Raw genomic sequence first — 57,671 nt, 5'->3', positions numbered from 1 at the left:
TCAGCGGCGGCTGGATCCCGTAACCCATTAACGCGGCGCCTGAGAATGTCGTTCCGCCTTCAAGCAGTTTGGCCGCCTCAATGATAGAGGGCGTGCTGAGCGATGGGTTCGCCAGCGGCCAGACCATTTGCACCCGGTAATGGCGCGCTGGATCAAGCCCGCCGAACATGATCCGGTCGGGCAGCGTGTTGAGCTCGCTTTCGAGCTTTGCATAGGAAAACAGACCCTCGCTCTGATCGCGCGCCACGCAGCCAATCATATTGGTGGTCGCGGTTGATTTGAGGCGCAGGAAATGCCCGCCATGGATCAGCTCGCGGTGCTTTTTGTGCAAAGCGATCCCGGCTTTCAGCGTTTCGAGGTCCGCCTCGCTCTCATCGCGCAGGTCCAGCTCCATGCCCATATGGCCGAAGATCGCGCTGGCGACGCGGAAATGCATGGCAAACTGGCGACCCGTAATATGGCATTTTTTCGGCCCGACATGATTGCCCAGCACCCGCAGAGGCAGGAAATGGCTGCCGCCGCGCATGATGTGTTGGCGCGTGCGTGCGTCATTGTTGTCGGAGGTCCAGATCCGGTCGGAATAGCGCAAGATGCCAAAGTCGGCGCGCCCGCCGCCTGACGAGCAGCTTTCAATCTCCAAATCAGGATGGGCCGCGCGCAGGCTCTCCATCAATTTGTAGACCGCCTGTGTTTGCGCATGCATCGCGCCCCGGCCGCCGCTGCCCGGATAGTTCGTGTCGCGATTCATGTCCCATTTGATGTAAGCGATGCCATATTCGGTCACCAGCTTGGTGATCTTGTCGAACAGGTAGTCCAACACCTCGCGGCGGGTCAGGTCGAGTGTGAATTGACCGCGGAACGGGACCGCATCGACGCCGTCTGCGCCCAGCACCCAGTCGGGGTGCGCGCGGAACAGATCGCTGTCTGGATTGACCATCTCTGGCTCAAACCACAGGCCGAATTCCATACCGAGCTCTTTGACTCGGTTGACGATGGCGTGGAGCCCATCGGGATAGACCGCGTCTGAGACCCACCAATCGCCAAGGCCGAGCATCCTCATGGCGGCGTCCGCCGAACCAACCATCATCGAGCACATAGCGCTCTGCGCCGACGGCGGCGGCATGCTCAGCGAGCGTGATCAGCGTCGCCTCGTCATGGTCGAAATAGACCGCTTCCCAAGTGTTGTAATGCACCGGGCGCGGCTTTGCGAAGCTGCGCTTGTCGAGCACTTCATTGCAAAGGTGGTCGTGCAGACGCTGCGACACGTCATTGAAGCCTTGCCTTGACCAAGCGGCGATCAGATCAGGCGTGCGGTAGCTATCATCGCGGCCCAGGCTGATTTCACCGGGGAAGGACATTTCGCCGATTTGTATGAGGGCGCGGCCATCGCTGTGGCGGTCGACCCGCAGGCGGCTGTTCCCGCTCCATGCCAGGTGAAATCCTGCTGCAAGGCCGCTATCTTCGGAGGTCGCAGGCGTTCCAGCGAAGGCTCCGGGATAGACATCGTGGCTGGTCCGTCCAGCCTTGTTCTCGCGCACGATGCTGCCCTGGAAAGGGGCGATTTCCTCGATTGCAAACTCGCCCGACCAGCGGCCCGTGAAGCTGAAAATACGCTCCAGCCTTTGGTCCAGCGGCAGGCACAAAGCAGCGGCCCAATCCAATTGGAGCTCGCTGTCCGCGCGATTCTCAATCTCAGTGCTGCTGGTAAGCACGCCAGTATTGGGATCGAGCGAGAGCGTATGGCACACGGCAACGGCGGTGTTGGTGTCTTCGCAGCACAGGGTGACTTCATGCTCGCCGCGCTGCTCGATCATGACGAGGCGCAAATCAATCGCCCAATCTTGCCCGCCGCGATGCGCGATCAGGCCGGATGGGCCAGAAATGCCAGTACCCACTTCATTGATCATGGAACCGCGCAGCGGAACCGCCGCAGTGCCCGGCGCGTGCTGACGTACGGCTAGAGTGGCAAGCTCTGATGGTGCAGCGCCCGGCATATCGGGACCGGCATAGAGGATGATCGGACGCGCGCCTTTGGTCGCTTCAATCGCGACAAACGTGCCGCCACCGCGCAGCGCGATAAACTGATGCTCGCCCTCGGCCTCATCCACCGGATCTGCAGCGGGCGCAGGGCCGTGGTGATGCACAGCAAGCTCGCTGCTCACAGCATCGTCTCCGCCATGCTCAAAATCGAACCTTTGGTCCGGCAATGCGTCGTCTGATGTGGCATTATTTGCCATCCAAGCTATCCATCCTCTCTCGCAATACGTTTACGCAACGTAATGCCCCAGCGAACTTTCACGCTAGATACACGCATTTGTGAAGTGGGTTTTTGGACAAGCATGAATTTTTTGGTATCCGGACGGGGAGGCGAACTTTAAGGAAAAGTGATGTGGGAAGAAAAGGTATATAAACAGAACCTGCATCTGTCGCCTATCGGCGGGATAAAGCTGGCCTGTTTTCTCAACAAGGGCGTGGGCGTTTTGACCGCGCGGCGCACCTTGCCGCATTTCACTCTGGTCTATGTGACGCGGGGCGAAGGCACTTACCGCGATGAGAACGGGCTGAACCTGCCGGTGCGCGCAGGTGATGCGATCCTGATCTTTCCCGGCGTTGAGCATTGGTATGGCCCCAAACGCGGCGAGACCTGGGACGAATTTTACCTCGTGTTTGAAGGGCCGGTGTTCGACATGTGGCGCGAGGGCGGGTGTTTTGACCGTGACCGTCCGGTGATCCCCCTGCGCCCGATGGATTTTTGGCGCGACCGGATCTTGTCGATCATCAATCAGCCTGATGCGCATACGGAGCATGAGTTGCTGCGCGAATCCATCCGCTTGCAGGAATTGCTGGCGGACATCACTCAGGCGGGTGAAGAGGATTTGGGCGGCGATATTGCCTGGCTGGAGCGGGCCAAGGCGGCGATTGCAGCGACCATGGATGTGCGCCAAGCGGCGCGGCAAATGGACCAATCCTATGAGGCGTTCCGCAAGCGCTTTCGCAAGCTTTCCGGGCGCTCTCCCGGGCGCTATCGCACAGGCCTGTTAATGGAGCGGGCCTGCCAAATGCTCAGCGAGCCAGGCGTCTTGCTGCGCGATATCTCCGATGAGCTGGGCTTTTGCGATGAATATCATTTCAGCCGCCAATTCAGCAAAACGGTGGGCTGGTCGCCGTCCGAATATCGCTCCAGAATTGGCCGTGATCCGGTGCAATTTGACGATTTGGGATCGCAATCCGGCTAACCCGTTAGCTGATCAGGCTTGACCAAGCGACCGGCGTTGCAAAATTATGACACTTGCGAAAGCTCGGGCAAATTGGCTGGGAGAAACTCCCAAAAAGTTCATGCCAGTCCAATCCGCCTATGGCTTTCGCTGGTCTGAGCGCCATTTTCGTTCCCACGCCAGCTCAACGCAATAGCGCGTTAGTTGCCGCAATCGAAACACCTCGGGTCGCAAATGCGATCACGTCAATTGGGTGTTCGGTGGGAAGAGGAGGATGCCACTCGCGTGACGAGATGGGTTTGCATGTGCGGCCAGAGGGGCCTGAATGCTCAGCGCATGACCTGCGAACCTTTTGCATTTTCAAACAGTTTTTTGACGAATTGTGCCGTTCGATTGTTCGCATTCCCTGTGCGGGCGCGGATGGGGCAGGGCTAAGGGAGATAAGCCATGAGAATTTCGAAGCGGGCCGTGTTGGCTCAATCAGCTGCATTCGCAGCAATTGCCGTTTCAGCGCCAGTCTATGCGCAGGATGAAGCCGCGCCAGCGACCACCGAAGCGGAAGGTGAAGGCAATGCCATCATCGTTACCGGTTTCCGTAAGAGCCTTGCAGATTCGATCGACCTGAAGCGCGACAGCGCAGTTGTTGTCGACGCGATCTCTGCTGAAGACATCGGCAAGTTCCCCGATCAAAACGTCGCTGAGGCGCTTCAGCGTATCACCGGTGTTGCAATTGATCGTTCTGGCGGTGAAGGCCAATCCATCACTGTTCGCGGCCTCGGCCCGCAGTTCAACGCGGTTCTCTTGAACGGCCGGACGCTGGCAACAGACAATCCAGGGCGCGAATTCTCATTCGACGTTCTGTCCGCTGACATCATTCAGTCGGCTGAAGTTTACAAATCATCGCAGCCTGGCCTGCAATCAGGCGGCATCGGCGCGGTTGTGAACATCACCACCGCCCGCCCACTTGATCGCCCGCTGGGCCTTAATGTCTCGCTTTCTGCTGCAGGCATCTATGAGAATTTGAGCGAAGAATTTGGCGCAGACCTCGGCGGCGTGATCTCTTGGTCAAACGGCGATGTTGGCGTGCTCTTTGGCGCATCTTACAACAAGCGTGACGCGCAAATCGACCGCAACCTGACCGGCGGCTATGCGCTGCGTGCAGGCGATGCAGCGATCTTCGCACCTGAATCGTCCACCGGGCTTCAAGCGGCCGATATCGGTGCTCTGCCAGAAGGTGCCCGCGTACAGCAGCAGGTGATCTTCAGCCGCGACGTTCAAGATCGTGAGCGTCTGACCCTGAACGGTGCGCTCCAGTTCGCGCCTTCCGATCGCTTCACCGCGACATTTGATGGTCTTTACTCGAAGTTCGAAATTGACTCGTTCGACCAGCAATTCTCTGGCTTCTTCAGCCCGCCATTCCTCGATCCGCAAATCGATGCCAATGGCACGGTGACATCGTTCAGCCGCCCAAGCATCGACTTTGGCGTGCGCAACCCAGACATCGCTGACACAGTCGGCCTGTCGCAAAACGACAACGTGCTCACCTCGAACAACCGCGAAGCAGAGACATTTGCGTTTGGCGGAAACTTCGAGTTCGAGGCGACCGACAGCCTGACATTCGTTGCTGACGTTGCATGGTCGCGCGCGACCCGTGATGGCACCAACCCGTTTGTGGTGCTGGGCGCACTCGCACCAACTTCGCCGTTGATCGAATCCGTCAATACCGGCGGTATCTCGACCATCACCAACATCAATGACGCTGACTTTATCGACGAGAGCATTCAGCGCCTGCACTTCGTAAACGTCAACCGCACCCGCGTTGAAGACGAAGTGTTCGAAGTTCGCTTCGACGGAAATTGGGAAGTCGATGCAGGCCCGCTGCTCAATGTTTCGTTCGGCGGTATCTACACCGACCGAGAGAAGACGCAGGACCTGTTTGATAACTTCGCAGCGCCAGGTTTCGGCAACATCTCTGCGGCTGAAATCTTCTGCGCATATTGCGGCTATACCGTACCGTTTGACACCTCGATCCTCAGCACGTTCTCCTTCGATGGCTTCTTGAGCGGTGTAGAAGGTGCCGATACGGTTCCCGCGCAGATCCTGACCGCAAGTTTCGCTGATGCCTTTGCTCAGCTGAACAATGTGGCCAACCTTCAGAATGCAGATCGCACCGGCGGCAACACCGCTGAACTGCTGTCCTATCTGAACAGCGGCGGACTTGATCCAGTGCTCGGCATCTACACGCCTAGCTTCAACCCAGGCGGCAGCTTCGCGGTTGAAGAGCAGATCTACGCTGCGCACTTCGGCACCGAATGGGGCGGCGATTTTGGCGGCGAGCTGCCATGGTCTGCCAACATTGGTTTCCGCATCGCTTTCACTGACGTTCTGTCGAGCGGCATCGATCAGCCGGTTATCGAATTCCGCGAGACGCCGGGCGATACCCAGCTTGTCACGGTCTTTGGTCCTGCGACGAACGTCTCGGTTCCAAACGATTATGTGAACTTCCTGCCATCGGCGAGCTTCAAGCTTGAGCCAACCGAGGACACCGTTCTGCGACTTAGCTACGCTCGCACGGTGACGCGTCCAACGCTTACCTCTTTGGGCGTTGCCAACACCTTTGGCGGTCGTTCGGATGCTCCGCTCAGCGGCGGCGGCAACCCGCTGCTCGAAGCCTTTGAATCGGACAACTTCGACGTCTCATTCGAATGGTATTTCGAATCGCTCAGCTATTTCAGCATCGCTGGCTTCCACAAGGAACTGGGCGGCTTCATCGAGCAATCCACTCTGCCAGTACCGGGCGTGGTGATCTTCCCAGCTGGCAATGGCGGCCTGACCGTCGACACGCCAGTGGATGTGACCTTCCAGGATACCCGTGAGCGCAACGGCCTTTCGGGCAGCATCACTGGTGCGGAAATCGCCTTCCAAAAGACGTTCGACAACGGCTTTGGCGGGATCATCAACTACACCTATGTGAACTCCAGCCAAGACAATGCGCCAGCTGGCGATCTCGGCTTCAATGGCTTCACACCGCACACCGTGAACGTTACGGGTTTCTATGAAAGCGGGCCGTTCTCAGCGCGCGTTTCGTACAACTACCGTGATGGTTTCCTGGTTCTGGCAAACGATGCTCAAAGCGAACCGCGTCAGCGTGAGAGCTTCGGCCAAGTCGACTTCTCGGCCAGCTATGAAATCACTGACCAGTTCCAGGTGTTTGTAGAAGGTCTCAACGTTCTCAACGAAGACACACGGGACTTCTCACGCTTCCCCAACCGGGTGCTCACCTATGAGCGCACTGGCGCACGCTACACCGCGGGTGTTCGGGCGAAGTTCTAAGCGCATGAGGGTCGCACGTCATCGTGTCACGCGATGAGCGAGGAGGGCGGGTGTTCCGGATGACGGAATGCCCGCCTTCGTCATTTTACCACGGAGTTTATTCCATGCTTGCTGCCTGCCTTCGTTTTCTTGCCTTCCTGGCCATTGCCATCGGTTTGGCATCACCAGCCGCCGCTCAGAAGTTTGAGGGGCTGGCGCAAACCCCGCCGATGGGCTGGAACAGCTGGAACAAGTTCGATTGCGATATTGACGAGCGGCTCGTCCGCGAAACCGCAGATGCACTTGTCAGTACGGGCCTTCGCGATGCGGGATTTGTATACGTCAATCTGGACGATTGTTGGCACGGTGAACGCGACGCGGATGGTTTTATTCAGCCGGATCCCGAACGCTTTCCTTCCGGCATGAAAGCGCTTGGCGATTATATCCATTCGCGCGGGCTCAAATTCGGTATCTACTCTGACGCCGGTGAATATACCTGTCAGAAGCGTCCCGGTAGCCAAGGCTATGAGTATCAGGACGCCTTGCAATATGCGCGTTGGGGGGTCGATTACCTCAAGTACGATTGGTGTTACACGGGAGAGGGCGATGCTCAGCGCAACCCGATCGAAGCATACACCACCATGCGCGATGCCATTCACGCAGCGGGCCGTCCGATGGTCTTTTCGATCTGCGAATGGGGAGAAAACGATCCGTGGACTTGGGGCAAGGATGTTGGGCATCTGTGGCGCACAACGGGCGACATTATCAATTGCTGGGACTGTACGGTCGATCACGGGACCTGGAAATCCTATGGCATCATGCAGATCCTCGACTTGCAAGACGGCAAACGGCAGGCTGCTGGCCCCGGGCATTGGAATGACCCGGATATGCTAGAGTTCGGTAATCTTGCGACCCTGGCAGAAAACCGCGCGCACTTTGCGATGTGGGCAATGCTCGCATCGCCGCTGATCTTGGGAACAGATATCAGGGAGCTTGATGAGGCGGAACTCGCGGCGCTGAAGAACCGGGCATTACTTGACGTCGCGCTGGACCCAAAAGGTATCCAGGGTTACCCCATACGCAAGGGAGACGGGCTGGAGGTTTGGGTTCGTCCGCTGGAGGGCGGCGATTTTGCGCTCGCGTTTCTTAATCGCGGCAACCAGCCTCTAAGTGAAAACTATGCGTGGCCTGAAGATGGTTTGAAAGACGATTTCAGCGGGTTTGAAGTCGATTTTGGAAGCGATACGTTCAATATCCGCGATGTCTGGAGCGGGGCAGATGCGGGCGATACGAGCGCGCCGCTTTCAGTAAGCGTTGGCGCACGTGATGTCGCAATTTACCGGTTGTCTCGGTAGATTGAGAATTTGGGAGAGTTCGTAAATGAGTACCATCCAGATTGCGGTTTTTGTGGGCATCACCGCATTGATCGCCTTTGCCACTTACATGCATTGCCGCGGCAAGCTGGACGAACGGCATTCGGGCGAGAAGGACTACTTCCTCGCCAGCGGCGGCCTCAAATGGTATTTCATCGCTGGCTCAATCACGCTGACGAACCTCTCCACCGATCAGTTGATCGGGATGAATGGCAATCAGATGGCGCTGCTCGCGTGGTGGGAATTTGCCGCGGTGGCGGGCCTGCTGATCCTGACGTTTGTGTTCCTGCCGGTCTATTACAAAAACAACTGCACCACGACGACGGAGCTGCTGCAGAAGAAGTACAACGACAAGCATATTCGTGCGCTGATCAGCGTGCTGTTCCTGTTCGGCAATCTGTTCATTTTCCTGCCCGCGATCCTCTATGGCGGCTCGCTGTTCCTGCTTTCGATGGTGGGGCTGGATACGGGGCTGGAGAACCTGCTGATCGTGGCCGTGATCCTAGCGGTAGTGGGCGCGTGCTATGCGATTTTCGGCGGTCTGAGGGCGGTTGCGGTGTCGGACACTTATTCCGGCGTGCTGATCCTGGGCCTTGCCTTGCTGGTCGTCTATCTCGCTCTGCAGGCTATCGACTTTGACCTGACAGGCATTCCGGCGGATCGCCTGACCCTGATTGGCAGCAATGACAGCCCGATCCCGTGGCACACTCTGCTGACGGGCATGATCTTTATTCAGACCTTCTATTGGTCGACCAATCAGACGATCACTCAGCGCGCGATGGCTGCGCCCAATATCAAGGAAGCGCAAAAGGGCGTGCTGACCGCGGCGGGCATTCGCCTGCTGATCGTGCCTGCGATTGTCGTGATCCCGGGCATCGTATCCTACAAGCTCTACGGCGATGTGGGCGATGCCGCTTATGGCCGTATCGTAGGTGATGTTCTGCCGGTGTGGCTGTCCGGCGCGTTTGCGGCGGCTCTGGCGGCGGCGGTGCTCACCACCTTTAACTCCATCCTCAACGCCTCGGCGGCGCTCTATGTGTGCGACATTCACGAGGCCTATGTCGACCGGCCAACCTCGGTCGCGAAGCTGAGCGCGATTGTGTCGATTGCGATGTCAGTGCTGGCACTGCTCTTGGTGCCATTCTTCGCCAGTCAGGAAAGCCTGATCAACACGGTGCAGGAGCTGTACGGATTGCTCTCTATGCCAATCCTAAGCGCCTTCGTGGTGTGCTTGCTGTTTAAGAATGTGAAGGCCGGTGCGGCGATGATCGGCGTGGTCACGGGCGTGGTGTTCTACGGCTTCTGGAGCATGGTGTGGGAGCCTGCGCACTACATCCACGGTATGGCGGTGACATTGCTGCTGTCGATCCTGACAGCGCTGGTGATGAACAAGCTTGTTTACGGCCAGACACCTGTGTTCGCACTGGGCGGTGCGGAGACTCAGGGCGAGGCTGCACCCGAAGCGGCTTGAGGGATTGGACACAAGTCCCTAGCGGGGCGGAATGAGCAATCGTCCCGCCCCGATCCATCCCGCACCGCACGGCTGGATAATCCTCGATAAGCCGCGCGGGCTTGGCTCGACGCAGGCTGTCGGCGCAGTGAAACGCGTGCTGCGCGAAGGCGGCTATGCCAAGACCAAGGTCGGGCATGGCGGCACGCTTGATCCGCTGGCCGAGGGGGTGTTGCCGATTGCGCTTGGTGAAGCGACCAAGCTGGCGGGCCGGATGTTGGATGCCAGCAAGATCTACGACTTCACGATCCTCTTCGGCGAGGAGACCGACACGCTCGACACTGAGGGCGAGGTGATTGAGCGCAGCGACGTCATGCCGACCTTGGACGAGATCACGGCTGTGCTGCCGGATTTTACTGGGCCAATAGAGCAAGTGCCGCCGACCTATTCCGCACTGAAGGTGGACGGCAAGCGCGCCTATGATTTGGCGCGGGCTGGCGAGCAGGTGGAGCTGAAGAAACGGGCGGTTACGATCCACTCTCTCACGCCGCGTCATGCTGAACTTGTTTCAGCATCCATCGCCAGCTCAAACTTCGAAAAGAGTTCTGAGGGATGGACCCTGAACCAAGTTCAGGGTGACGAAGAACTGAAAAGTATCACCCTCTCAGCCCATGTTTCCAAAGGCACTTACATCCGCTCGCTCGCCCGCGATATCGCCCAAACGCTGGGGACTTGCGGCCATGTCACATATCTGAGGCGCACAAAGGCAGGGCCATTTACCGAAACACGGGCGATTTCGCTGGACAAGTTGAACGAAATCGCTAATGGCGCGCAACTATCTGACCTACTCCTGCCGCTCGAGGCGGGGCTGGACGACATCCCGGCCTTAATCCTTGATCAGACTAGCGCGCAGGCGGTCCGCCAGGGCCGGGTCCTGTCTGAACTGCCCCAAACCGATGGGCTCTATTGCGCGATGCTGGACAATGTTCCGGTAGCGCTCGTTGAGTTGATCGAAGGTACGACCAAAATCGTGCGGGGCTTTAACCTTCCCGATGTCGCTGAGTAAGAGAGAATATTATGTCGGTAACTGCCGAAGAAAAAGCCAAGATCATCAAGGACAACGCCCAAGGTAAGGGTGACACCGGAAGTCCAGAGGTACAGGTCGCGATCCTGACCCAGCGTATCCGCAACCTGACCGATCACTTTAAAGGCAACCACAAAGACAACCATTCGCGCCGCGGCCTTCTGATGATGGTCAACAAGCGCCGTAACCTGCTCGCCTATCTCAAGAAGAAAGATGTTGAGCGGTACAACGCCCTGATCCAGAAACTGGGTCTGCGTAAGTGACGAAATGCTTCGGCCCGCTTCGGCGGGCCGTTTAGTATTCGTCATCCCGGACTTGATCCGGGATCTAGGGCTTAAAGTATTGTGCTATATGGCTCTAGATCCCAGCTTTCGCTGGGATGACGCAAACGAATAGGGGCACGGGTCACAATTCGGTGATCCAGCCTTGGGGCTTTGAAAAGCACGCCCCACACCGGCGCGGGTCCGGTTTAACCTCGCAAAGTAGGCCCCGTGCACGCAATATGGCGGCGCGGGTCATAAAGGAAAATCAATGTTCGACACGAAAACCGTATCGCTGGAGTGGGGCGGGAAAACCCTCACTCTGGAAACCGGCCGTATTGCCCGTCAAGCCGACGGCGCTGTTCTGGCCACCTATGGCGAAACCGTGGTGCTGTGCGCAGTCACCGCCGCCAAATCTGTGAAGGAAGGCCAGGATTTCTTCCCGCTGACCGTTCACTATCAAGAAAAATTCTCAAGCGCCTAGCCGGATCCCGGGTGGCTTCTTTAAGCGCGAAGGCCGCGCGACTGAAAAGGAAACGCTGACCAGCCGTCTGATCGACCGCCCATGTCGTCCGCTGTTCCCAGAAGGTTTCTACAACGAAATCAACGTTATCTGTCAGGTCCTCTCCTATGATGGCGAGACCGAGCCAGATATCCTTGCGATGATTGCTGCCTCTGCCGCTCTGACGATTTCTGGCCTGCCATTCATGGGCCCAATCGGCGCAGCGCGCGTCGGCTTCAACAATGAAGGCGAATACGTTCTCAACCCAACCATCAACGATGCGCTGGGCGAAGACGGCAATCTCGACCTCGTGGTCGCTGCGACGCAAGACGCGGTGATGATGGTCGAATCCGAAGCGAAAGAACTGACCGAAGAGCAAATGCTCGGCGCGGTGATGTTTGCTCACGAGGAAAGCCGCAAGGTTATCGGCGCGATCATCGATCTGGCTGAACAAGCTGCGAAGGATCCTTGGGAACTTGCTCCGGTTGAAGACAAATCAGCCGCACTTGAGCAGCTGCGCGGCGCCATCGGCGACGACATGGCAGCGGCTTACAAGCTGACCGAGAAGAGCGCCCGTCAGGACGCCGTCAACGCAGCCCGCGCCAAAGCGCGCGAGCACTTTGCCGATCTCGAAGAGAGCGATCCAGCACAATACATGGGCATTCTTAAGCTCGTGAAGAAGCTGGAAAGCGACATCGTTCGCAAGGCGATCCTCAAGGATGGTCAGCGCATCGATGGCCGTAAGACCGACGAAGTTCGCCCGATTGAGGCGATGGTCGGCTTGCTGCCACGCACCCACGGTTCGGCGCTGTTCACTCGCGGTGAAACGCAGGCGATCTGCACCACCACGCTTGGCACCAAAGACGCTGAGCAAATGATCGACGGGCTGGAAGGCCTCTCTTACAGCAACTTCATGCTGCACTATAACTTCCCGCCTTATTCGGTCGGCGAAGTGGGCCGCTTCGGCTTTACCAGCCGCCGCGAAACCGGCCACGGCAAGCTCGCATTCCGCGCGCTGCACCCGGTTCTGCCAAGTGTTGAGGACTTCCCTTACACGATCCGCGTTCTGTCAGACATCACCGAGTCCAACGGCTCGTCTTCAATGGCGACCGTGTGTGGCGGCTCGCTTTCGATGATGGACGCAGGCGTTCCTTTGAAACGTCCGGTTTCCGGCATCGCGATGGGTCTCATCCTTGAAGGCAGCGACTTCACAGTTCTGTCAGATATTCTGGGTGATGAAGATCACTTGGGCGACATGGACTTTAAGGTGGCCGGTTCAGAAGAAGGCATCACCAGCCTTCAGATGGACATCAAGGTTGCCGGCATCACGCAGGAAATCATGACCCAGGCGCTGGAGCAGGCGAAAGCTGGCCGTGCGCACATCCTGGGCAAGATGACCGAAGCGCTCGGCGCGTCACGCGGTGAAGTCAGCAAGCACGCACCGCGCATCGAAACCATGCAGATCGACAAGTCGAAGATCCGCGACATCATCGGCACGGGCGGCAAGGTCATCCGTGAGATCGTCGCTGAAACCGGCGCGAAGGTCGACATTGACGATGAAGGCACGATCAAGATCAGCTCTTCAAACGCTGATGAGATCGCAGCTGCGAAGGCATGGATCGAAGGCATCGTTGAAGAGGCCGAAGTCGGCAAGATCTACAACGGCAAGGTCGTCAACATCGTTGATTTCGGCGCATTCGTGAACTTCATGGGCGGCAAGGACGGTCTCGTCCACGTGTCGGAAATGAAGAACGAGCGCGTTGAGAAAGTCACTGACGTTGTTTCCGAAGGCCAAGAAGTGAAGGTCAAGGTTCTCGAGATCGATCAGCGCGGCAAAGTCCGCCTGTCGATGCGCGTTGTTGACCAGGAAACCGGCGAAGAGCTGGAAGACACCCGTCCACCACGCGAAAACAAGCCCAGAGGCGATAGGGGCGGTCGCGGCGGCGGTGATCGTCGTCCACGCGGCGGCGGCGGCGGTCGCGGCCCACGTGGCGGCGGCGGCGACAAAGGCGGGGACAGCGATGGCCCGGCTGCAATGCCAGACTTCCTGAAAGACTAAGTCTCTCAATTAGAAAATTAAAAGGGCCGCTTGGAGTTGATCCAGGCGGCCTTTTTGTTTGAGGTTTTGGGACTCGCATTGGCTTTATAGCCAAGTGTGCTAATGTTGCTGCGCGCGCAATCGCGCTAAAAATCGGCAACGGGTCGCATCAATCCAACCATGGAGGAATGCGATAATGACCGAGCTTGATGAAGCAAAACTAGAAGCACTGGCCGGAAAGGTCATTGGCGATGTGGCGGCCTCCGTCAGTCTGCTGATGGCCTATATCGGCGATCAGTCTGGCGTCTTTGCGGCGCTTGATGAGCATGGCCCGATTTCCATCGAAGGGCTGGCTGAGACAACCGGCCTCAACCCCAAATATCTACGTGAATGGCTCGGCTCCGTCTCGGCCGCAGGATACGTGACCTATGACCCCGCGTCAGAGACATTTGCTCTGACTGAGGAGCAAGCTCTGATCTTCACCCGCGAAGGCCAGCCCGCATGCATGCAGGGGTTCTTTCAGGCGGTTGTGGCTCAATATGAAGAGCAGGAACAAGCGGTCCAGACATTCAAGAGTGGCGATGGCCGGCCTTGGAGCGCGCAATCATCCTGCTGTTTCTGCGCAACCGACCGCTTCTTCCGCCCTGGCTACCAGGCCAATTTGATGAGCGCTTGGATCCCGTCACTGGGCGGTGTCGAGGACAAGTTGAGGCAGGGCGCGAAGGTGGCCGATGTCGGATGCGGGCACGGATCATCGACTGTGATGATGGCGAAGGCTTTTCCTAAGTCCACATTCCACGGCATCGACTTTCACGAACCCTCGATCATCGAGGCCCGCCAGAACGCCGCAAAGTCGGGCGTCACAAACGTCGATTTCCAAGTTGCTTCGGCGCAGGATTTTGCCGACGAGGATTATGACTTCGTGTGCATCTTTGATGCTTTGCACGACATGGGTGATCCAGTGGGCGCGGCAAAGCATATCCGCGGTGCTATGAAGGAAGACGGCACATTCATGCTGGTCGAGCCGATGGCGGGAGACAGCATGGCGGAAAATATGCACCCACTCGGACAGATCTACTACGGCTTTTCGACCACGATCTGCACACCCGCCTCTGTCAGTCAGGACGTTGGCATGGGGCTGGGCGCGCAGGCGGGGCAAGCCAGGCTGACGGAGGTCTTGAACGAGGCAGGCTTTACATCTGTGCGCCGAGCGGCCGAGACACCCACTAATATGGTGCTGGAGGTCAGTGGGTAGCGCGCGCTAGCTCTGGCAGAGGCCTAGTGTCAGTCAAAGGTGCGAAAACACGAAAAGCGTGCCTTTCCGCGCCTATCCGACTAAGGCCTCCGCCATGCTAAAACGTGAACTGATCGACACCGTTGAAATCCCCGATGGGGAAGTGCTTGAGCTCTACAGCCACGGGCGCGATTTCATGATTGTGCTGGGCTATAATGAGCTGATGAGCACGCGCATGCGCTTCTCTGAGGAGCAGTTGGCCGAGCTTACTTTTGACCGGTTGGAGAAGGAAAATCCGCGCATCCTGATCGGCGGATACGGTATGGGCTTCACCTACCGCGCGGCGCTCGCGCGGATGGGTGCGAAAGGCGAGGCGGTGGTCGCTGAAATCTCCGACAAGATCATCGAATGGGCCAAGGGCCCGATGGCAGAGCTCACCGGCGATGCGCTGGACGATCCGCGCCTCGACCTTAAGATTTGTGATGTCGCCGCGCTGATCGATGATGCGAATGATGGCACATGCGAGAAGTTCGATGCGATCCTGCTCGACGTCGACAATGGCCCGGACGGAATGGTGCGTGCCGATAACAACCGCATCTATTCGCGCACAGGCCTAGCCAAAGCACGCGATGCTCTAACCCCGGACGGCGTTCTTGCGGTCTGGTCCGCCGCGCCTGACCACGGCTTTAGACGCCGCCTGCAAGACGCCCGGCTAAAGGTAGAAGAACGCCGCGTGCGCTCCCGCCCCAACAACAAGGGCGCGCATCACGTGATTTGGTTTGCGAGGAAGTAAAGCTAGCTGCAGACGTGCGTGAGCGCCTGTGCGCTCCGATAGTTGTGTTCCCAGTGGCAACAATTGAGGTGAAAGCGGATAGACAAGTGCAGTTCATGTTTTACGCTAAGCATGGAAGTTATTTTGACCCGCAACTCAAAAATCAGACTGCAAGCTCGCGTCCTCCGATTGTGCAGGCTTATGAGCGGCAACGCTTTGTCGGTGGCCCTGCTGGATCCAAAAACGACCAGTGATAGAAAAGGTTGTCATCCTTCTCTAAAATAGTCAGGCCATCTGCGCCCGGCTTGTAAAGGTATGAGTCTCCGCCAGTATTTGGACCGTATCGGCAACGTACATTTTCTTCGCCAGAATATGCATTTCCGCGATGAAAAATTGGCATCCCAACGTAGGCTGTGAAGAATTTATACTTCGTATTCTCTTTGATCGCCGCAACCTTGCTACTTGTCAGTTGAACTTGTTCGCTTGCTAAATAACCAAGTTTTGAAGCGGCATGAGTCAGTCCAACGGCAAGCAATTCTCCCGAGTTCCGGCTCCATTGTTCTCGCCTTCCACCAACCGATTTTGCTGGGTTGGCGATTGAAATTTCGGTGACGATGAACTGCCGATAATCCAAAGCACGATCGAATTTCCGCTCTTCTGTTATGGCTTCGTCAGTGATTTTCGTAATGTCCATTAATTCGAGAGCACAGGCAGCATACAACGATTGAAAGCGAACACTAATATTGAAAGAGCAATCGGCTGCAAGCATATGCAGCTCACCACTCGTTCTCAGCAATTCCTGTTTAGTTTGATAGCTATTGTCACTCCGGACTATGCTATCGTAGAGTTTGAAGGATTGCGAATTAGAAAGGCCCTCTTGCACAGCGTCAAATAGGACGTTTGCGATTTCATCTCTACGAAACTGGCGAACGGAAGGTTCGATGGCGTTTTTGGCGCCGCTACGGACAACTGAATCGAATAATCCACCAATTAGACCACCGCCGATCTCTCCTTTGTCAGCAGGATCCTTGCCAACAAGCAATTCGTCCTGTTTCAGAAACAGGGCGACCTTGAGCGGCTCTAGACGTGACGCATATCCTTCAAGTGTAACGCTATCGTCTTGAGCTTGAGCGACTTGAGCCGCCAGCAACGCAGAGAAACCCAAAAAGGCGCGCCCGAAATTCACTACTTCTCTCACCTTGATTTACCCTCCTTAAAGCACATGCCTTTTTTGAATGCCATGAATGGGCGTCGTATTATAGGCCTTTTCTCAAGAAAAAGTCGCAATTGCAGCAACAAGATCGCGAGCTGTCGAGCAATTGAATTCGATGAGCTGTCGCTTGTCGGGGCGGGTTCGCTTTACGCTAGGAGGTCTTAACGAAAATTTGTGGCTCATGAGAGGCTGGCCGATTTTCCGACCACTTGCGCCCCAAGGCCTCACCCCACCTCAAAAGTCGTAAATCAGCGTGATCCGGCTCAGCGTGTCGGTTTGCACCGCGCCCAGTGGTGGGTTGGTGTCGTGCTCGACCGCGTAGGAAATGCGCGCGGATAGATTGTCGCTGAGCGATGCCTGCAGGCCGGTGGTGCTGGTGTAGGTGCTGTTGCCGGATTGGATGAAGGCGCTCGCATCCTGAGTGAGTTTCAGGGATTCTGCGAACTCCCAATCGAAATCGAGCGCGGCGAGCCCGGCGATATTGCGTGAGACTTCGCCCGTGGTGCTGCGCGTGACGCGGTAGGCAGGGCCGGCCTGCACGGTCAGCGTCGGGTTCTCCGTCAGCACGCGGTAGCCTAGGCCACCCGAAGCGGAGACGCGCGCAGAAAAGCCCTGGAAACGGTCGCGCTCCCATTGGCCAAGGCCATAAGCGAACAGCCGGTCATTGATGTCGACATCGGCCTGATAGGCGGCGAGGAATTGCTCGCGCGTGGTCACGCCATTGCTGCGCTGGAAATCGGCGAGGAATTTGAAATTCTGCTGCCAGCCGAGTTCCTGGCGGCCCAGCTCAATTCCGGCGGTGACCCCGGTGTTGGAGGAATTGCCGGTGGAGCGGAACGCGCCAAATTCGCCTTTGCCCGACCAGTTTTGCAAGATGCCCGCGTTGCGGATGGCCTCTTGTTCGGCCTCTGCCTCGGCCGCTTGCGCAGCGGCGGTTTTGATCGCTACACGCTCTCTAAAGCGTGACATGATGGCGTTGAGTTCATCGGCATTGCCCGGAAAGGTCTCATCCGCCAGATCGATCAAAACCTGCATCGCCTCGACGTCGTCGCTTTCCTCAGCCTTTTCGATCATCGCGCGCACGGATGCGGGAATTTCTGCTTGGGCGGCGCTGGGCAAGGCCAGTGCGGTGCCAGCAAGGAGGAGGGCGGCGGCGAGTTTGGAAAAAGTCATCATTGAGGCTCCGGGCGCAATTGCGTGTCTTATCGCTCGCCGCTTACCAAGGTAGCGGCGGGTGGAGGCGTAAACACTCGTAAAATCATGAAGCTGCGGCGCACCGTCACTAATCGCCGATGGCTGACATCATGACGGCATTTTGATCCGCACAGCGCCGGTAAAGTCGCGCTTGCCGACCTCAACGCCAAGCATCCGCAAGATGTCATAGGCGGTGGCGGCGTGGAAATAGAAATTGGGCTGAGCAAAGCTCAGCAGAAAGTTCTCTGCCGTGAAATCCATCTTCATGTCTTTGAATTCAAACCGCATGTCTTGGCCGACCCAGCTTTCCATCTGCTCCTCTGTCAGGGCACCCAAAGCAGCCTCTGCGCTATCGAGCTTTGCGTGCAGATCGGCAAAGGTTCCCGGCGGCGGGTTCAGATCCGGGCTGTAAACCCCAGCCTGTACGGCGGCGAGCGAGCCGACGGTGTGCTCGGCTATACACTTCATCTGATAAGTGAAGGGCAGCATATCCTCAATGATCCGAGCGTTCAGAACGTCACTATGGTCTTTGCCTTGCGCATCGCACCATGCCTCACCCTTTTTGAGCAGATGGCGGCCGGTGCCGATCATCTGGAGACCGCTGGGAACGAAGGCGGCGTGAAGCGAAATGGGCATGGTGTTCTCCGTATGCGGCTCTGAGCGAATGTATGTCGAGGGTCGTTTTGCCGGGCGTGCGGTGAGAACGCAAGACATGGGGGCAGGCCTATGGACAGGCGCATTAGGGGAAAGGTTTGGGAGAGCGGATCCGCGAAACACTTTCCTACTGCTGGTTCGTGGGCGCAGGGTGGCGGGATGGTCATTTGGCGAATCCTAATGCGTGCTTTGCAGTTGTCTTGGTGCTTGTGCGTGCAAGTGTGGGAGAGGGCAGGTTGGTGCGCTCGGCCGGGCTTTTGCTGGTGGGCTTCTACGCAGGCCCGTGTGATCGCTTTTTCCGATCAATCAGGGCGCTTTCAATCGATTGGTTTTTTGGCCCTGTACTGTGTTCCAGCCGTTCCAAACGTGCCTGACGCACGACAAAGCGAGCCGCACAGTCTGGCGGCTCGCTTGTCAAGTGATCGGTGTGGGCGCACCCGGAAGGATGCGCGGCCTATGCTGCTAATGCGGGCCTTAGCGGACCCGTGGGCCGCCAAATGGCAAAGGCGGTGGGGGTCGGCGAGCACCGCGCGGCAATTGTGCCTGATAGGCCCGGCCGCAATGCTCGACGCAATACGGAAAGCCCGGGTTTACGGCCTCTCCGCAGAAGTGGAAGTCTGCCTCGCCTGGGTGACCCATCGGCCAGCGGCACACCTTCTCAGACAGGTCGAGCAGGCTCGTCTTGTCCGCGATCTCTGGGCTTGGCTTGGCAGGCACCAGACGGCGCGGCGGTGCAGGCGGGATCGGCGGTTGCTGATCACCGGGGCCTTGCCTCAGGAAGCCGCCAGGGCCGACCGAGACGATCTTGGGCAGATCGGGGCGCGGATCGGGCAGAGGCTGAGACGGGATGCCGCTTGCCGCTGGGCCGCTTGGCGCAGCAGCAGGCGCGCCGCCAGCGCTGGGCTTGGCCGCGGGCTTCGCTGCTGCCGCCGGGGCCTTAGCGGCGGTCTTGGGCGGCGCTCTCTTGGCGGCTGGTTTGGCCGCAGCCTTCTTGGCCGCCTTCTTCTTCTCATTGGCCTTCACAGGGGAAGGGCGGGACTTCAGGCCCAGCCGGTGCGCCTTGCCGATCACTGCATTGCGGCTAACACCGCCCAGTTCCTCAGCAATCTGGCTGGCGGTCGAGCCGCCTTCCCACATCTTCTTGAGCGTACCAATTCGCTCATCGGTCCAAGCCATTGAAACTCCATTCTGTCTCTATCGCGCCTGATGCGCGTGCGGCCTGCGCAGATTTGCGCAGATCGCCATCAATCTCATCCCCAGTCATACCGGCCCGGCGAGCTCGCCGCACTTGCATGCCATTCCCCCTCGCCCTAACCGCACCCCCTATGGCCGATCAAGCACAATCCAGCGCAAACGAAGACGCTGTCATCAATGAAGTGTCGCCTAGCAGTGCAGGCGCGCCAAGCACCGTTCAGTTTCCGCCGCGTGGAACCCCGCTTATCACCGGGATCAACCGCATTGGGTTATGGAGCCTCTATATTAAGGAGGTTCGCCGGTTTCTCAAGGTGCAGACGCAGACTGTATGGGCCCCGGCGGTCACAACTTTGCTGTTTCTGGTGATATTCACGGTCGCATTCGGGCGGGGCGGACGCGAAGTGCTGGGCGTGTCATTCGCCAGCTTCGTCGCGCCAGGCCTGATTGTGATGGGCATGATGCAAAATGCCTTCGCCAATTCGTCCTTCTCGCTGCTGTCGGGCAAGATCCAGGGCACGATCATCGACCTCTTGATGCCGCCATTGTCTCCGGGAGAGCTGATGAGCGGGATCGTGATGGCCGCGGTTACGCGCGGGATTGCAGTTGGCGGCGCTGTTTCGCTCGCGATGCTGCTGTGGCCGGGTGTGTCCTTGGCGCCCCAGCATTGGTGGGCAGTGGTTTGGTTTGCCTTCATGGGCACGGTGATGCTGGCGCTGCTTGGTCTTGCGACCTCAATCTGGGCGGAGAAGTTCGATCATAACGCCGCGATCAGCAACTTCGTGATCGCTCCGCTGTCGCTGCTGTCCGGCACATTCTACGTGATCGACAACCTGTCGGAGACGTTCCAAGCGGTCAGCCGCTTCAACCCGTTCTTCTACGTGATTTCAGGCTTCCGCTATGGCTTCCTTGGCCGCAGTGATATCGGCTCTGACAGCGCGGTTATGGGCGCGGCAGTTGGACTGCTGGTGCTCAATCTGGTGATGGCTGGCGTGGTCTATGCGGTACTGAAATCGGGGTGGAAGCTGAAGAGCTAGGTGCGCGGTGTAGCGCTTAGTGCGTCAGTGAGCGGCGCATCTGATAGCGGCCGTCCTTGAAGCCATCAAACAATTGCGGGACCGTCGGATGATCAACCGGGCCGCCGGTCGCATCATCCAGCAGGTTTTGCTGACTAACATAGGCGACATAGCTCGCATCGTCATTTTCGGCGAGCAAGTGATAGAATGGCTGATCGCGGCGAGGGCGGATGTCCTCCGGGATCGACTCGTACCATTCTTCGCTATTCGCGAAGACAGGGTCGATATCGAATACGACGCCGCGGAAATCGAACAGGCGGTGGCAGACGACATCGCCAATACCGAAACGGGCCTTCAACTGCCGCGGTGCAGTCAATTTGCGGCCTGCTTGGCTGGAGAAGAACTCTGCGCTTTCCATGACAGCGAATATGGACCTTCGCAGTTGCAAAACAAGCGCGCAGGGTGATCACTCCCCAGTTTTGGCCAGATTTGGTGTGTTTTGATGCGAATTGCCGCCATGTGTGGCCCAATTGCAAAGACGCAGGAGCATTCCCTCTTGGCAAGCCAAGGGGGCTGCGCTAACGGCGCTCCCGACCAGAATGAGACGTGCAAGCGCGCTCATTCACAGCCGCGCTTTGAAACAAACGCGTGCACCCAATACGGAGAGGTGCCGGAGTGGTCGAACGGGGCAGTCTCGAAAACTGTTGTGCCTTCTGGGTACCGTGGGTTCGAATCCCACCCTCTCCGCCACCCAGTCTCGACATCTGCGCCGTTTCTGGCGGCCCACGAAATTGTGCCGACCTTTCGCAGGTTTAGCGCACCGCTTGCCGCTGATTGCGTCTCCAGATCGGCGTATTCCGTCTCAGAGAGCGCAGGTTTGGGGCTTGGTCTCCCTTTCCCATTTCGGCGGTTAGGTTCGGAGGAGTGTCGGCCAGGCAAAATACAGGGAATTTACAGGGAAAACTTGGAAAACCGCGCCTGGCGCACTGCCTCAACAGCAGTGGCGATTACACATCAATCAGCTAGGCTAGAAGGAGGATTTCTTGCTCAGCCCACTGCATTGGCAGTTGCCGCATGTGCCTGATGGTTTGGGTCGAGATGTTAGGGGGCAGTTTGCCAGTTATCACCGCCTCCAAGATCCGGCTGGACAATAGTCCAAAATGCAGATTGTTGCTGATAAACTCAGGCGAGCAATTTTCGTTTTGAGCGACTTCAGAAATCGAGGCTCCTGACCTGATTTTATCAACCCAGCTCATCGCGCGCGCAATGCGCTTAGCTAAAACGATATCGGGTTCACGATTTGATCCTGATTGAAGGACAAGCCGGATTTCAACACCGCGCCGCCGACGTGTGAACGGCACTGACAATGTCCTTGGCGTATCCGATTCCGGCATCGCGAGTTCAATCGCAAGGTGCTCGGTGTTAAACTGCACTTTGACCACATGATCGAGCACTTCCTCGTGATGCAGGTCTGACTTGCCTTTTGATGCCCAGGCAAGTTGTAGTTCGCGGTCTTGTCGCAGTGCTTGAGCAACAGCCTGCTCGATCTCTTTGGCAGGCAGCCGGTAGCCTTCCTGACCGGCTTGGCGGCCGTCCACCAAGTGCATGGAGACATAATAGCGATAGCGTTTGCCACGCTTGTTGGAATGGCTGGGCGTGAGCGGCTCGCCTTGATCATCAAATAGCTTCCCAGCAAGGAGTGACCGGCTTTGAGTATTGCTACGTTGGGCCCTAGCGGTGCGATTGCTCGTCAGCTGGCTTCGCACCCGTTCCCAAAGGGTCTCATCGATGAGCGCATCGTGAAGGCCGTCATAGATATTATCTTTGTGGCGAATTTTGCCGAGATAAATGGGATTGGAGAGGACGTGATAGAGCTGCCCTCGCGAGAAGGGCTTTCCTTCTTTGACTATGCCATCAGCGTTAGTTCGGGTTTTAGAAATGAGTTTATGCTCATCAGCAAAGGCCTTCAGACGCCGGACACAGCCCAGGTGTAGATATTGGCCGAACAGCGTCCGCACTGTCTCGGCCTCGGCCTCGTTGATAACGAGACCATCGGTGCCCTTGTCATATCCAATAGGCAGAAGGCCGCCCATCCACATACCCTTCTTTTTCGAGGCTGCGATCTTGTCGCGAATGCGCTCGGCAGTGACCTCGCGTTCAAACTGTGCAAAGGATAGCAGGACATTGAGCGTTAGCTCAGCCCATGCTGGTTGAGGTATTGAACTGCTGTGTGACCGATACAAATGAAGCGCCTGCCTCATCCAAGCGATCAACCAGTTTTGAGAAGTCAGCAAGCGATCGGGTAAGCCGGTCGACCTTGTAGACGACCACCATATCAACCCGGCCCGCATCAATCTCGCTCAAGAGAAGCTGCAGGGCAGGGCGCTCCATTGTGCCGCCAGACACTCCACCATCATCGTAATGCTCAGGTAAGAGCGTCCAACCTTCCTGTTTTTGAGAGCGGATATAGGCTTCGCAGGCTTCACGCTGTGCATCGAGCGAGTTGAAGCTTTGATCGAGGCCCTCTTCGGTCGACTTGCGGGTATAGATCGCGCAGCGGATACGGGTCATGCAGACACCCCGAAGAAGCGGGGACCTGACCATTTGGTGCCGGTGATCTCTTTCGCAATGGCGCTCAGCGAACGCCATGCTTTGCCGTTCCAAAGGTAGCCATCGGGCAGCACATCGACGATATGCTCTTGTCCATGCCATTCCCTGACCAGGCGGTTGCCTGCATGGGCTTGCGGCTTTGATGCATGAGCGGCTTCCACAAGGCGCGTAAGCCGCTTTTGAAACCGCTTGCGTGACTGGCCACTCGCCTTCCATTCACGCTCATTGATGAGGAGTTTGATCAGTGTCTTGCGGTTGATCTGAGCTGGAGCGTTTGGGCCGATTTCATCGAGCCAGATGGACTTCAGCTCACCTCGACTTAATTCATTGTGCGTGGGATCAGCTGTGCACAGGCTCATTTGGAAGGGCCTTTGAGCTGGTAGAGGCTTGGACCGGCCTTCTTTGTTGCATCGGTGCAGGTGATCTCATAACCGCGCTGCCGCAGTCTGGAGATAGCTGCTCGAATGGTATGCGCTCGCCAGCCAAGTTGATCTGTCAGGCTTTCCGTGCTCGCGCCTCGGCCTTTAATTGCATGCAGAAGCCGCGCGAGTTTTGTGCCTTTGCGAGGTGGGTGGATCTTGATGTTCATCATGCTTGCCTTTCGTGTTGCAGACGGCTCGCTACCGTCCCACCAAGACAAGCCTGGACTATGCCAGGCGCGATTTAGCCAGCTGATCTGGCCTCCTCACGGTTTCAACGAATGCTTGCTTTGAGCACCAAGTCCACCTCTTTCTCGCGCGCTAGCCGCCTGACACAGCCTTCTGATTGACAATCGAGTTAATGATCCGATCGATCATTTCCAAAGAGCCCTTGGCTTCCTCTATGTGCTGTTCGATAAAAGCTATGCTGGCCGCGTCATCTGCTTTTTCCAACTCATTGGTAAGCTCATCTAACTCACCCTCGAAAGCGGTTCTCTCAGAGCGCCAGTGATCGAGCTTCTTCGCCTCGTCAGGGCTAACGGGCCCGGTGATGGTGACCTCGCCCGTTTGCCAACATATCTCGATATTGTCGGGATGCGGTACAAGGTCTGGCGGGTCGAGCGCCATAAGCTTGCATCGCTCAATCTCGGCCTGCGCATTCTGCCGATAGTCGACCATAGCCTCAAGCATGGACACCTGTGCGCTGAGCTTTTCATCTTCAGCTGCACTGGCCATTTTCAGGAACTCGCGCTGAGCAGGATGCGATCCCTTGACCGCATCATTGACCATTCGGCGCAGGATGACCTGCGCCGTTGGCAATTCCAATCTCTCACCGCGCTCAGACAGGGGAAGCAGCCGGTCTGCCTCGTTAAGGACCATCTCAGTAAGAGTGTTCATGAAGCCTCTCCCTGGCCTTTTGTTCTTCGCACCTTTGGCCGCCCAGCAGGATTGCCGCTTTGACCAGGCTTGAACTGATGTTCTTTGGGCGGATCGCCGTAGACGCCGCCTCCTTTTTTCTTAGACATCTGCCATCTCCTTGGTTTTGGTATCAGCCTCGCGCTCTTCAAAGGTGTCATCAGAGCCAGCGAGTTTGGCTTTCAGGCCCGTCTCTGCCTGCAGCCGCTTGATGATCACGTCGCAATAGGCCGGGTCGAGCTCGAGCCCGTAACCAACACGGGCCGCGCGGTGTGCCGCGATCAGCGTTGTGCCGCTTCCAGCAAAGGCATCGAGGACAATGCCGCCGCGCTTTGAGCAGTCGAGGATTGCGTCTTGAACCATATCAATCGGTTTGACGGTGGGGTGAGTGGCCAGATCTTCATCGCGCCCCACACCAAAGCTGTTCATGCCTTGATACTGCCAGACATTGGTCCGGTACCGGCCATGTTTGCCAAGCTTCACATTGTTGATGTGCGGCTTGGTGCCATTCTTGAAGACGAACACCAGCTCATGTTGCGAACGGTAGAGCGATCCCATACCGCCATTGGTCTTGGCCCAGACGCATAGGTTCTTAAGCTCGTCGTACGCAGCCTCGCCAGCGCAAAGCACCTCAGCCATATGGCGCCAGTCCATGCAGATGTAATGGATCGCACCATCGGTTGAGCTAGAGGCCAAGTTCTCGAAGACTGATTTCAGGAACGCTTCGAACTGCTCTTTGGTCATCTCGCCCGAAGCCATATCGAACTCGCGATGCTGGACAGCCCCGAGCCCGCTCACATGGCCTAATATGGGCACATTGTACGGCGGATCGGTAAAGACCATCTGCGCGGGCTTTGAGCCTTCAAACAGTGCTTCAAACGATTCCGTCTTGGTCGCATCACCGCAATAGAGCCGGTGCTTACCAACAACCCAGAGCTCACCCGGCTGCGTGACGGCAGGGCCTTTAGGCACTTCTGGGATATCAACGGGCTCGTCTTCTGCATCGATAGCCAGAAAGCCATCGATCTCGGCCATCTCAAAGCCAGTCAGCGTGAGCTCAAAATCGAGATCAAGGCTGTCGAGATATTGGAATTCAAGCGCGAGGATCTCCTCATCCCAGCCTGCATTCTCCGCAAGCTTGTTGTCAGCGAGAATGTAGGCTCGCACTTCCGCATCGCTGAGATGATCGAGACATAGGGTCGGGACTTCTTTCATCCCAAGCTGTTTGGTCGCCTCTACGCGGCCGTGGTCAGCGATCAGCCGTCCCTTTGCATCGATGAGTACGGGGTTGGTAAAGCCAAATTGCTCAATGCTGGCGGCAATCTGCTTGATTTGCTCGGGCGAATGCGTCCTTGCATTGCGCTCGGCAGGTTTGAGGTCGGCAACGTTCTTGCTTTTTACATTCAATGTTGTGGTCATAGTCAAATCCTGTCTGGATACATGGTAGCGATGCCCGCCCGCAGAATTGCAAGCGAACGGCTTGTTGCAGTGAGGCGCATCACGCGCGGCACTTGCTTGTTTTTCAATTTTTCGATGCTTCAGATGCCAACCACAGAAAGGCACCGGTTGTTCAGCCACAGAAAGAACAACGCATAGGCCTGATTGAGATCAGGTCAGGCCTCCATTGGCCGAGCTCTCGATCAGATGTGCTAAGAATAGCGGGTAAGAACAACCCGCACAAATACTTTAACTTTACACCGGACTCTGACGCTAAACTGCCCCCAAATGGGACAGTTTTTGCGACGCAATAATCTGATCAATGCGGTGTGTTTGTGTTGTCTTTGAGCTTTAGCCTGCGCGAGCATCTGCTTGTGCAGGCTTTGAAGTGCACAAAGCAGACCACACTTTCTGAAACTCGGCCGGTTTAAGATCGCTCTGAATGATTACCAGACTCGAGGCGATGAATGCCTGTCGGCCGGACATACCGCCAAATCCGTTCCGTGAGTTGACATGGCCGCACACGGTGGCCGATTTGCCACCTTCCGCCCAATAGACTTTCAAATCAGAAAACTCAGCTGAGCCAGGATCGCGCAATCGCTCTTTTACCACGGTCTCGGCATAGAGCTTTATACTGATGTCGTCTGTGAACCGAGCTTCTGACTTGGACACAAGCGTCGGCTTGGCCTGTTCGGCTTGCGGATTCGTGGGGGCAAGAGCTGCACCAACAACGCCCAAGAATATAAGGAGGCCGGTTATTGGCCCGCAGCCAAGTACGCTGGTCTTTGATGGCTCTTGTTTGTCTGTGCTCACTACTACCGCCTCCGTTCAACATACTATAGTTGATAAACAGACTTGCTGAGCTTCGCCAATGGTTTCTGGCGATGGATATGCGGAAACTTGTCGGCGAGAACTGTGCTCGCGTTCGTAAGGAGCGCGAACTCACACAAGAGCAATTATCCGAGCTTTGCGGCTTGTCGCAGCAATATCTGAGCGATTTGGAGCGCGGGAAACGTAATCCTACAATCGTCACGGTATTTGAGATCGCGCAGGCGCTTGAAGTGAGCCATCTCGACTTGCTCAAACCAGCTGAATAATCTTCCCGCGATGCCGGTGGACTTGTCGGCCACGCCATGGCTTCGTGGCGTTATGGCCACACACAATTCACCGCCAATTGGACCCGACTACACCAAGATCGGCATGATCATGGAGGATGCCGCCGTAACTGCTCTCAAGCTTGGCGGCACGAAGGGTGGGCTTGATGCCGCAAAAGTGCCGGAACTCGAAGAAGCGGTGGTTGAGATCGTGACACTCATGGGGGCAACTCATTCCATCCCGGAATGACTGCAATGCGCCCCAGAACTTGACGTTCCAGATCATGCGATACGTTCCGAAAAGCGGTCATTGATCGTCATGGTAGGCACACACGGGTTTCCCTCTGCGCGATTGCTCGAAGACCGGATCCTTCTTAGTCAATCTAAAAATTGTTGGACTGATTACTCTCGGACACTCATTGTTGCTGGGATGACAGGTGATCCAAGAATTGACCGCGAAGCGAACGAACTGAACAAACGCTACGAAGAACAAATAGCCATGCTGATTGCACGGTGTGAGTCCTATTACGAAGGCAATCATTTTGAGGCGATTAGCGCGGCGGCAGTTCTGTATACCCTTTTGTACGACAAAGGAGGCAGTGCGAAGTCCCTGTTGGGTCAGCTCAATCTGCTCGACAGGCACTTATTCCTGGATTCGCGACACCCAAGACATGGGCTCGTTTTGAACACTGCCAAAGGTGCATGGCCGACTACAACTTGGCCTGAGAAAGCTTGGAGAGAAGAGAATCTTTGCCCATTCGATGAATGGTGGGGGGAACAAGAATTCCATGTGCATTTCACTGATCTGATTTTCACTCGAAGAGAGTTGATCGAGTGTTCCCCTTCAGCACCTATGGCACAGATTAGGGGTTGAGGTTTAAGGAGTGTTTGTTTCTCGTCGCAGTGACGAAGGAACGAAGATGAGAAACAAACATTCAAATTCTAAGGCGAGTGCTGAGCGGGTAGTAAAAGACATCCGCAGGAAGACACGGCGGCAGTTCTCTGCCGAGGAGAAGATCCGGATCGTGCTGGAGGGTCTGCGCGGCGATGACAGCATCGCTGAGCTGTGCCGCAAGGAAGGCATTGCGCAGAGCCTATATTACACCTGGTCAAAGGAGTTTATGGAAGCAGGCAAGCGCAGGCTTGCTGGGGATACGGCGCGATCTGCAACCACAGACGAGGTGAAGGATCTGCGGCATGAGGCCCGTGATCTGAAGGAATGCGTTGCCGATCTCACGCTTGAGAACCGTCTGCTCAAAAAAAGCATGATCGCGGATGGGGGAGACGAAGAATGAGGTATCCTGCATCTGAGAAGTTGGAGATCATCAGGCTCGTCGAACAAGCTCATCAGCCAGCCAAGCAGACGTTGGATCGGTTGGGTGTGGCGCGCCGGACGTTCTACCGCTGGTATGACCGTTATCTGGAAGGCGGGCCTGAAGCGCTTGCAGATAGACCGTCAGCCCCAAGCCGGGTGTGGAACCGCATCCCTTCGCATATCCATCACCAGATCATCGAGCTGGCGCTGGAGCACTCTGAGCTCAGCCCGCGCGAGCTGGCTGTGCGGTTTACCGATGAGAAGCGCTACTTCGTGTCTGAAGCGAGCGTCTACCGCCTGCTGAAGGCTCATGATCTCATCACCAGTCCAGCCTATACTGTGATCAAGGCTGCTGACCGGTTCCACACTCCAACCACTCGCGTGAACGAGATGTGGCAGACAGACTTTACCTACTTCAAGATTATCGGTTGGGGATGGGTCTATCTATCGACCGTGCTCGATGACTACTCGCGCTACATCATCGCATGGAAGCTGTGCAGCACGATGCGGGCTGAGGATGTGACCGAGACGCTGGATATGGCGCTAGAAGCCTCTGGTTGCGCATCTGCCAGCATCAAGCACAGACCGAGACTGCTGAGCGATAATGGTCCCAGCTACATCGCCGAAGAGTTAGCCGATTACATCAAGACGAATGACATGAGCCACGTTCGTGGTGCGCCCTTCCATCCTCAGACGCAGGGTAAGATCGAGCGCTGGCACCAAACCTTGAAGAACCGCATCCTGCTAGAAAACTACTTCCTGCCTGGCGATCTAGAAAACCAGATCGACGCGTTGGTCGAGCATTACAACCACCAGCGTTATCACGAGAGCTTGGACAACGTTACGCCTGCCGATGCCTACTTCGGTAGAGTGGAGGCCATCATCAAGCAGCGAGAAAGGACCAAAAGAAAGACTATCCAACATCGGCGCTTGCAACACCGCAAGCTGGCCGCCTAATATCAACCAACAAGACGAGGCAGACGCTCCGCTAATCTAAGCTGTGACTTGTGCCAAATGTTCTGACGACGGACACTTTTTATCGCATGAGCGAGGATATCGCGCGCCGGATGGCGTGCGGAAAACAAAAATGACTTGGGCTAAAGAACTCGAAGAACTGCGCCATCGCGAACAGCTCGCCAATTAGCGGGAAAGGCGGAATTTTACTGCCTCAGCAGATCCCGTCCAACAACTATGCGCATCACTTGGTTCGTCCCTTCCAGGATAGAATGAACCCGCAAGTCGCGCCAAAACCGTTCAATCGGATAGTCCTGCAAATAGCCATAGCCGCCATGGAGCTGCAAGGCTCGGTCAACCACGCTTGAGCCGTTGTCTGTCGCCAGCCGTTTCGCCATTGCCGAAAATCGCGTCTTATCCGGCGCATGCGCGGTCACCTTAGCAGCGGCGAGATAGACCAAAGCGCGCGCCGCCTCCAGATCGGTTGCCATATCAGCAAGCATAAACTGCGTGTTCTGAAAATCCGCGATCGGCTGACCAAACTGGATGCGCTCTTTGGTGTAGGTGACGGCCTCATCAAGGCAGCGCTGCGCACCGCCGAGCGAGCACGCTCCGATATTCAGGCGCCCACCGTCAAGACCCTGCATGGCGATGCGAAACCCATCGCCTTCACTACCCACGATGCTTTCAGCAGGAACGCGCACATCTTCCAATATGAGCTGCGCAGTAGGCTGTGAATGCCAGCCCAGTTTCTTCTCATTCGCTCCGAAGGAGACACCCGGCATATCTTTTTCGATGACCATGCAAGTGATGCCTTTGGGGCCATCCTCCCCCGTGCGCACCATGGCGACATAGATGTCGTTCGATCCCGCGCCTGAGATGAACTGCTTTGACCCGTTCAAAATAAAGTGATCGCCGTCTTTGGTCGCAGTTGTTTTAAGCGCTGCCGCATCGGAGCCTGAAGACGGTTCGGTTAAACAGTAACTCGCGATTGTGTTCATGCTGACCAGATCAGGCAAATATTTGTCCTTGACGGTTTGCGAACCGAAACAATCGATCATCCATGCGGCCATGTTGTGGATTGAGATAAAGGCGCTTGTCGAGGGACAACCATAAGCCATCGCCTCCATGATCAATGCAGCTTCCAGCCGCCCCAAACCAATCCCTCCGCTTTTCTCGGCAACATAAATGGCGCCAAAGCCCAATTCGTCGGCTTGCTTGATCGTCTCAAGCGGAAAGATATGTTTTTCGTCCCATTCACCAGCATGCGGCGTGATTTTGTCAGCAGTGAATGATCGAGCCAGTTCCTGAATGGCAAGCTGATCTAGAGTAAGGTCGAATTGCGCGGTCATTGAGAAATATCACTCAGTTTTGGAAGCAACGAATTGGAGAGGCGAACAATCACGCAGATTGGCCAATTGTCATCTCCCGTTCGCGCAATTCGACACGCCGGGTCTTACCGCTGATTGTCTTCGGCAATGCCTCAACAAATTCGACTTTGCGCGGATATTTATAAGGAGCCGTCACGTGTTTGACGTGGTTCTGTATGTCCAGTTTCAGCTCGTCCGAAGGTTCGGTGCCCGGGACCAACACGACGAACGCCTTTACGACATCGCCGCGTGTTTCATCAGGGCTGGCAACCACCGCATTTTCCAAAACCTTGGGATGCTCTTGCAGCGCGCTTTCCACTTCAAACGGGCCTATTCGGTAGCTAGGCAGAGATAATGACATCATCCGACCGTGACAGAAACCAGAAGTACCCGTCATCGTCCTTAAATCCCCGATCACCGGTGAGATACCAGTGGACAAGATAGGATTCTTTGGTCTTTTCGGGGTCGTTTTTGTAAGCCTTGAACAGGCCCAGTGGCCGGTTCGGGGCAATTTTGACAGCGAGATCGCCCTCGGTTCCGTCCGCAACCACATTGCCGTCGTTGTCTATAATTTCCAGCTCAATGCCTGGCATGGGCTTACCCATTGAGCCGGATTTCACCTCCATACCTGGTAACGCGCCGCATAAGATCACGGTTTCTGTCTGGCCATATCCCTCGTATATGAGGTGTCCGGTCAGATCGAACCACTTGCTTAAAGCTTCAGGATTGAGGGGTTCACCCGCACTCACGCAATGCCTCAGATTTGCAAACTTGGAGCCATCAAACTCCTCTTGGATCAGAAGGCGATATATCGTGGGCGGTGCGCAAAAGGTGCTGATCGGGTGATCAGACAAAAGCGCGATTACCTCTTCAGCATCGAAACGCTCTGCTTCCGCTATAAAGATTCCTGCGCCTTGGCGCCAAGGCGCATAATAACACCCCCACGCCGCTTTCGCCCATCCGGTGTCTGCCATGCTCCAGTTTAAGTCGCCTTCGGAAAGCTGGAGCCAATATTTGCCGGTGGTTTCATGCGCCAAACCGTATGAAGCATGGGTGTGCACCGCCATCTTGGGGTAACCAGTTGTTCCCGACGTAAAGTAACACAGCGAATCTTCATCTGAGTCGGTGTCCGCCGTTGGACATGACGCTGGAGCGCTTTCAAATTGTGCGCTGTATGGGACCCACCCTTCGACGCTCGCTGATCCGACCGAGAACTTGCTCGCCAGGCCCGCTGTCTCCTGCGAGTCCTCAAATCGGGAAATATACTTATCCTGAACTACCAAGGCGGCCGCGCCGGACACTTTGATGCGATAATCCAAGTCTTTTGCAGTTATCGACGTAGGCGCTGGTGAGATAACAAGTCCCAGCCGGATGCAGGCTGAGACAAGATCCCACCAGGCCGGAATTTTGCCTACAACAAGAATGATGAGATCGCCGCGCTCAAGCCCGGCCTCTTTGAGCACACGTCCTGCCCTTAGTGATCGTTCAGACATTTGGGAGAAACTGAAAGTTTCAACCTGCGCATTTTCGCCAATCCAGTAAAGCGCTGTCAGATCAGGATTTGTTTGCGCTTGCTTGTCCAGAACGTCACGCACGAAATTGAACTTCTTTGGCTTTTCCAGCGAAAAAGCTGCCTTATTCATAGTATGTCCTTGCCGTAGCATGGCGGCCGAGCTTGCGAGCCAGCTCAGCGGCCCCCTTCGTGTTCAAACGCTTCAGAAATTGAATTTGAGGCGAGCGTAAACTCTGCGTCCCCGTGGATCATACGCTCGGGACTCAAAGTTACCGTTGGTGAAGACAAACGGAGGATCGCGATCCAAGGCGTTTATCACGCCAAGGGTCAGGACGGTCTCGCTTAGCTCCCAACACACCCTTTGAAAAAGTGTAGCTGTATTGCGCATCGAAGGTCACCATAGAGCTGACCGGTTCATCGCCGCGCTCATCATTCACAAGCCCATCGATATAGCGCATCGTCACGCTGGCTCTATGGTCGCCAGCATTCAAACTCGCACCAGTATTGAACCGAAATTCTGGCGATGGATCACCGAAATTGCGAAAGTTTCGACTTCCGACGCCATCAATCTCAAGTCCGAACTGGTCAACCAGATCATATTGCATCACGTAGGTACCGGTGAAAAACGGCGTTATCTCAGCACCCCCAAGATCAATTGGCCAGTTAACCGAAAGATCAACAACGGTCGTTTTGATGGAGCTCGCATTTACAAAGTCCGCCAAGACCTGACCGACCGTCCCGCCTGAAGTCAGGACGATCTGCGGGTCATTGGCTGGGTCCGCCGAACGATCAATGATAGCCTGCGGATTTTCCTGCGTAAGGACATTCTGGAAATCAAAGTTCGTGAGGTCCAGCTCTACGTTCAAACCACCCAGTTCAAACGTTCCACCAACATTAAAGGCTGTCGAGGTTTCTGGAACAAGCGTGTCACCGCCGACAGACCGCACGGAGATGAAGTTTGTCGAGCCATTGAAGGTGACCTGATCAAAAATGGTCTGCGTGCCAAAGAACTGGAAGGTCGACGGTGCGCGGAATGATGTTGAATATGATGCCCGCAAGTCTACGCCATCAGTAACACTCCAGAGTACGCCAATCTTTGGATCAAAGGTGTCCAGATCTTCAATCGTTTCGTATCGCGCCGCTGCTTGCACCTCTAACGAACTCGAAATTGGCACAGCAACCTCAGCAAAGATCGCCCATGCATCTCGCTCGCCCCTGAAGCCAGGATTGCCAACGAGGAATGAGAAGCCGTTTTGCGCAGAGATAGTGTCGTAACTATGGACGAGGCTTTCCCGGCGGAATTGTCCGCCAATCGCGAAACCTACCGATCCGCCGCCAAGCTCTATGCCCGTATCGCCGGATATAACGAGGTCTGCGACCGACACTTTCGACCTCGCATCGAGCACTTGTTCACCGAACACATAGTCGCGTACCTCCTCGCCATTCTGCAAACCACTTCCATCGAGCGCGCTTCCAAACGGGTTCCAGTAAAAGCATCCGACTGAATTGTCGCCGGGTGTGATTCCCGCCAAATCTGCCTCTGGACGGCTGCGAACTGGACATTCAACACCGCCAAATCCTTGGACCGCCTCAATGAAATGCGATGAAATTGTATCGGCTTGCGCAACGAGGCCATCGCTAATTCCGTGCGTAAACGCAAAGTCCCAGGTCACGTCATCAGAAAGTTGACCACTCAGGCCAGCTCCGATGCGGAACGTGTCGTTTTGGAACCTGTTTTGTACTGGGGGCTGACCACTACCCAGCGGACGCCCAAAGTAACGCACTTCTTCGCCAAAGATATTGAACGGTGCGTCGGCGGGGACAAGCGCATTGTCGAGAATGAAAGGGTAGCTCGGCGATGTGTTTCTGAAGGCCCGATTGCGGGCGAATGAAAACTCCAAATAGCCGCTTAGACTGTCGCTAAAATCATTAGTGTATTTTGCAAAAGCCTGAAGCCGCTCTTCTTTTGGAACGACCGTCTGCTGAGAGTGGAAATCAAACCGGCAGACGCTCCGCAAAATTCCACCCAGCTCTTCACATTGCGGGTCCGGCGTGAAGGGACCAAACTGAGCTGCACCAGCCGCCGCCGCGGCAGCAGGTGATACACCCAGGAACGTCCCGGGGCTTCCCACGCCCGAAGTATTGGTTGTGCCTTCCGCCGCGAACAACCAATCAGGCTCGTCCCCGTAAAGCGGCGTCCGATCAAAGTAAGACACCGCCGCGATCAGATTGCCCCAGTCTCCCGACACGCCTGCAAGCGCCTCAAACTTCAGGTCCTCTTGATCCCCGTCCGAGACCCGCGCTTGGTAGTCGGCCGTGATCTCTAAGCCTTCAAAGCGGTCGCGCGTGATGAAGTTCGCCACGCCAGCCACAGCTTCGGAACCGTAAATCGCAGACGCGCCATCCTTAAGAATATCGAGCCGTTCGATCGCAATGTTCGGCACAATGCTGCTGGTGTCGACAAAGGATACCCCATCGGTGGTCGGAACACTAGAAACCGGCAAACGCCGACCATTCAACAGAACCAAGGTCGATGCCACGCCCAGACCGCGTAAGTTTATGTTACTGGTACCGGTGGTGTACCCGGCGGTAAAAATGTCTGAGTTGTTTTGAGAACCCGTGTTGATCGGGAGTGTTTCAATCAGATCGCGTGCGTCAATCGCACCAACGGCAGCAAATGCCTCGTTGTCCAGCACTGCAACCGGAGAAGCGATATCGTTTGTGCGCCGGATATTTGACCCGGTGACAATAATAACGTTGCCGTTTTCTGGATCGTCAGCGTTTTCAGCCGCATCACTGTCTTGTGCGAACGCTGGGCTGGAAATTGCTAGAGCAAGGACCGGCAAACAACTTGCCAGCTTGAGTTTCGAAATTGTCATTATTTCTCTCCCTATTTTTTGATGGTAGAGATACAAAGCGGTGACCACACCCGCTATTCCGATTGCGAATTTCCATATTCACAATCGGCACGGCGCCTTCCGATTGCGCATTATTTCGTTCCAGAGGCGCAAATGCGGCCAATGCCGTTCTTTCGTAAACGCGCCACTTTTGGTTTTTTACGAGGGTCACAAGGCAAAACCCCCGCAGATTCGGAATTTTTGACCAAAACCTTCATGCTGAACGAGATTTGCAAATTTCGAACGAACAGGTAGTTTCCTAGTTCAGGAAGAGGGAAAGAACGATGCAGACGCAGGGAGTGGCAATTCTTGACAATCGCGCAGCTGTGCCTTTGCCAAGTTCAAAAATCGACACACCTCTATTTCGGGTCAAAGATCTTGATGAGGCCAGCAATTTAATCGCTGAAAAGATATGCCCGCATGACATGATAGTCACCGCAGATTTGGATCAATTGGATGTCTCATTTCGTGGTATCATGCGAAGAGATTTTCAGTTGCTCAAGATTGGCTACGGTAGTCATTTGGATGTAACCGCGACGGAAAATCGCAACTTTTATTTTGCGCAATCGACCCTGCATGGATCAACATCCGTCTATCGCAACCATCAGTCTGTCTCGACCAAGGCAGGCGAGACCATCATTGTCTCGCCCAACACACGCTACTCTTTCAACTTGCCGAGCGGAACGCAAAGGATGGTCTTTGCCGTAAACCGCTGCTTTGTTGAGAAGTACCTAGAATTTATGATCGGTCACCATTTGTCGGATGACCTTTTCTTTAAGTTGCAGGTCCCGTGTCAATCCAGTTTGGCCATCTGGGCCGATCACTTAAGAAATCTCAATGAAGTGTTTTCGCTTCATCCGGCACTGATCAACAATAAGAAGTTTCTGGGCACCCAATTGGAAGCAACAGCAACACTGATGTTGGCTCTGTTTTCTCACAACTATGAGGAAGAACTGGCCACGCGGGAGGACAACGGCACGCCGCGCAAAGTCCAACGTGCATTAGACTATATCGAAAGCCACATGCACGAAGCGATTTCGGTCCACACCTTGGCCAAAGAGGCTGCTTTGTCTGCGCGGGCTCTGCAATATGCATTCAAAGAGCATATTGGAATAAGCCCATCCGATTATATCAAAAAGGAAAAGATTGCGGCGGTTCACGCTGCGCTGCTTGAGGCTGATCCAGAAACCAACATAACGGAATTGCTGTTTAACTTTGGCATCTCAAGCCATGGCCATTTTTCTCGCTCATACCGTAAAGTCTATAAGCAAAGACTGCGCGATACGCTCCAAGGACGCTTCAATTAGCCAGAAGCGACGCCGCCCGTAACAGCCCTAGGCGGTTTTAACCTCCGTAAGGCCCAATTCGTCAATCATCCTATCGCGCATAACAAACTTTTGCGCCTTGCCCGTGACGGTCATAGGAAACTCGCTCACCTGCCTAAAATAGGCTGGAATTTTGTAGTGGGCGATGCGGGTTTTGAGCCAGGCTTCAACGTCTGACAAAGAATGGGCAGCCCCATCTTCTAGGATAACCCACGCGCTGAGCACTTCGCCAAATTTAGCATCTGGGACACCGAACGCTTGCACGTCTGAGACGGCTTCATGCTTCATGATGTATTCTTCAATTTCGCGGGGATAGATGTTTTCCCCTCCTCTGATGACGACATCTTTGGCGCGGCCGGTGATATTCACATATCCATCCTCAAGCATCACGCCGAGATCTCCGGTATGCATCCAGCCATCTTGATCGATTGCCTCACCAGTGGCTTCGGCATCGCCCCAATACCCGCGCATCACGGAATAGCCCCGTGTGCAAAGCTCCCCGGTTTCACCTCTGGGTAGCGTAGCTCCCATTTCGTCAACGATCTTAATCTCAAGATGTGGGTGAACGGTGCCAACCGTTGAGACACGCTGTTCCAATGTCGCATCTGCGCCAGATTGGACGCTCACCGGACTGGTTTCCGTCATCCCATAACAAATCGTCACTTCAGACATGTTCATTTCGTTCACAACCCGCCTCATCGTTTCGGACGGGCACGGCGATCCAGCCATAATGCCGGTGCGAAGCGACGACAGGTCAAAACTGTCAAAGTCTGGGTCAGCCAGCATGCCAATAAACATCGTTGGGACGCCATAAAGAGCAGTGCATGCCTCAGCCTGCACTGCATTCAGCGTTCTTGCCGGCTCGAATGAAGCCGCAGGATAGATGACCGCGCTGCCATGTGTAAGGGCAGCCAGATTGCCCATAACCATTCCGAAACAGTGATAGAGAGGGACCGGCACACAAATCCGGTCTTCTTTGGTCAAAGCAATCTTCTCGCCCACCATATATCCATTGTTGATGATGTTCCGATGGGTAAGAGTGGCGCCTTTTGGGGCTCCAGTGGTGCCGCTGGTAAACTGTATGTTTATCGGTTCCTCTGGAGCTTGAGCTTGGGCGATCTTGTCCAGCCAAGCACGGCTCTCCGTTGTGGCCATTCGTGCTAGATCTGAAAACATATGAAGATCAGGAATGGCCGCCTGACCATCATCAATCAAAATGCCGTGCTGCAAAGAGGGCGCGGCGCTGTGTTTGCGATCGCCCGCAAACAGATGCGGCGAAACTTCCCTGATCATCTCAAGATAGTTGGAGGTTTTGAATGTTCTTGAAAAGACGAGCGCTTTGCATTCGACCTTCTTAAGCGCGTAACCCACTTCCTCCGTCCGATAGGCAGGATTTATGTTCACCAAGATAAGGCCAGCATAAGCGGTCGCATATTGCGTAATGGCCCATTCCGCACAATTTGGTGCCCAAATCCCGACCCGGTCGCCCGGCTCCAAGCCAAGCGCCAACAATCCTGTACCAACGCTCTTGGCCTGCGCACTCAGATCACGATAAGACAATCGCAAATTTTGATGCATGGACACAATCGCATCGCGCTCAGGATAGTCCGCTGCCGCAGCATCCAGCGCCTGACCAATACTCCAATCGAGTAGCGGAGGATGAGCGGGGCCAATCTCATGACTTAGCGTCGGATCAATCATTGTATCTTCTTTCCATCTATGCCGCGGCATCCGCCTGTTCTTGCACCAGCGTCAGCAATCTAAGGCCTCGCACAATGCGTCAAAACCAGAAACCTCAATATCAAAGGCAAACGCATCCGGCGCGAGGTCCGGAACCTTGAAAATATCGTCTTTTCTTGCCGCAACTACGTAAGCTGTCCGCATATTCGCCGTTTTGGCGGCAGCCAGATCGGAAGGATGGGAAGCGACCATCAACGCCTCACTTGGCTCGCATCCCATCAAGCTGCACGCCTTTGTGTAGGCTGCAAGATCGGGTTTTGATGCGCCGAGTATCTGGCAAGGCAATATGGCATCCCAATCAAGCCCGTGATGTCTTGAGCTATAAATGACATTCTCAAAACTCAGTATGGTGAGGGCAATGACCGGATATTTTGCCCTAATGCGGGCAACCGTTTCGACTGCACCTGCGAACACAGCCAAATTGTGCCATGTCGTGCGGGTCAGGGTCCGAAGAAGCGTCTCATTCCTGGCATCAAGAAACGCGTAGCGATCGGCAATATCTTTCAGCGCTTGAACTTGCAGATCGTCGGGTTGATGGCGATGCACGTCAACAAGGCCAATGGCTTCTCTTCGTGCAAAAAATGACTGGCGCCAATCACTGGCAAAGCTCTCAATCTCATCAGCCGAAATGTGCCCTGACACTAATTTTGTAGAAGCCTCAATCGCTGCGCTTCGCCAGTCAAAGACTGTCCCGCCGACATCAAAGAAGACCGCTTTGAGAACCATAACCCATCAATCTGCAACCCGCTCAGGCCGCGACCAGATCCTCCTTCACCTCGCTCCAGCGGGGCAGAAAAATGACGATTACACCCGCAATTAAAGACCCCAAGCTCATGATGATGGCGACCGTTTGAAAGGAGTACCCTGCAGTAAACAGCAATCCGGGAATGAATGGCCCAAGGACCGCTCCACCCCGGCCAATCCCAAGAACCAATCCCGATCCGGCACCCAGCAAACGAGGAGGAAAGGAAATCGCCCAAAGACCGAAGAAGCCTGAAATGGCTCCGAAGATGCACAGCCCCGTGCCAAACCCGACGACACTCATTTCGGCAAACGACCCCGTGAACAGGGGAAAGCTGGCAACGCCCAAACCAGAGAGCAAAAGCACCACAATCATCAGCGGTTTGATCGACATTGCCCGCGAGGCCAGGCTCACGCCAATCGAGCCAACAACGCCGCCTAGGCTGATCATCCCCAATATCTCCGCAGATTGGGATTCGGTGTAGCCAATCTCCGTCGTCAAAGCGGGAAGCCATTTGACGAAGTAGTAGTAGGTCGCGATGTTTCCGAAATAAGCGAGAATGAGGATTGTCGAGACGAAAGCGATACCAGGCTTAAACAGCGACAAAGGTGAAATAACCTCTGTATGGACCGCCCTTTTTTCGCCTAAAGACGCGGGCTCTTCGTGGCCCAGAGTGCGAAAAATTCGTTGCACTTCCTGAAGCGCGCCTTCGGGACGGCGCTCGCTGAGAAAGGAAACTGTCTCGGGGACAAAGAAATAAACCAAGGGAAAAAACAGCGCGCTCATCGCTGCGCCAAGGTAAAAGGTGATGCGCCAATCAAACGCTTGCAGCAAAGGTGAAAGAAAAGTCGCACCGAGATAAATGCCGAGCGAATAGCCACCCGCAACCAAAACCACCGCCATCGCGCGGTTCTTGGCGTTGCAAAAACCAGACGCCGTCACTGTGGCAGTGGCAAGCATCCCGCCGACGCCGACGCCGGTCAGCACCCGCGCAGCTCCCAAAATGAAGACATTGGGGGCCAGCCCTGCAACCAACATTCCGACCGTCACGACCACCAAAGACGCCAATGTAATCCGGCGCCGTCCATCGTTGTCTGCCAGCGGTCCCAGTCCAATGGAGCCGAACGCAATCCCGAGAAGTTCGAGCGGAAGAATGACGCCAAGCGCAGCCTTGCTCAGCCCCCATTCGGCCGTCATTCCAGGCGTCGCGAAACTGATAGACAAAACATCATAACCATCCAGCGCGAGGATGCCCAAGCAAAGGACCACAATGAGCCATTGCCGAGGGCGCATAGGCAGCTCATCGAGCATTTCCGCAGGGGCGAGGGCTTGCTGCTCTTTACTCATGCCGGTTACAGTCTCCCAGATTTGGGGATTGCCGGTGCCTTGACCTGTTGCGCTATCCCCGCCTTGTATTGTTTTGCCTAAGAATAAAGCGCCGCCGCGTGGAAGTGCTAGAACCCCCGCTCAAGTTTGCGCGGATTGATCGACGTTTTGCGCAATCCGAATGCTGCGTACGGTGGGCACGAAAACAGCCCGGGATGGTGAAGGTAGTCATATAGCAACTCGTCTCCAACGTGCGTCCGCTTCAAGAGACTTTCCCGCATTGTTCCAATTTCCGAAATTGGGGGTGAAAGCTGACATGATTACCGGGTCTGATAATCCGGTGTGGGCGGCGCGGCGTATTCACCGCGCCGCCCTGATCGGCCCGAGGGGGTCGGTAAAGCCGATCAAAACCCAAACGTGACGCCCACTCTGCCGCCTGTGCTTCCGCGAACAGTCGATCCCGTAATGCCTCCAGAAACATAGACCTTCTCCGCAACACGGCCGACGATCGCGGTCGAAAAGCCTTGTGCACCTTCGTAAGTCGACAGGTTGAACGATAGCGACCAATCGGCATCGGGAATGATCGTCGTGCCGGACAGCGCCATCGCAGCGGCGATCCCGCCATTGGCTTGCCGGTCAACCAGCGTCACCTGCCGCGCAATTGCAGATGTCTGCGTTTCGAGATCGGTGACACGGCCACCAAGATTGACCAGTCCACCGACATCGAGCGAGGTCGAGCCAAGGTTTCCGGCGGCATCAGTGGTAACGAGGCTTAGAGCGCCTTCCTGAGCCGCCCGGCTGGCCTGTGAGGTAATACCGGCCACTCTCACGCTCGATGCTTCGCTGCCCAAGGCGATTAGGTTCTCGCGGTCCGCGATTGCTCTGGGGCCGATGGCAATTGCACCATCGCCAACAGCTGACGCTCCATTGCCAAGCGCAATCGCCCCGTTGCCATTGGCGACATTGAGATTGCCGATTGCCACTGCACCCGTGCCGGTTGCGCTGTTGTCTGCGCCTAGCGCCACCGCGCCCGTACCTGTGGCAAAGTTTGGGTCACCGATGGCGACAGCTCCGTCACCTGAGGCAATATTGCCTGAACCGATGGAAACTGCCTGCCCATTTGTCGCTTGCGCGCTTGCCCCAATGGCGACGGATCGATCGCCGCTAGCCTCGCTACCCGTTCCGATGGCGAGAGCGTCAAGACCGGTAGCATTGGCACCGGGGCCACTGCTGTTGCTGTCGAAATATGCAAGCTCTTGGCTGTTCGCCTCTGACCTCGCCAGCGCCGTGTTGGCATCGACCTGGGCCTGCATGGCCTCGGCACGCGCAGTGTTTGCATCCGCTTGAGCATCGACAGCGTTCTCGAGACGCCTCGTCAGCTCTTGCTTGGGCATTGACCACACCCGCACCCGCTTGATCGGCGGCCAGTTGCGCCGCTCGAGCCTCCGCTCTGGCGGTATCGGCGGTCGATTGAGCCGTGGCAGCATTAGCAAACGCCTCATCAGCCCGCGTCTGAGCCGCTGCCGCCGCCGTGCGCGCCGTATCGGCGGTGCTTTGCGCTGTGGCAGCATTGGCGAGAGCCGTGTTAGCAGTGCCTTGGGCGTTAGCAGCATCGGCAACGCCCTGGTCGGCGGTCGCTTGCGCATTGTTCGCAGCAGCTTGGGCGGTCGCCGCATCTGCTACGCCCCGATCGGCGGTGTCCTGAGCGTTGTTCGCGGCGATTTGAGCCGCCGCTGCATCCGCTAGCCCCTGATCAGCGGTGTCTTGAGCGTTGTCTGCAGCTCCTTGCGCGGTCGCAGCATTTGCAAGCGCCGCATCGGCGGTTGTTTGAGCATTGGTAGCCGCATTTCGGACGAGATTAAGCTGCCCGACATTAGCGGCGTCAGTATCCAGCGTACCCGCTGCGACGTTCACGATCTGACGCTCTGAGCCTACCTTGCCGACTGATACGCCGTTGATGCGGCTAGCGATCGACCCTGCGCCCAATGCAACCGAACCAAGGGCAAGAGCCTGGGCATCAAGACCAAGTGCAACGGCATTTTCACCCAATGCCGCCGCACCATCAGGATCCATATCGCCCCCGTCGCCGCCGATCGCGATCGCGCCATTGGCCTCCGCCCTGCTTCCGGCACCGACGGCAATAGCCTGCCTGCCCGATGCTATACTCCCGGAACCCATAGATGTAGCAAAGAGGCCGCTCGCGACGCTGTCATAACCGGTGGCGGTACTGGCATCTCCGCTAGCCTCACTGAAGCTACCTGTTGCGGTGCTGAAGTTGGCCGAGGCTTGGCTCCCAGCACCGGTGGCTGCGCTGCTTTCACCAGAGGCGCTGCTCCGATAACCATTGGCTGTCGCCCGGAACCCGCTGGCCGCACTGAGCGCGCCAATGGCGGTGCTGTCATCACCGGTAGCGCTCGCCCTTGTTCCGAACGCGCTGGCATTGTCACCCGAAGCCCGCGCGCTGTTACCAACCGCGCTCGCTCCTTCCCCGCTTGCCTCGCTATTGTCACCGATTGCGGTGCTGCCAGCCGCCGAGGCCATTGCCCCGTCACCGCATTCAAGTGTGTCGGTAAGATCGTCGGCGGTGCCGGGGATGCCATCAGGACCGGGATTGTTGCGGCACCCGCTGGCGCTAGCCACCGTGATGGAGGCGTTGAGCTGGGCAAGATTGACCGCATCGGTATCCTCCGCACCTGCCGCGACATTTGCGATCTGCCGTTCTGTGCCCACTCCGCCGACCGAAATGCTATTTTCACGATCAGCAAAGGAATCTGCACCAAGCGCCACCGAATTTAGCGCGGTCGCCTGCGCACCAATCCCGAAAGCGGCGGCATTGGTGGCATTGGCAAGCGCATCATTGCCGATTGCAATCGCACCATCGGCTAATGCCAGGGCTCCTAACTCATCAAAGTCTCTATCCGAACCAATTGCTATAGAGAGGTCACCGATCGCTTTCGCCGTCCCGCCATGTGCAATGCTTAGTTCGCCATCAGCCTCGCTCAAAAACCCGATTGCGACGCTCCCATCACCAGTAGCATCGCTGTTGTCCCCGAGTGCGATACTATATGCGCCTTCAGCGTCACTGAAATTCCCGATTGCAACACTGCCTGTACCAAGAGCCTCGCTGCCAAAGCCGGTTGCGGTACTGCCGCCGCCAGCAGCCAAGCTGAAACGCCCGATGGCTGTACTGCGCCGATCGCTGGCTATGCTGTTGCCTCCGAACGCAACGGCTGATTGGCCGGAAGCAAGCGCATCATTTCCGATAGCAATGCTGCCATTCCCGGAAGCAATGGCACCTAGAATATCTGCATCCTGGGAGCCGTCATCTTCGCCTATTGCAATCGAACTATCTCCAGTCGCCCGCGCATCGGTGCCAACAGCAACCGAACCAGCGCCAGTGGCCTGAGCGCCGCCGCCAAGCGCAGTGGAACCGGATGCAATAGCGCCCAATCCGATCGCCACCGCCCGCTCGCTGGTCGCTTGGGCGTCACCACCTATGGCGATGGCGCCATTGGCGGAGGCGATTGCGCCGTCAATATCCGCATCATCACCGTCCGCGCCAATGGCAATCGACTGGTCACCGTTCGCTTTAGCTTCTTCGCCATTTGCGATGCTACCGACGCCGGTGGCCTCGCTATCATAGCCGATCGCGATACTGCTAATTCCGCTAGCGTCGCTTCTCCGCCCAGCCGCGATACTAAAGTCACCAATAGCGTCCCCTCCGCCAATCGCGGTACTGGAATCGCCTAAAGCGTCGCTAAAGTTACCAATAGCTGTGCTGCCCTCGCCTTCAGCGCCGCTAGCTGAACCAATCGCGGTGCCGTAAAGGCCAGAAGCTTCGCTACCGGCACCAATCGCGATGCCGTGAAAGCCAGTAGCTTCACTGGAACGCCCGATTGCTATGCTGCGCTCATCGAGAGCCTCGCTGGAACGCCCGATGGCAATGCCGCTGTGACCGCTGGCCTCCGCGTCATTGCCGAGCGCAATGCTGTTTTCCCCGGAAGCAATTGCACCTAGAGTGTCATCGTCCGATTGAGTCGAACTATCCACGGCATCTTCGCCAATTGCGATCGAGTTATCTCCTGTCGCCTGCGCTTCGATGCCGACCGCGACCGAACCCGCACCAGTGGCCTGAGCGCCGCCGCCAATCGCCGTTGAGCCCGATGCAATAGCGCCCAATCCGATCGCCACCGCCCGTTCGCTGGTCGCCTGGGCGTCACCACCGATCGCTACAGCGCCATTGGCGGATGCAATCGCTCCCAATTCATTCCCGTCGTTATCCGAACCAATGGCGATGCTTGCGGCGCCGTCGGCCTCACTCAAAAGCCCGATGGCAATGCTGGCATTACCATCAGCGTTGCTATGTGTCCCGACCGCAGTACTATATGCACCAACAGCGTCGCTGAAATATCCGATCGCAGTGCTGCCTGTACTAAGAGCCTCGCTACCATAGCCCGTTGCGGTGCTACCTTCACCAGCAGCCTCGCTGCGACGTCCGATGGCTGTACTGCGCCATTCGCTGGCTATGCTATAACCTCCAAACGCACTAGCACCTTCACCGGAAGCGAGTGCGTCATTTCCGATAGCGATGCTGTCTTCTCCGGAGGCAACCGCGCCTAGGGCATCATCGTCATTGCCGTCCGCGCCGATGGCAATCGACAGCTCACCGGTGGCTTGGCTGTCTGCACCGATGGCTGTGCTGCCGTCGCCGCTTGCCTCACTTCTGAACCCGAATGCGCTCGCTTCGTTTGCGCTTGCGACCGCATCATTGCCGATGGCAATCGCCCCGTTAGCTGAGGCAATCGCGCCATCAGTGTCTGCATCCTCAGCATCTTCGCCGATCGCAATCGAGTAATTTCCGGACCCGTCACTTCCCGCTCCGAGAGCGATGCTGTTAAGGCCGGTGCCGGAAGAAGAGCTCCCGAGCATTGCCGCATCAAGCTGGGCCTTGTTCACCGCATCGGTATCCTCCGTACCTGCTGCTACATTGACGATCTGGCGTTCCGCACCGCTTGCACCGACGGAAATGGTGTTTTCGCGATCAGCCACAGATGTTGCACCCAGAGCGACCGAATCACGTGCGCTCGCCAAAGCCTCCGTGCCGATCGCAACGGCATCTATCCCGGAGACGAGCGCGCCAATGAAGGTGCCGCTAGAGCCATAGCTCCCGATCGCAATCCCGCCTCGCGCGTTGGCTTCAGTTCTCGCGCCCAAGGCGATGCTAAGGCGCCCGTTGGCCTGACTGTAGGTACCAACTGCGGTGCTGTCAGCCGAACTCGCAAGAGCTGAACCTCCGATTGCGGTGGCTGAACTCGCGTCTGCAAAAGCTAACCCTCCAATGGCGATGGCCGAACCACCGGTCGCCTGACTGGCATTACCAATAGCGATACTTTGGTTGGCGGTGGCTTGTGCTAGCCCACCCATTGCAGCTGCGCCGTCAGCATTCGCCAGGCTGTTCAACCCGATCGCAACGCTGCTGTTCCCGCTAGCTTCGGCGGCAGAACCAATTGCGGTGCTTCCAGTTTCCAAGGCTTTGCTGTTGGATCCATAGGCCGTTGAGATGCCGCCAGTCGCTCTACTTGCCTTTCCTGTTGCAGTGGAGAAGAGGCCGGTTGCCTGGCTGTCTTGACCGATGGCGGTCGCGGAACCGCCGCTCGCCAAGCTATTTTGGCCAAAGGCGGTGCTGTTATCGCCAGTTGCAGCCGCTCCAACCCCGCAAGCCAGTTGTTGATCGTTACCTTCGGCGTTGGCGCCACCATCATCGTCAGTGCCGGGATCGACTTCGCCATTATTGTCACGATCGATCAGGCAGGTTCCCGCCGAAGCAGGATTGGCGGCGGAAAGGGCCGCTATGCTGGTGGCGACGAGAAGGCCGCATTGGATGGTTTTGGTTGAAAAGTTCATGTGTTCGTTCCCTCTGGCATTTTGGGAAACGGATCAGACGCAGCCCCTATGTGCTGCGTGTTGCCGCTAGGGCATTGCAGTTCCGACCCATTTCTGAGAGCGTGTAAAAAGCAGCGCCGAGGAAGAGAAAAGAGACAGCGGCCCGATTGTCCGAGACGCATCCAATTTTGTCCGAAACACGTTTGCCATAGTCAGGAAATATGACCGGTGGCGCTCGCCCAGCACGTCAATTTTAGGGAATCGAAGTGATCAGATTGCCGCATCGAGGTGTGCTTTTTTTGCTGGCGATGGCGTTGCTCGTACCGATCATGCCAGCGCAAGCTGGCGCGCAAACGGGCGCTGAGACATGCAGCGAAGCTGCAGGGCCAACCAATTCTCTTGCGGACCTACCCGGAGGCCAGTTGAAACCGCTATCGGCGAGCTATTTCCTCGACCCCTCGGGCGATATTGAAGCGAACAGTATTGCAGCGCGAGACTTCACCTTCACGCCCTGCCAGACCGTGTTCGATATTCCCGGAAGAGATGGCGCATTGTGGCTAAGGTTTGACGCTGCAAACCCCCATGCAGAAGGACAGACTTGGGGCGTTGCGTTCTTGGAAACGATCGTCGATGAGGCGGCGCTCTACGAAGAGTTAGATGGTGCACTAGTGCCGGTCATGCGCGATGGGCGGATTGTTCCGCCAACGCAAAATGAGAACAGTAGCCTGAAGACAGCTGTTTCTTTCGCAATCGATCCAGGGGCGGAGAGAACCTATTTTGTGCGCGTGTCAGGCACCTACGCGCCTTCCCTTACACCGGTACTCAGTTCCGCAAGGATGCTGGAAGACTGGTCTGACATTTTCACGATCATATCCGCCTCGCTGCTCGGTTTTTGCGTGATCATGATTGTCTTCAGCCTGATCCTGTTCAGGCGTTTCGACGTCCGCTTCTATCAATATTATACGATCTATCTGTTCGGCATGTTCTGCCTGACATCGCTTTACGATGGGTGGTTCATCCAGTCATGGGGCGTCACTGTTCCCATCGAGCAGGTCCGGCGCGTTATTGAGCTTGCATCCGGCTTGGTGATGCTAGCCAATATCCAATATTGCCGGGTCCTGCTCACGGTCGATCCGGACCCGCGTGAGAGGCGCCAGTTGGTGTTTCATGTGCTGACTGGCATCGGATTGGCCGCGACAATATGGGCCGTGGTCGATCCATGGGAGACTGGAACGCCGCTCCCCATTGTTTTCATTTTATGCCCGTTCGTGTTGCTGTTCGTGTCAGGGCGCAAAGCGCTGAAGGGCATGAAGCAAGCGGTGCCAGTCTTTGCATCTTTGCTAGCCCTATCCCTAGGACTGTTTTCCTCGCTCTATTTCTTCGTCTTCCCCGTTGACGTTGTGCCGACGGGATCTGCGTTCGAGGTGATCATGATGCGCCCGATCACGCTGAGCTATGCGACATCGACCATCGCCGAGGGCATCTTCATGATGCTTGCGATCTCGAGCATGATCAATGCTATCCAGGAACAGCGCAATTTGGCCGTATCCGAAACGGTCCGGCTGCGCGGTGAGGTCGAACGGGCGAAGCAAGTCGGGAACGCTGAGCTGGAAGCAATTGAAGCACCAGCGGCAGAAGCGGTTGAGGCTGGCTCGGGCGGAGGGTTTCTCGACCGAGCAACCCAGGCTGTTATCGAAAATATTGACCAACGCGGATTTGGTGCTGGGGCCTTGGCATCGACTCTGGGGGTCACTGAGAAGACCCTGGGCCGAAGGCTCAAGAAGTCACAAGGCCTAGCGCCCGCTGCGTTCATCCGATCGATCCGTTTGCGCTATGCTCGTGATCTGATCTTGCAGCAGCAGTTCGAGACAGTTGCCGAAATTGCCAACGCCTCGGGCTTCGCAAGTACGAGCCATTTCGCCAAGCTTTACCGTGAAGAGTTCAAGGAACCCCCCAGCGAGACGCTAAGGACACCGGCGGCGGTATAGCAGCATGCGTTATCACTCATCTTTTCGATCCGAGATGAGCTGGCAATGCAGACCATACGCTCACGTCCGAAACTGGGTCGTAATCCGACCGTCCGGTTTCAGTACCGATCGGCTACAACCAGACATTCCGGTATCGGCCCAGTTCGAGCCATAGTTCAACGTCCGAAGTTGGCGGTGGGAGCGGAACGGCAGTTTTCGGTCTTTTCGGGGCAACCAATTGGCCAAAACACTAAAATCAGCCTGATTGATTAGGCCTCTGGAAGCCCGCCCCCGATTGCTTAAGCTATAGATCCAACCACATGGCGATCGCTCTGCGGGCCGACCGAACGAAAGACGATTCGCGCGCGCCACTTTGCATTTCCGCTAAGCCTGCTTCATCCAACCAGTAACCACCGATCATGACCGCCAACGGGGTTTCGACCGCGCTGATATCGTTCAACGGATCATCGGAAAGCAATATAAGATTGGCACGGTAGCCAGAAGCAACGACGCCGGTTTTATGAAAACCAAGAGCATCAGCGCTGATGCGCGTTGCGGATGCAAGGGCCTCGTGTGGTGACAGTCCGGCTCTGACAAGCAGCTCCAATTCGCGGGTCATGGATGAACCCGGAATATTCGTAAAAACCCCTGCATCAGTCCCTGCGATCAAAGGAACGCCAGCTTCATGCAGCAAACGGGTTGCCGTCAAATAAAATTCGCCGCGTGGCCCTTCATAACTGGCGGGGTCCTGTGCGCTCCAAAACTCGTAACTGTCCTCTTCAAACCAACGAACCACCGGTGCGATCGTCTCGACGCCGGGGCGATCGAGATATGCTCCGTTTGAGGCGGCGACACGAACGAGATTGTCATGGGCAATCAGTGTCGTCGTGACGGTCTCGCCAGAAGCAGCGATTCTAGCTGCAAGTTCGCGCATCTGATCCTCGCCTGATCGCCCCCGCAACCCATGCCATGTTACAGATTCCACATGTTCGAAGGTCACAAAACCTTGTCCGAGGTTCTCTTCGAAAGGGATGGAAAACGGTATCTCAGTGGGCATCCCAAATTCCCTTACGCCTTCCGGCGTATGTCCGGATACCGTCATGCCGAGGCGGCGGGATTCGACCAGTATGGCTTCGAATGCTTCACGGGTGAGGTTTGAATAGACTTTGAGGTCTCGATATCCTGCATCATACTGTTCTATGACAGCCGCGCGGGCTTCGGGGGCGGTGGTCACGAGCACATGCATAAGCTGCTCGTTTGGGCCCGGACTGTTGAGTATTGGTCCAGTCGTCTGGAAATCGGGACCGAGCATCTCGCCGGAAGCGATCCGTTCGGCTAACGGCAAGTGAAACGGCATGCCTGACATGTTGCGCACCCCGGTTACTCCGTGCGCAAGGTAGGCGGCGAGTTCAGCTTCATCCCAGAGATGGACGTGCGCATCAATCAAACCGGGCATTAAGGTCTTACCAGTTCCATCAATGATCAGGGCGCCTTCGGGCGGTGTTAGTGCGCCAACGTCACCAACGGCTTTTATTTCACCCTCAACAACTAGGATCGCGCGCTGATTTTCTACCTCCGGTGCATCCGAGGCCATAGAAATCAGCCGCACATTATCGATCAGGACAGCCTGAGGAGCGGAAAGTGATGGATCTAGAACGGATGGGTAACCGGTTGCAGCGCGCGTGAGCCACATTCCGCCTATCAGGAGGAAGATTCCGAACCCGATTATGCTTCGCCTAAATGTCATAGACTTCCAATGCCCAAAATAGCTTCGCGAAAGATAGGCTAAGGGAAAGTTCGCCTATCCGCGAGGCATTTAACTTCCATCGTTAGTCCAAAGTGTATCGGCGACTGCTTCTAAGATAGCCCAAACGCTCACCTGATGTCCACACATGGGTCGACACCCGACCAAGCGCTTTTGTCACAGCTTGATACTAAGCTGTCAGACGGCTTTTGGAATTGCGGTCCGATCAGGTTTCGATCAGCTCATGGGGGTGGGAGCGGAAGGTCTGCTCTTGGAGGCGTCCAAGCTGTGTTTTCAGCCTTGCTCGGATCCGGTGACCTTTGCTTTCGATGATGCCTCGACGCTCTTGCGAAATGGGTCGATCAATTGCGCAAGATATCGTCTAGGAAAATTGGGCCGACCTGCCACACCCAACTGGCCATCGCGCGGTTGCGGACGGTCCTTTTCGAACGTGCCGAGAGTATGATCCCAAATCATTGTAAATAGGCCAAAGTTCACATCACCATCGATTTTGTGCGCAAGATGATGGTGACGATGACCGGGCGCCACAGCCCAAATATGTATAAGAGGACCTACGCGCATATCCAAATTAGAGTGTTGCAGCATCAGTTGAATGGCAACAGCAAAAGCAAGCAGCGCGCCGATCTCCAGCGGCATCCCCATCAAGAGCAGCGGAGTGGTCCCCGCAGTGGTTTCGATTACCTGATGGAGCGGATGTTTCATGAGTCCATTGAAGCCGTACATCCGCTCAACGCTGTGGTGGACCGCATGCAATCGCCACAACACTTCGACCTTGTGACTGGCATAGTGCGTCATCGTGATTCCGAAGTCCGCGATCAGTATCGTCATCCCGAGCTGTGCCCAAAGCGGCCAACGATCCGGCCAAACCTCAAAACCATGCGTCACGGCAGCAAGAATAGGAATCACAGCGACCGCGACGAAGCTCGACAATTCGTTTACGATAGCATGGATCGTATCGCGGCCTATGTCGCCCTTTGATACGTTCCAGACGCGCTCAAAGGGAGCAATTCGTTCGACGACGAACGACAGTGCTATCGCTAACAGAAGCAAAGAGATGAGCCAAAATTTGCTATGTCCAGCGCCTACTAACCAAATGGCAGCTCCAACAAACCCAGCGAAAAACATTGGCGCATATGCATAGCGCATCAATCCCCTGATGATACTCATTCCCAACCTCCAAAGAGGCTCCAGCGTAGCTTATCGGGTCAGAGTATTCTTGAACAAAGCGCTTGTCTCGCTACCGGTTCAGCGCGTCAGCGGCGGCGGTGGGGGTGATCCCAAACATCCGGCGCATTGTGCGAGAAAAATGCGCTTGATCCGAAAAACCGCCGGCATAAGTCGCTGCTGCAAGGGAATCGCCACTTGCCAGCGCACGTGCAGCCGCCTCAAGCTTGCGCCAAATCAACCAATTTGAAAGTGGAACCTTGAATTGTTCTCGTACGAGCGCTCGCAGACGCGAAACCGAAATACCAGCATTGGCGGCCGCTTGTGCGATTGTAACGTGGCCGGGCGCTTCACGCAGGCACGAAAGAGCTTTGGCAAGGCGATGGTCTATGGCATTTGATCGAACACTTGTTTCCGCGTCCAGAAACTGAACCAGGTCCTCAGGTTCGTAGCTCAAAGGAAAGAGTAGCATATCCCTTCGGACGGTCAGAATATCCGCTCCATCAAGAAGGTTTGCGATATCCAGAACCTGCGATGCTTGCGGATCGAGATAAATGATCGTCACCGGTTCTTTGCTTATGATAGCATGGGAGACAGATGCACGGACAATGACAGCTTCACCGCAATGCCGTTCCTTGCTTTCGTCAGCCAAACATACGTTCTCGGTATGACCGAAAGCTAACTGATACGCAGCGTGAGCATGAAGCTTATTGTCATCAGGCAGCCCCGTGTAGGCAGCCACCGTTTCGCCAAACGCAAATTTTCCGAGCCAACTCATCGTAGTCAATTCACCTCAAACGGTCTTGTCAGACTAACGAGGCATTTCTGATTTGCCGTGCTACCGGAGGGTCATGAGCCGTAAGTCGAGAGCTAAGCCGCCCAGTCCATTCAAGCGTTTCAACTCGTCACCCGAGGTAATCAGGCTTGTGGTGATGATGTACGTTCGGTTTCCCTTGAGCTTGCGGAATGTGGAAGATCTGCTCTTCGAGCGAGGGATAGACATTTGTCACGAGACGGTACGGTTCTGGTGGAACCGGTTTGGTCCAATGTTCGCCGCCGACATCAAGCACCAACGTATCAGCCGGATGAGAGGGTTCAGGCAGTGGCGCTGGCACCTCGATGAGATGTTTGTGAAGATCAACGGCGAGACGCACTATTTGTGGCGCGCGGTCGATCACGAGGGTGAAGTTCTCGAGAGCTACGTCACCAAGAAGCGAGACAAGAAGGCTGCTCTGCGTTTCATGAAGAAGACTCTCAAAAACCACGGCGGACCAGCAGAGATCGTCACGGATGGGCTTAGATCCTACTCATCAGCCATGCGAGAACTTGGCATTGAAGGTCGCCGCGAAATGGGAAGATGGCTCAACAACCGAGTGGAGAACTCCCACTTGCCGTTCCGACGAAGGGAGCGTGTCATGCAGCGTTTCAGGCGAATGAAATCGCTACAGAAATTCGCGTCAGTCCACGCCAACCTCCACAACCACTTCAATTTCGACCGCCATCAAACCGACCGACAGACTTACAAGACCAATCGCTCAGTCGCACTGGCCGAGTGGCAAAACCTCATGGCTTGAAGAGCGGCGAGGGTAGGGCGCTCTACGTCTAGCGGAGACGAGTTCGCGTTAGACTGACAGCACCCGCGGGATCGATGTCTGCCACGAGACCGTGCGGCATTGGTGGAACCGGTTTGGTCCGCTGTTCGCAGCCGATGTGCAGCGCCAGCGGGTGAGCCGGATGCGAGGTTTCCGACAGTGGAAATGGCACCTCGACGAGGTCTAAGTGAAAATCAATGGAGAGCTCCACTACCTGTGGCGCGCAGTCGATCAAGAAGGCGAGATCCTTGAGAGCTACGTCACAAAGACAAGGGATAAGAAGGCTGCACTGCGGTTCATGCGGAAAGCGCTGAGGCGGCATGGCTCACCCGCAGAGATCACCACTGATGGTCTCACGTCGTACAAGGCTGCTATGAAAGAACTCGGCAACACTGAGAAGCAGGAGGTGGGACGCTGGGCCAACAACAGGGTGGAAACAGCCACCTGCCGTTCCGACGACGAGAGCGAGCGATGCTGCGGTTCAGGCAAATGAAGAGCTTACAGAAGTTTGCCTCAGTTCACGCCAACGTCCACAATCACTTCAATGCCCAACGCCACCTAGTCGATCGCGAAACTTACAAGACCGCCCGCTCAGCCGCACTGGCTGAGTGGCAAAACCTTATGGCCTGACCTTTGTCGGGGAAGGGGTGAGCCTTGCCAATCGGAGACAAGTTCCGATTAGACTGACAGCACCGTCTGGTAGTCTTGGCGATCCATGAGCAAAAATTGGGTGTCGTTCGTGCGAAAATTGGGTGCCTCCTCGGAAGCGCTCTACGGCCAGCCATGGCATTGCTTGGAAGCTGTCACATTTGTTGCCTAGCGGGAGGAACGCACCGTGAAAGATGGAACCAAGATCGTCCTGATGACTATAGCAGTGGGCGCCTCGGCCTCGCTCACTGCGCAAGATCAACAGCTGCGCACATCCAGCGGTCAAAACACCGAGGTTAGAAGGCCAGTAGAACTGCAAGTCGAAGTTCCATCAAGTGCAAAAATTCTGAATTCTCGTGGCGCAGAAGCATTGCTTCGATCCCAACCGACCGAGCGGCGCATGACCATTCAGTCGGTGCGCGCTCAACCTGTTGTTGAGCTGGATCAGGGAACTGCAGACATGCGGCCAATTCTTCAGAATCCCGCAGCGCCCGTGAACTTGGCGCAGCGCCTAAAAGCGCAGCCTGCGCTGGCTTCCGTTCGCGCTGATACGTTTGAAGTCGCAGAAATCGCAGAAGGAATAATTGTTCGCCAGTTCCTATCCTATCAATTGAAGCCGGGCGTGTGCGCCAATCCGGAAAGCCGCCGAGCCATCGCTGCGCAAGGTATCGAGTGCTTCGCCCGAAAAACACCGGGTCAACGTCAGTCCTCGCTTGCTGATCGCACAAACGACGCGCGCTTTATCGCCAATGCCGCAAGTCGGCGTCAGGCCCTTGCGAGTGCTACTGCCGCCACTGCTGAGCAGCAGCAAGAGATTGACCAAGACGTTGCGCAACTGCGGCAATATCTCACGCAGGCCGAATATCGCGACCAGATCGGTGCCGCCGAAGCCGATCGGCTGGCAGCCATGAGTGATGCTGATTTGCAGGCAGAAATGCTGGCTCAGGCCGAAATCGAGATCGAAGAGGTCATGTTTGTGCCAAATCTTGAGGCACAGGATTTGCGCATTCAAGCCCGGCCCACATTCGGCGTCACCCAGCGGCCGCCCCGCCGCGGTTATCGGCTCGCGGCAGCTTCGGCAGAACGCGAGGCAGAGGATGCGCGGGTTTTGCGCCAGGGCGGAACCGCGCAAACAAGCTCGCTTCCACCTGCTCATCGGCGCGGGCCAAGCGATCTGCGCCGGGGCCCGGTTTCCCCTCGCGGCCCAAGTGATCTTGCCGCCCCTCCGCCGCTTGATTTGGAGCAAGACATCGCCATCGATCGCGAGTTCTACCTTACCGGCTTCACACTCGGGCGTGCCCATGAATGGCGAAAGCGCGTTTCGATAACGGTCAAATGGTGCTTGTTTGGCTGCCGTCGCACCTATTATGTCGAGCCTTACGCTGGGTTTAGTTATGGCTTTGGCTTGCGCTTTCCCGTCCGGATGGACGGTACATACAAGTATCGCCACCAGAACGGCACCGAACGAGCATCCTTCACCCCCGAGTTCCGCCCTATCAATGCAAACGCCAACCAATATGGGCGAACAGGGCTCGCTAGTTCACAACGCTTCGGTGGCAAAGAGTTGGTCGCAGAAGCGACCGCGTATACCGGCTTTCTCTACAAGCTGACCGGGGGACGACAGGGTAATCTGAGCCTGCTTGATGTTGGTGTAGATTTGACCGACCGTCTGCTCAGCCCCGTTTCGTGATGGCCAGTTCACGCCGCCTGCTCCGGGCGAAACAACGCCGCCGATTGTTCGATCAATCGAGCAGGTCGATTTGCTGCTCGGTCGCGCACATTTTGGCGTAGTTGGCGCTAAAATTCACCCGGCGATCAAAATGGAGTTTTTCTCTGATGGCTTGAAATTTGATCTGCGCGATCACGTGTCTAATACGACCACTAGCATGAGCGAGAGCGGCAGGGCCTATCCACTGGCGATCAACGCCAACCATTACAGCCGGTTTACCGTCCGCAATCCAGTTTACAATCTCGGCTTTCAAATGACGCCAGGTTTGGTCGGCCGCGCCTATGTCGATATTGCGATCTGGTCACGCGATTGGAACTGGCCAGTTTGGTTTCCTCAGTTGACCGTCAAGCTGCCACCCAACGGCGTCAACTTCTCATGCCATGCGGGCACGGTCTGCGGACACCAATATAAGCTAAGAGCGGACCATTGGCGGCCAAAGCCAAGGCGCACCAATCCGGGTAGGCAGCCCACTCGAACGAACCCCACCCCCAGAAGAACAAACCCGTTGTAGGGCCTCGCAGTAGGCTGATTTACTGGCTGTCCGCTTTCTCAACCGGCGGCACAATCGATATTTGATTGTTGGCCTAGAAATTGCTTCGATTGCGTTGTTTGTGCTATCGATATTTGAGGTGCGCGCTCTTCTAGGCCCCCAAGCTCTTTAAGTAGATCAGGCCTTTCACACAGATTCGCGATTGCCAAAAGCTCTGCTCTGTCACCATTATTGCGCCTGATTCGAGCTGCCTCGATCGTCTAAGAGTTTCAAAACCAGTCCACCCAATTTTCACCGCTCACTACCCAATTTTTCAGATGAAGCTGGTCGCCGACCTTCCGTTTGGGCAAACTGGCGAAATGCTTGCTGAACGCGATATCGAACTTTCACGCTTGGCGGCCCTATTGGGGGCCTGCGATGCAGGTGGCCGGGTGGTTGCGCTGAGCGGCGAGGCTGGCATTGGCAAAACTGCCTTGCTTCGAGAGTTTGCTGCGCGTCATGCGGAGGATTGTCGGTGCATCTGGGGGATGTGCGACGCTTTGTTCACGCCGCGCCCCCTTGGCCCGGTGCATGATATTGCAGCCTTGATGAGCGAATTGGGCGATGATTGGCAGAATTCTGGCGGCACGGCCTTGTTCTCTCGGATTTTGTCCAAGCTGAGCCATAGCGAGCATCCGGTCGTCCTGATCATCGAAGATGTGCATTGGGCAGATGTTGGTACGCTCGATTTCATTCGATTTCTTGGGCGCCGCATCACCATGTGCAGCGTCTTGATGATAGTCAGTTTTCGCAATGATGAGCTGAGCCGGGACCATCCCTTGCTGCGTGTGTTGGGAGACATTCCCAGCGACCAGATGGACCGGATCGAGCTCCAATCGCTCTCGCTGGCCGCCGTTACGAGGATGGCCGACAATAGCGGGCGCGATCCGGAGAAGCTGCTTTCGGTAACAAATGGGAACCCGTTTTTCCTTTCTGAGATTCTCGCGAGCAATGATGGCCATCGGCAAGTTCCCGCGTCCGTTCAAGATGCAGTAAATGGGCGCCTCGCGCGGCTCTCCAGCAAGCAGATCAGGCTGCTTGAAGCCCTAAGCATTATCCCCGTGCACATCGTGCCAGAATTGCATTGCGGCTGGATTGACGATTATCAAGAATTGCTGCGCGACTGCCTCGACCTTTCGATCCTGGTCGAGCTTGACGATGGACGTCTGCGTTTTCGGCATGAACTGGCCCGGCTCGCCACTTGCAATCGCTGTTCGTCTATCGAGCTCCGCAATCTGCATCGCAAGCACTTGGCCTTCATCCTTGAAAGCCCTGAAGACCATGATGCTGGCGAGTTGCTTCACCATGCACGCGGCGCTGTCGATGCTGAAATGGTGCTGCAATTTGCCCCTATCGCTGCGGAGAAAGCCGCGCTGCTTGGTGCGCATAAAGAGGCGGCCGACTATCTGGAGGCTGCGCTCGAATATGTTGATGAAGCGAAGCCTGAAGAGGCCGCGCGGCTTTATGAAAGCTGGGCTTATGAAGCTGCAATTGCCCACCGGATTGATGATCGTGTCATCGAGGCGCGTCGCCATGCATTGACGATGTGGCGAGTGCTCGGCGACGATGAGCGCATCGCCGACAATTTGCGGCATCTTTCGCGCCTGCACTGGTATCGCGGGGAGGCAACACAGGCCAGTCGTTATCTCGACGATGCGATCCAATTGCTCGAGCGGCTGGATAACAAGGGCACGCTTGCGCTGGCCTATTCGATGCGTTCCCAAATCCACATGCTGGCCAGCCGGATGGAGGCAGCAATCGATTGGGGAGAGCGCGCCCTCGCAGTGATCGAAGGCAAGCCAATTCCCGAAGTGGAAGTTCACGCACTTAACAACATTGGCACGGCGCGCATGTTCCTTGGCGATGAGCAAGGGATTGTAGATCTTGAAAAAAGCCTCGATCTTGCGCTGACCCATAACCTTCACGAGGACGCAGCGCGGGTCTTCACCAACCTCTCAGAATATGCGGTCGACATGCGCAGGTTGGACATTGCAGAATCGACGCTGGAACGCGGGATCAAATTTGATACCGAGCATGAACTCGACAGCTGGACCTTTTATTTGCTTGGCCGCAAAGCCCAACTTCGGTTGGAGCAAGGACGGCTCGACGAGGTCGAGGAAATCTGTCGTTCGGTAATCGGAACGCCGGGGCAGACTTTGCTGATGAAGCTGCCTGCCAGGATCATGTTGGCTCGGCTGTACGTGCGCAGTGCGCATGAAGACGCGGCCA

General features: G+C 56.2%; 44 protein-coding genes, 1 tRNA gene and 3 pseudogenes (2 of these 48 running past the window's edge). 20 read left to right on the top strand and 28 right to left on the bottom strand.

Going from position 1 to position 57,671, the window contains the following annotated elements:
- Window positions 1–1,054, bottom strand: the 5' portion of a protein-coding gene (locus AC0V6U_RS08900) for an alpha-galactosidase (protein ID WP_472642816.1). It extends 47 nt beyond the left edge of the window; 1,054 of the gene's 1,101 nt are visible here — the first part of the coding sequence; its start codon is at window positions 1,052–1,054; its stop codon lies beyond the left edge, outside the window.
- The gene (locus AC0V6U_RS08895; protein WP_472642815.1) at window positions 945–2,237 is read right to left on the bottom strand and encodes a glycoside hydrolase family 36 N-terminal domain-containing protein; all 1,293 of its coding nucleotides are present in this window, start codon (window positions 2,235–2,237) and stop codon (window positions 945–947) included. Before AC0V6U_RS08895 ends, AC0V6U_RS08900 begins: the two co-directional genes overlap by 110 nt.
- A 150-nt stretch (window positions 2,238–2,387) precedes the next feature.
- On the opposite strand from AC0V6U_RS08895, the gene AC0V6U_RS08890 reads away from it, so the two are divergent.
- From AC0V6U_RS08890 to AC0V6U_RS08850, 9 genes and pseudogenes are all read left to right on the top strand, one after another.
- Window positions 2,388–3,236 (top strand): helix-turn-helix domain-containing protein, encoded by an 849-nt coding sequence (locus AC0V6U_RS08890; protein WP_472642814.1) that lies wholly within the window; start codon window positions 2,388–2,390, stop codon window positions 3,234–3,236.
- A 426-nt stretch (window positions 3,237–3,662) separates the two neighbouring features.
- Window positions 3,663–6,548, top strand: a complete 2,886-nt coding sequence (locus AC0V6U_RS08885) for a TonB-dependent receptor (RefSeq protein WP_472642813.1) — start codon at window positions 3,663–3,665, stop codon at window positions 6,546–6,548.
- A gap of 104 nt (window positions 6,549–6,652) precedes the next feature.
- Window positions 6,653–7,882: a glycoside hydrolase family 27 protein gene (locus tag AC0V6U_RS08880; protein ID WP_472642812.1), complete on the top strand. Its 1,230-nt coding sequence runs from the start codon at window positions 6,653–6,655 to the stop codon at window positions 7,880–7,882.
- Window positions 7,883–7,907: 25 nt separating this feature from the next.
- Window positions 7,908–9,371, top strand: coding sequence for an SLC5 family protein (locus AC0V6U_RS08875; RefSeq protein WP_472642811.1), 1,464 nt, complete (start codon window positions 7,908–7,910; stop codon window positions 9,369–9,371).
- A gap of 31 nt (window positions 9,372–9,402) precedes the next feature.
- Window positions 9,403–10,416 carry a tRNA pseudouridine(55) synthase TruB gene (gene truB, locus AC0V6U_RS08870; RefSeq protein ID WP_472642810.1) on the top strand — a complete coding sequence of 338 codons (1,014 nt, stop codon included), beginning with the start codon at window positions 9,403–9,405 and terminating at the stop codon, window positions 10,414–10,416.
- Between the two features lie 11 nt (window positions 10,417–10,427).
- Complete coding sequence (gene rpsO / locus AC0V6U_RS08865; RefSeq protein WP_298468140.1) at window positions 10,428–10,697, top strand: 30S ribosomal protein S15; 270 nt, start codon at window positions 10,428–10,430, stop codon at window positions 10,695–10,697.
- Window positions 10,698–10,965: 268 nt separating this feature from the next.
- A pseudogene (gene pnp, locus AC0V6U_RS08860) lies at window positions 10,966–13,255 on the top strand (polyribonucleotide nucleotidyltransferase).
- Between the two features lie 175 nt (window positions 13,256–13,430).
- A complete protein-coding gene (locus tag AC0V6U_RS08855; RefSeq protein WP_472642809.1) occupies window positions 13,431–14,489 on the top strand; it encodes a class I SAM-dependent methyltransferase in 1,059 nt (352 codons plus the stop codon).
- A gap of 94 nt (window positions 14,490–14,583) precedes the next feature.
- Window positions 14,584–15,261, top strand: a complete 678-nt coding sequence (locus AC0V6U_RS08850) for a spermidine synthase (protein WP_472642808.1) — start codon at window positions 14,584–14,586, stop codon at window positions 15,259–15,261.
- A 178-nt stretch (window positions 15,262–15,439) separates the two neighbouring features.
- On the opposite strand, the gene AC0V6U_RS08845 is transcribed toward AC0V6U_RS08850, so the two are convergent.
- From AC0V6U_RS08845 to AC0V6U_RS08830, 4 genes are all read right to left on the bottom strand, one after another.
- On the bottom strand, window positions 15,440–16,438 hold the full coding sequence (locus tag AC0V6U_RS08845) for a hypothetical protein (RefSeq protein WP_472642807.1): 999 nt from the start codon (window positions 16,436–16,438) through the stop codon (window positions 15,440–15,442).
- Window positions 16,439–16,687: 249 nt separating this feature from the next.
- On the bottom strand, window positions 16,688–17,626 hold the full coding sequence (locus AC0V6U_RS08840) for a DUF481 domain-containing protein (protein WP_486169438.1): 939 nt from the start codon (window positions 17,624–17,626) through the stop codon (window positions 16,688–16,690).
- Window positions 17,627–17,755: 129 nt separating this feature from the next.
- The gene (locus AC0V6U_RS08835; RefSeq protein WP_472642805.1) at window positions 17,756–18,283 is read right to left on the bottom strand and encodes a DUF1993 domain-containing protein; all 528 of its coding nucleotides are present in this window, start codon (window positions 18,281–18,283) and stop codon (window positions 17,756–17,758) included.
- A 492-nt stretch (window positions 18,284–18,775) separates the two neighbouring features.
- Window positions 18,776–19,477 (bottom strand): GcrA family cell cycle regulator, encoded by a 702-nt coding sequence (locus tag AC0V6U_RS08830; protein WP_472642804.1) that lies wholly within the window; start codon window positions 19,475–19,477, stop codon window positions 18,776–18,778.
- A 149-nt stretch (window positions 19,478–19,626) separates the two neighbouring features.
- On the opposite strand from AC0V6U_RS08830, the gene AC0V6U_RS08825 reads away from it, so the two are divergent.
- On the top strand, window positions 19,627–20,529 hold the full coding sequence (locus AC0V6U_RS08825; protein WP_472642803.1) for an ABC transporter permease: 903 nt from the start codon (window positions 19,627–19,629) through the stop codon (window positions 20,527–20,529).
- Window positions 20,530–20,545: 16 nt separating this feature from the next.
- Here AC0V6U_RS08825 and hspQ read toward each other — a convergent pair whose 3' ends face one another.
- Window positions 20,546–20,926, bottom strand: a complete 381-nt coding sequence (gene hspQ / locus AC0V6U_RS08820; protein WP_472642802.1) for a heat shock protein HspQ — start codon at window positions 20,924–20,926, stop codon at window positions 20,546–20,548.
- Between the two features lie 243 nt (window positions 20,927–21,169).
- Between hspQ and AC0V6U_RS08815 the strand changes: the two genes are divergently transcribed.
- A tRNA-Ser gene (locus AC0V6U_RS08815) sits at window positions 21,170–21,258 on the top strand.
- A gap of 272 nt (window positions 21,259–21,530) precedes the next feature.
- Here the strand turns inward: AC0V6U_RS08815 and AC0V6U_RS08810 are convergent.
- The 8 genes and pseudogenes from AC0V6U_RS08810 to AC0V6U_RS08775 form a co-directional block, all read right to left on the bottom strand.
- Complete coding sequence (locus tag AC0V6U_RS08810; protein ID WP_486169437.1) at window positions 21,531–22,601, bottom strand: recombinase family protein; 1,071 nt, start codon at window positions 22,599–22,601, stop codon at window positions 21,531–21,533.
- A gap of 103 nt (window positions 22,602–22,704) precedes the next feature.
- The gene (locus AC0V6U_RS08805; protein WP_472642800.1) at window positions 22,705–23,079 is read right to left on the bottom strand and encodes a recombinase family protein; all 375 of its coding nucleotides are present in this window, start codon (window positions 23,077–23,079) and stop codon (window positions 22,705–22,707) included.
- Window positions 23,076–23,477 (bottom strand): DUF2924 domain-containing protein, encoded by a 402-nt coding sequence (locus AC0V6U_RS08800; protein ID WP_472642799.1) that lies wholly within the window; start codon window positions 23,475–23,477, stop codon window positions 23,076–23,078. The genes AC0V6U_RS08805 and AC0V6U_RS08800 overlap by 4 nt, the downstream gene beginning before the upstream one ends.
- On the bottom strand, window positions 23,474–23,707 hold the full coding sequence (locus AC0V6U_RS08795; RefSeq protein WP_486169436.1) for a DUF3489 domain-containing protein: 234 nt from the start codon (window positions 23,705–23,707) through the stop codon (window positions 23,474–23,476). Before AC0V6U_RS08795 ends, AC0V6U_RS08800 begins: the two co-directional genes overlap by 4 nt.
- A gap of 151 nt (window positions 23,708–23,858) precedes the next feature.
- Window positions 23,859–24,443 (bottom strand): annotated as a pseudogene (locus AC0V6U_RS08790) (DUF5681 domain-containing protein); the annotation flags it as partial.
- Complete coding sequence (locus tag AC0V6U_RS08785; RefSeq protein WP_472642796.1) at window positions 24,431–24,562, bottom strand: DUF5681 domain-containing protein; 132 nt, start codon at window positions 24,560–24,562, stop codon at window positions 24,431–24,433. The pseudogene AC0V6U_RS08790 and the gene AC0V6U_RS08785, both read right to left, overlap by 13 nt.
- Complete coding sequence (locus AC0V6U_RS08780) at window positions 24,555–25,871, bottom strand: site-specific DNA-methyltransferase (protein ID WP_472642795.1); 1,317 nt, start codon at window positions 25,869–25,871, stop codon at window positions 24,555–24,557. The genes AC0V6U_RS08785 and AC0V6U_RS08780 overlap by 8 nt, the downstream gene beginning before the upstream one ends.
- Before the next feature lie 369 nt (window positions 25,872–26,240).
- Window positions 26,241–26,702: a hypothetical protein gene (locus AC0V6U_RS08775; protein ID WP_472642794.1), complete on the bottom strand. Its 462-nt coding sequence runs from the start codon at window positions 26,700–26,702 to the stop codon at window positions 26,241–26,243.
- Between the two features lie 71 nt (window positions 26,703–26,773).
- Here AC0V6U_RS08775 and AC0V6U_RS08770 point away from each other — a divergent pair, with 71 nt between their 5' ends.
- The 3 genes from AC0V6U_RS08770 (at window position 26,774) to AC0V6U_RS08760 (ending at window position 29,255) form a co-directional block, all read left to right on the top strand.
- Complete coding sequence (locus tag AC0V6U_RS08770) at window positions 26,774–26,986, top strand: helix-turn-helix domain-containing protein (RefSeq protein WP_486169435.1); 213 nt, start codon at window positions 26,774–26,776, stop codon at window positions 26,984–26,986.
- 52 nt (window positions 26,987–27,038) lie between these two features.
- The gene (locus AC0V6U_RS08765; RefSeq protein ID WP_472642792.1) at window positions 27,039–27,233 is read left to right on the top strand and encodes a hypothetical protein; all 195 of its coding nucleotides are present in this window, start codon (window positions 27,039–27,041) and stop codon (window positions 27,231–27,233) included.
- 670 nt (window positions 27,234–27,903) lie between these two features.
- Window positions 27,904–29,255, top strand: a protein-coding gene (locus AC0V6U_RS08760; protein ID WP_472642790.1) for an IS3 family transposase whose coding sequence is annotated in 2 segments (ribosomal slippage) — window positions 27,904–28,240 and window positions 28,240–29,255 — 1,353 coding nt in all. Because the reading frame shifts where the segments join, the coding sequence is not laid out codon by codon here.
- Window positions 29,256–29,458: 203 nt separating this feature from the next.
- On the opposite strand, the gene AC0V6U_RS08755 is transcribed toward AC0V6U_RS08760, so the two are convergent.
- The 4 genes from AC0V6U_RS08755 to AC0V6U_RS08740 all read right to left on the bottom strand — a co-directional run bounded on the left by AC0V6U_RS08755 (window position 29,459) and on the right by AC0V6U_RS08740 (window position 35,014).
- Window positions 29,459–30,604 (bottom strand): acyl-CoA dehydrogenase family protein, encoded by a 1,146-nt coding sequence (locus AC0V6U_RS08755; RefSeq protein WP_472642789.1) that lies wholly within the window; start codon window positions 30,602–30,604, stop codon window positions 29,459–29,461.
- A gap of 49 nt (window positions 30,605–30,653) precedes the next feature.
- The gene (locus tag AC0V6U_RS08750; RefSeq protein ID WP_472642788.1) at window positions 30,654–30,941 is read right to left on the bottom strand and encodes an AMP-binding enzyme; all 288 of its coding nucleotides are present in this window, start codon (window positions 30,939–30,941) and stop codon (window positions 30,654–30,656) included.
- A 22-nt stretch (window positions 30,942–30,963) separates the two neighbouring features.
- The gene (locus tag AC0V6U_RS08745) at window positions 30,964–32,286 is read right to left on the bottom strand and encodes an AMP-binding protein (protein ID WP_486169434.1); all 1,323 of its coding nucleotides are present in this window, start codon (window positions 32,284–32,286) and stop codon (window positions 30,964–30,966) included.
- A gap of 118 nt (window positions 32,287–32,404) precedes the next feature.
- Window positions 32,405–35,014 (bottom strand): TonB-dependent receptor plug domain-containing protein, encoded by a 2,610-nt coding sequence (locus AC0V6U_RS08740; protein WP_486169433.1) that lies wholly within the window; start codon window positions 35,012–35,014, stop codon window positions 32,405–32,407.
- A gap of 302 nt (window positions 35,015–35,316) precedes the next feature.
- On the opposite strand from AC0V6U_RS08740, the gene AC0V6U_RS08735 reads away from it, so the two are divergent.
- Complete coding sequence (locus AC0V6U_RS08735; RefSeq protein WP_472642785.1) at window positions 35,317–36,339, top strand: AraC family transcriptional regulator; 1,023 nt, start codon at window positions 35,317–35,319, stop codon at window positions 36,337–36,339.
- Window positions 36,340–36,366: 27 nt separating this feature from the next.
- Here the strand turns inward: AC0V6U_RS08735 and AC0V6U_RS08730 are convergent, their stop codons facing one another.
- The 5 genes from AC0V6U_RS08730 to AC0V6U_RS08710 form a co-directional block, all read right to left on the bottom strand.
- Window positions 36,367–38,058, bottom strand: a complete 1,692-nt coding sequence (locus AC0V6U_RS08730; RefSeq protein ID WP_472642784.1) for an AMP-binding protein — start codon at window positions 38,056–38,058, stop codon at window positions 36,367–36,369.
- 51 nt (window positions 38,059–38,109) lie between these two features.
- Window positions 38,110–38,823, bottom strand: a complete 714-nt coding sequence (locus tag AC0V6U_RS08725; RefSeq protein WP_472642783.1) for an HAD family hydrolase — start codon at window positions 38,821–38,823, stop codon at window positions 38,110–38,112.
- Between the two features lie 22 nt (window positions 38,824–38,845).
- On the bottom strand, window positions 38,846–40,150 hold the full coding sequence (locus AC0V6U_RS08720; RefSeq protein WP_486169432.1) for an MFS transporter: 1,305 nt from the start codon (window positions 40,148–40,150) through the stop codon (window positions 38,846–38,848).
- A 419-nt stretch (window positions 40,151–40,569) separates the two neighbouring features.
- Complete coding sequence (locus tag AC0V6U_RS08715) at window positions 40,570–41,478, bottom strand: hypothetical protein (RefSeq protein WP_472642781.1); 909 nt, start codon at window positions 41,476–41,478, stop codon at window positions 40,570–40,572.
- Complete coding sequence (locus AC0V6U_RS08710) at window positions 41,363–46,069, bottom strand: beta strand repeat-containing protein (RefSeq protein WP_472642780.1); 4,707 nt, start codon at window positions 46,067–46,069, stop codon at window positions 41,363–41,365. Before AC0V6U_RS08710 ends, AC0V6U_RS08715 begins: the two co-directional genes overlap by 116 nt.
- 269 nt (window positions 46,070–46,338) lie before the next feature.
- Here AC0V6U_RS08710 and AC0V6U_RS08705 point away from each other — a divergent pair, with 269 nt between their 5' ends.
- On the top strand, window positions 46,339–48,036 hold the full coding sequence (locus tag AC0V6U_RS08705) for a helix-turn-helix domain-containing protein (protein WP_486169431.1): 1,698 nt from the start codon (window positions 46,339–46,341) through the stop codon (window positions 48,034–48,036).
- Between the two features lie 283 nt (window positions 48,037–48,319).
- On the opposite strand, the gene AC0V6U_RS08700 is transcribed toward AC0V6U_RS08705, so the two are convergent.
- From AC0V6U_RS08700 to AC0V6U_RS08690, 3 genes are all read right to left on the bottom strand, one after another.
- Window positions 48,320–49,708: an amidohydrolase family protein gene (locus AC0V6U_RS08700; protein ID WP_486169430.1), complete on the bottom strand. Its 1,389-nt coding sequence runs from the start codon at window positions 49,706–49,708 to the stop codon at window positions 48,320–48,322.
- Window positions 49,709–50,053: 345 nt separating this feature from the next.
- A complete protein-coding gene (locus tag AC0V6U_RS08695) occupies window positions 50,054–50,947 on the bottom strand; it encodes a sterol desaturase family protein (protein WP_472642777.1) in 894 nt (297 codons plus the stop codon).
- A gap of 70 nt (window positions 50,948–51,017) precedes the next feature.
- Entirely contained in the window at window positions 51,018–51,722 is a 705-nt protein-coding gene (locus AC0V6U_RS08690) for a helix-turn-helix domain-containing protein (protein WP_472642776.1), read from the bottom strand.
- A 73-nt stretch (window positions 51,723–51,795) separates the two neighbouring features.
- On the opposite strand from AC0V6U_RS08690, the gene AC0V6U_RS08685 reads away from it, so the two are divergent.
- The 3 genes and pseudogenes from AC0V6U_RS08685 to AC0V6U_RS08675 all read left to right on the top strand — a co-directional run bounded on the left by AC0V6U_RS08685 (window position 51,796) and on the right by AC0V6U_RS08675 (window position 54,874).
- Window positions 51,796–52,518: an IS6 family transposase gene (locus AC0V6U_RS08685; protein WP_472642775.1), complete on the top strand. Its 723-nt coding sequence runs from the start codon at window positions 51,796–51,798 to the stop codon at window positions 52,516–52,518.
- A gap of 64 nt (window positions 52,519–52,582) precedes the next feature.
- Window positions 52,583–53,166, top strand: a pseudogene (locus AC0V6U_RS08680) (IS6 family transposase); the annotation flags it as partial.
- 205 nt (window positions 53,167–53,371) lie between these two features.
- Window positions 53,372–54,874, top strand: a complete 1,503-nt coding sequence (locus AC0V6U_RS08675; protein ID WP_486169429.1) for a hypothetical protein — start codon at window positions 53,372–53,374, stop codon at window positions 54,872–54,874.
- A gap of 52 nt (window positions 54,875–54,926) precedes the next feature.
- Here the strand turns inward: AC0V6U_RS08675 and AC0V6U_RS08670 are convergent, their stop codons facing one another.
- Window positions 54,927–55,166: a hypothetical protein gene (locus AC0V6U_RS08670; protein ID WP_472642773.1), complete on the bottom strand. Its 240-nt coding sequence runs from the start codon at window positions 55,164–55,166 to the stop codon at window positions 54,927–54,929.
- 554 nt (window positions 55,167–55,720) lie between these two features.
- On the opposite strand from AC0V6U_RS08670, the gene AC0V6U_RS08665 reads away from it, so the two are divergent.
- On the top strand, window positions 55,721–57,671 hold the 5' portion of the coding sequence (locus AC0V6U_RS08665) for an ATP-binding protein (protein WP_472642772.1). It continues 710 nt past the right edge of the window; only the first 1,951 of its 2,661 coding nucleotides appear in the window; its start codon is at window positions 55,721–55,723; the stop codon falls past the right edge of the window.

The organism is Erythrobacter sp. W36 (assembly GCF_057364935.1).
This window is presented reverse-complemented; position numbering and strand designations above follow the sequence as displayed.

Coding starts and splice junctions, on each gene's coding strand:
- AC0V6U_RS08765 (WP_472642792.1), top strand. CDS start 27,039: ATGGCCACACACAATTCACCGCCAATTGGACCCGACTACACCAAGATC.
- rpsO (WP_298468140.1), top strand. CDS start 10,428: ATGTCGGTAACTGCCGAAGAAAAAGCCAAGATCATCAAGGACAACGCC.
- AC0V6U_RS08740 (WP_486169433.1), bottom strand. CDS start 35,014: ATGACAATTTCGAAACTCAAGCTGGCAAGTTGTTTGCCGGTCCTTGCT.
- AC0V6U_RS08735 (WP_472642785.1), top strand. CDS start 35,317: ATGCAGACGCAGGGAGTGGCAATTCTTGACAATCGCGCAGCTGTGCCT.
- AC0V6U_RS08690 (WP_472642776.1), bottom strand. CDS start 51,722: ATGAGTTGGCTCGGAAAATTTGCGTTTGGCGAAACGGTGGCTGCCTAC.
- AC0V6U_RS08895 (WP_472642815.1), bottom strand. CDS start 2,237: ATGGCAAATAATGCCACATCAGACGACGCATTGCCGGACCAAAGGTTC.
- AC0V6U_RS08840 (WP_486169438.1), bottom strand. CDS start 17,626: ATGACTTTTTCCAAACTCGCCGCCGCCCTCCTCCTTGCTGGCACCGCA.
- AC0V6U_RS08805 (WP_472642800.1), bottom strand. CDS start 23,079: ATGACCCGTATCCGCTGCGCGATCTATACCCGCAAGTCGACCGAAGAG.
- AC0V6U_RS08700 (WP_486169430.1), bottom strand. CDS start 49,708: ATGTGGCTCACGCGCGCTGCAACCGGTTACCCATCCGTTCTAGATCCA.
- AC0V6U_RS08885 (WP_472642813.1), top strand. CDS start 3,663: ATGAGAATTTCGAAGCGGGCCGTGTTGGCTCAATCAGCTGCATTCGCA.
- AC0V6U_RS08780 (WP_472642795.1), bottom strand. CDS start 25,871: ATGACCACAACATTGAATGTAAAAAGCAAGAACGTTGCCGACCTCAAA.
- AC0V6U_RS08890 (WP_472642814.1), top strand. CDS start 2,388: ATGTGGGAAGAAAAGGTATATAAACAGAACCTGCATCTGTCGCCTATC.
- AC0V6U_RS08880 (WP_472642812.1), top strand. CDS start 6,653: ATGCTTGCTGCCTGCCTTCGTTTTCTTGCCTTCCTGGCCATTGCCATC.
- AC0V6U_RS08770 (WP_486169435.1), top strand. CDS start 26,774: ATGGATATGCGGAAACTTGTCGGCGAGAACTGTGCTCGCGTTCGTAAG.
- AC0V6U_RS08695 (WP_472642777.1), bottom strand. CDS start 50,947: ATGAGTATCATCAGGGGATTGATGCGCTATGCATATGCGCCAATGTTT.
- AC0V6U_RS08875 (WP_472642811.1), top strand. CDS start 7,908: ATGAGTACCATCCAGATTGCGGTTTTTGTGGGCATCACCGCATTGATC.
- AC0V6U_RS08785 (WP_472642796.1), bottom strand. CDS start 24,562: ATGTCTAAGAAAAAAGGAGGCGGCGTCTACGGCGATCCGCCCAAAGAA.
- AC0V6U_RS08825 (WP_472642803.1), top strand. CDS start 19,627: ATGGCCGATCAAGCACAATCCAGCGCAAACGAAGACGCTGTCATCAAT.
- AC0V6U_RS08715 (WP_472642781.1), bottom strand. CDS start 41,478: ATGCAGGCCCAGGTCGATGCCAACACGGCGCTGGCGAGGTCAGAGGCG.
- AC0V6U_RS08755 (WP_472642789.1), bottom strand. CDS start 30,604: ATGACCGCGCAATTCGACCTTACTCTAGATCAGCTTGCCATTCAGGAA.
- AC0V6U_RS08835 (WP_472642805.1), bottom strand. CDS start 18,283: ATGCCCATTTCGCTTCACGCCGCCTTCGTTCCCAGCGGTCTCCAGATG.
- AC0V6U_RS08685 (WP_472642775.1), top strand. CDS start 51,796: ATGAGCCGTAAGTCGAGAGCTAAGCCGCCCAGTCCATTCAAGCGTTTC.
- AC0V6U_RS08720 (WP_486169432.1), bottom strand. CDS start 40,150: ATGCTCGATGAGCTGCCTATGCGCCCTCGGCAATGGCTCATTGTGGTC.
- AC0V6U_RS08830 (WP_472642804.1), bottom strand. CDS start 19,477: ATGGCTTGGACCGATGAGCGAATTGGTACGCTCAAGAAGATGTGGGAA.
- AC0V6U_RS08800 (WP_472642799.1), bottom strand. CDS start 23,477: ATGAGCCTGTGCACAGCTGATCCCACGCACAATGAATTAAGTCGAGGT.
- AC0V6U_RS08745 (WP_486169434.1), bottom strand. CDS start 32,286: ATGCTACGGCAAGGACATACTATGAATAAGGCAGCTTTTTCGCTGGAA.
- AC0V6U_RS08730 (WP_472642784.1), bottom strand. CDS start 38,058: ATGATTGATCCGACGCTAAGTCATGAGATTGGCCCCGCTCATCCTCCG.
- truB (WP_472642810.1), top strand. CDS start 9,403: ATGAGCAATCGTCCCGCCCCGATCCATCCCGCACCGCACGGCTGGATA.
- AC0V6U_RS08850 (WP_472642808.1), top strand. CDS start 14,584: ATGCTAAAACGTGAACTGATCGACACCGTTGAAATCCCCGATGGGGAA.
- AC0V6U_RS08795 (WP_486169436.1), bottom strand. CDS start 23,707: ATGAACATCAAGATCCACCCACCTCGCAAAGGCACAAAACTCGCGCGG.
- AC0V6U_RS08725 (WP_472642783.1), bottom strand. CDS start 38,823: ATGGTTCTCAAAGCGGTCTTCTTTGATGTCGGCGGGACAGTCTTTGAC.
- hspQ (WP_472642802.1), bottom strand. CDS start 20,926: ATGGAAAGCGCAGAGTTCTTCTCCAGCCAAGCAGGCCGCAAATTGACT.
- AC0V6U_RS08855 (WP_472642809.1), top strand. CDS start 13,431: ATGACCGAGCTTGATGAAGCAAAACTAGAAGCACTGGCCGGAAAGGTC.
- AC0V6U_RS08710 (WP_472642780.1), bottom strand. CDS start 46,069: ATGAACTTTTCAACCAAAACCATCCAATGCGGCCTTCTCGTCGCCACC.
- AC0V6U_RS08810 (WP_486169437.1), bottom strand. CDS start 22,601: ATGGGCGGCCTTCTGCCTATTGGATATGACAAGGGCACCGATGGTCTC.